At 73.4% G+C, this 55,737-nt stretch carries 55 protein-coding genes and 6 pseudogenes (1 of these 61 only partly in view); 31 read left to right on the top strand and 30 right to left on the bottom strand.

The window, feature by feature from the left end:
* Positions 1-549: pseudogene (locus RBJ77_RS02300) on the bottom strand (FUSC family protein); the annotation flags it as partial.
* Positions 550-710: 161 nt separating this feature from the next.
* Between RBJ77_RS02300 and RBJ77_RS02305 the strand changes: the two are divergent.
* The 4 genes from RBJ77_RS02305 (at position 711) to RBJ77_RS02320 (ending at position 3,826) form a co-directional block, all read left to right on the top strand.
* The gene (locus RBJ77_RS02305; protein WP_372343430.1) at positions 711-1,283 is read left to right on the top strand and encodes a DUF5134 domain-containing protein; all 573 of its coding nucleotides are present in this window, start codon (positions 711-713) and stop codon (positions 1,281-1,283) included.
* A 132-nt stretch (positions 1,284-1,415) separates the two neighbouring features.
* Positions 1,416-2,351 (top strand): M56 family metallopeptidase, encoded by a 936-nt coding sequence (locus RBJ77_RS02310; RefSeq protein ID WP_372343431.1) that lies wholly within the window; start codon positions 1,416-1,418, stop codon positions 2,349-2,351.
* Between the two features lie 68 nt (positions 2,352-2,419).
* On the top strand, positions 2,420-3,097 hold the full coding sequence (locus RBJ77_RS02315; RefSeq protein WP_372343432.1) for a phosphatase PAP2 family protein: 678 nt from the start codon (positions 2,420-2,422) through the stop codon (positions 3,095-3,097).
* Between the two features lie 33 nt (positions 3,098-3,130).
* Positions 3,131-3,826 carry an HAD family hydrolase gene (locus RBJ77_RS02320; protein ID WP_372343433.1) on the top strand — a complete coding sequence of 232 codons (696 nt, stop codon included), beginning with the start codon at positions 3,131-3,133 and terminating at the stop codon, positions 3,824-3,826.
* A gap of 24 nt (positions 3,827-3,850) precedes the next feature.
* Here the strand turns inward: RBJ77_RS02320 and RBJ77_RS02325 are convergent, their stop codons facing one another.
* On the bottom strand, positions 3,851-4,300 hold the full coding sequence (locus RBJ77_RS02325; protein WP_372343434.1) for a (4Fe-4S)-binding protein: 450 nt from the start codon (positions 4,298-4,300) through the stop codon (positions 3,851-3,853).
* The gene (locus RBJ77_RS02330) at positions 4,297-4,542 is read right to left on the bottom strand and encodes a DUF2630 family protein (protein ID WP_255974207.1); all 246 of its coding nucleotides are present in this window, start codon (positions 4,540-4,542) and stop codon (positions 4,297-4,299) included. The genes RBJ77_RS02325 and RBJ77_RS02330 overlap by 4 nt, the downstream gene beginning before the upstream one ends.
* Before the next feature lie 246 nt (positions 4,543-4,788).
* Between RBJ77_RS02330 and RBJ77_RS02335 the strand changes: the two genes are divergently transcribed.
* Entirely contained in the window at positions 4,789-5,514 is a 726-nt protein-coding gene (locus RBJ77_RS02335) for a TetR/AcrR family transcriptional regulator (protein ID WP_372343435.1), read from the top strand.
* On the opposite strand, the gene RBJ77_RS02340 is transcribed toward RBJ77_RS02335, so the two are convergent.
* Positions 5,502-7,007: an LVIVD repeat-containing protein gene (locus RBJ77_RS02340; RefSeq protein WP_372343436.1), complete on the bottom strand. Its 1,506-nt coding sequence runs from the start codon at positions 7,005-7,007 to the stop codon at positions 5,502-5,504. The genes RBJ77_RS02335 and RBJ77_RS02340 overlap by 13 nt on opposite strands.
* Positions 7,008-7,114: 107 nt before the next feature.
* Here RBJ77_RS02340 and RBJ77_RS02345 point away from each other — a divergent pair, with 107 nt between their 5' ends.
* Complete coding sequence (locus tag RBJ77_RS02345; RefSeq protein ID WP_372343437.1) at positions 7,115-7,750, top strand: DUF305 domain-containing protein; 636 nt, start codon at positions 7,115-7,117, stop codon at positions 7,748-7,750.
* A gap of 323 nt (positions 7,751-8,073) precedes the next feature.
* Here RBJ77_RS02345 and RBJ77_RS02350 read toward each other — a convergent pair whose 3' ends face one another.
* Positions 8,074-8,616, bottom strand: coding sequence for a DUF6214 family protein (locus RBJ77_RS02350; RefSeq protein WP_372343438.1), 543 nt, complete (start codon positions 8,614-8,616; stop codon positions 8,074-8,076).
* 167 nt (positions 8,617-8,783) lie between these two features.
* On the opposite strand from RBJ77_RS02350, the gene RBJ77_RS02355 reads away from it, so the two are divergent.
* Both RBJ77_RS02355 and RBJ77_RS02360 read left to right on the top strand, forming a co-directional pair.
* Positions 8,784-10,127 (top strand): NADP oxidoreductase, encoded by a 1,344-nt coding sequence (locus tag RBJ77_RS02355; protein WP_372343439.1) that lies wholly within the window; start codon positions 8,784-8,786, stop codon positions 10,125-10,127.
* Positions 10,128-10,285: 158 nt separating this feature from the next.
* Positions 10,286-11,695, top strand: coding sequence for a nucleobase:cation symporter-2 family protein (locus tag RBJ77_RS02360; RefSeq protein ID WP_372343440.1), 1,410 nt, complete (start codon positions 10,286-10,288; stop codon positions 11,693-11,695).
* Here RBJ77_RS02360 and RBJ77_RS02365 read toward each other — a convergent pair.
* Entirely contained in the window at positions 11,579-11,989 is a 411-nt protein-coding gene (locus tag RBJ77_RS02365) for an ArsR/SmtB family transcription factor (RefSeq protein ID WP_372343441.1), read from the bottom strand. The two genes, RBJ77_RS02360 and RBJ77_RS02365, sit on opposite strands and share 117 nt — an antisense overlap.
* Positions 11,990-12,127: 138 nt before the next feature.
* Between RBJ77_RS02365 and RBJ77_RS02370 the strand changes: the two genes are divergently transcribed.
* Both RBJ77_RS02370 and RBJ77_RS02375 read left to right on the top strand, forming a co-directional pair.
* Positions 12,128-13,210, top strand: a complete 1,083-nt coding sequence (locus RBJ77_RS02370; RefSeq protein WP_372343442.1) for an NADH:flavin oxidoreductase/NADH oxidase — start codon at positions 12,128-12,130, stop codon at positions 13,208-13,210.
* 154 nt (positions 13,211-13,364) lie between these two features.
* Positions 13,365-14,393 carry a LacI family DNA-binding transcriptional regulator gene (locus tag RBJ77_RS02375; RefSeq protein ID WP_372343443.1) on the top strand — a complete coding sequence of 343 codons (1,029 nt, stop codon included), beginning with the start codon at positions 13,365-13,367 and terminating at the stop codon, positions 14,391-14,393.
* Here the strand turns inward: RBJ77_RS02375 and RBJ77_RS02380 are convergent.
* Complete coding sequence (locus tag RBJ77_RS02380; RefSeq protein WP_372343444.1) at positions 14,380-15,819, bottom strand: family 43 glycosylhydrolase; 1,440 nt, start codon at positions 15,817-15,819, stop codon at positions 14,380-14,382. The genes RBJ77_RS02375 and RBJ77_RS02380 overlap by 14 nt on opposite strands.
* Positions 15,801-16,778: an arabinan endo-1,5-alpha-L-arabinosidase gene (locus tag RBJ77_RS02385; RefSeq protein WP_372343445.1), complete on the bottom strand. Its 978-nt coding sequence runs from the start codon at positions 16,776-16,778 to the stop codon at positions 15,801-15,803. The genes RBJ77_RS02380 and RBJ77_RS02385 overlap by 19 nt, the downstream gene beginning before the upstream one ends.
* Positions 16,779-16,997: 219 nt before the next feature.
* On the opposite strand from RBJ77_RS02385, the gene RBJ77_RS02390 reads away from it, so the two are divergent.
* Positions 16,998-17,441, top strand: coding sequence for an Rrf2 family transcriptional regulator (locus tag RBJ77_RS02390; RefSeq protein WP_372343446.1), 444 nt, complete (start codon positions 16,998-17,000; stop codon positions 17,439-17,441).
* 79 nt (positions 17,442-17,520) lie between these two features.
* The gene (locus RBJ77_RS02395; RefSeq protein ID WP_372343447.1) at positions 17,521-18,714 is read left to right on the top strand and encodes a globin domain-containing protein; all 1,194 of its coding nucleotides are present in this window, start codon (positions 17,521-17,523) and stop codon (positions 18,712-18,714) included.
* A 91-nt stretch (positions 18,715-18,805) separates the two neighbouring features.
* Here the strand turns inward: RBJ77_RS02395 and RBJ77_RS02400 are convergent, their stop codons facing one another.
* The gene (locus RBJ77_RS02400) at positions 18,806-19,723 is read right to left on the bottom strand and encodes an NADP-dependent oxidoreductase (RefSeq protein ID WP_372343448.1); all 918 of its coding nucleotides are present in this window, start codon (positions 19,721-19,723) and stop codon (positions 18,806-18,808) included.
* A gap of 94 nt (positions 19,724-19,817) precedes the next feature.
* Positions 19,818-20,423: a nucleotidyltransferase domain-containing protein gene (locus RBJ77_RS02405; RefSeq protein ID WP_372343449.1), complete on the bottom strand. Its 606-nt coding sequence runs from the start codon at positions 20,421-20,423 to the stop codon at positions 19,818-19,820.
* Between the two features lie 143 nt (positions 20,424-20,566).
* Between RBJ77_RS02405 and RBJ77_RS02410 the strand changes: the two genes are divergently transcribed.
* Positions 20,567-21,397 (top strand): transporter substrate-binding domain-containing protein, encoded by an 831-nt coding sequence (locus RBJ77_RS02410; RefSeq protein WP_372343450.1) that lies wholly within the window; start codon positions 20,567-20,569, stop codon positions 21,395-21,397.
* Between the two features lie 15 nt (positions 21,398-21,412).
* On the opposite strand, the gene RBJ77_RS02415 is transcribed toward RBJ77_RS02410, so the two are convergent.
* A complete protein-coding gene (locus RBJ77_RS02415) occupies positions 21,413-22,981 on the bottom strand; it encodes a M81 family metallopeptidase (protein ID WP_372343451.1) in 1,569 nt (522 codons plus the stop codon).
* 107 nt (positions 22,982-23,088) lie between these two features.
* On the opposite strand from RBJ77_RS02415, the gene RBJ77_RS02420 reads away from it, so the two are divergent.
* The 6 genes from RBJ77_RS02420 (at position 23,089) to RBJ77_RS02445 (ending at position 29,038) form a co-directional block, all read left to right on the top strand.
* Positions 23,089-24,021 (top strand): class I SAM-dependent methyltransferase, encoded by a 933-nt coding sequence (locus tag RBJ77_RS02420; RefSeq protein ID WP_372343452.1) that lies wholly within the window; start codon positions 23,089-23,091, stop codon positions 24,019-24,021.
* 92 nt (positions 24,022-24,113) lie between these two features.
* Complete coding sequence (locus RBJ77_RS02425; protein WP_372343453.1) at positions 24,114-25,211, top strand: WD40/YVTN/BNR-like repeat-containing protein; 1,098 nt, start codon at positions 24,114-24,116, stop codon at positions 25,209-25,211.
* A gap of 85 nt (positions 25,212-25,296) precedes the next feature.
* A complete protein-coding gene (locus tag RBJ77_RS02430) occupies positions 25,297-25,974 on the top strand; it encodes a uracil-DNA glycosylase (RefSeq protein ID WP_372343454.1) in 678 nt (225 codons plus the stop codon).
* Positions 25,971-26,933: an N-acetylglucosamine kinase gene (locus RBJ77_RS02435; protein WP_372343455.1), complete on the top strand. Its 963-nt coding sequence runs from the start codon at positions 25,971-25,973 to the stop codon at positions 26,931-26,933. Before RBJ77_RS02430 ends, RBJ77_RS02435 begins: the two co-directional genes overlap by 4 nt.
* Before the next feature lie 127 nt (positions 26,934-27,060).
* Positions 27,061-27,999, top strand: a complete 939-nt coding sequence (locus RBJ77_RS02440; RefSeq protein WP_255974245.1) for a sirohydrochlorin chelatase — start codon at positions 27,061-27,063, stop codon at positions 27,997-27,999.
* Positions 28,000-28,366: 367 nt separating this feature from the next.
* On the top strand, positions 28,367-29,038 hold the full coding sequence (locus tag RBJ77_RS02445; RefSeq protein ID WP_372343456.1) for a trans-aconitate 2-methyltransferase: 672 nt from the start codon (positions 28,367-28,369) through the stop codon (positions 29,036-29,038).
* On the opposite strand, the gene RBJ77_RS02450 is transcribed toward RBJ77_RS02445, so the two are convergent.
* From RBJ77_RS02450 to RBJ77_RS02475, 6 genes are all read right to left on the bottom strand, one after another.
* Positions 29,031-30,074, bottom strand: coding sequence for a lactonase family protein (locus RBJ77_RS02450; protein WP_372343457.1), 1,044 nt, complete (start codon positions 30,072-30,074; stop codon positions 29,031-29,033). The two genes, RBJ77_RS02445 and RBJ77_RS02450, sit on opposite strands and share 8 nt — an antisense overlap.
* A gap of 57 nt (positions 30,075-30,131) precedes the next feature.
* On the bottom strand, positions 30,132-31,433 hold the full coding sequence (locus tag RBJ77_RS02455) for a nitric oxide synthase oxygenase (RefSeq protein ID WP_372343458.1): 1,302 nt from the start codon (positions 31,431-31,433) through the stop codon (positions 30,132-30,134).
* Positions 31,434-31,815: 382 nt separating this feature from the next.
* Complete coding sequence (locus tag RBJ77_RS02460) at positions 31,816-33,336, bottom strand: FUSC family protein (protein WP_372343459.1); 1,521 nt, start codon at positions 33,334-33,336, stop codon at positions 31,816-31,818.
* A 232-nt stretch (positions 33,337-33,568) separates the two neighbouring features.
* A complete protein-coding gene (locus tag RBJ77_RS02465; RefSeq protein WP_372343460.1) occupies positions 33,569-33,877 on the bottom strand; it encodes an SHOCT domain-containing protein in 309 nt (102 codons plus the stop codon).
* A 36-nt stretch (positions 33,878-33,913) separates the two neighbouring features.
* Positions 33,914-34,354, bottom strand: a complete 441-nt coding sequence (locus RBJ77_RS02470; protein ID WP_372343461.1) for a DUF6325 family protein — start codon at positions 34,352-34,354, stop codon at positions 33,914-33,916.
* Positions 34,355-34,507: 153 nt separating this feature from the next.
* Positions 34,508-35,503: a GlxA family transcriptional regulator gene (locus RBJ77_RS02475; protein ID WP_372343462.1), complete on the bottom strand. Its 996-nt coding sequence runs from the start codon at positions 35,501-35,503 to the stop codon at positions 34,508-34,510.
* A 100-nt stretch (positions 35,504-35,603) separates the two neighbouring features.
* Here RBJ77_RS02475 and RBJ77_RS02480 point away from each other — a divergent pair, with 100 nt between their 5' ends.
* Positions 35,604-36,437 carry a dienelactone hydrolase family protein gene (locus RBJ77_RS02480; protein ID WP_372343463.1) on the top strand — a complete coding sequence of 278 codons (834 nt, stop codon included), beginning with the start codon at positions 35,604-35,606 and terminating at the stop codon, positions 36,435-36,437.
* A gap of 10 nt (positions 36,438-36,447) precedes the next feature.
* Here RBJ77_RS02480 and RBJ77_RS02485 read toward each other — a convergent pair whose 3' ends face one another.
* Complete coding sequence (locus RBJ77_RS02485) at positions 36,448-37,890, bottom strand: alpha/beta hydrolase family protein (protein WP_372343464.1); 1,443 nt, start codon at positions 37,888-37,890, stop codon at positions 36,448-36,450.
* A 208-nt stretch (positions 37,891-38,098) separates the two neighbouring features.
* On the opposite strand from RBJ77_RS02485, the gene RBJ77_RS02490 reads away from it, so the two are divergent.
* Complete coding sequence (locus RBJ77_RS02490) at positions 38,099-39,100, top strand: NAD-dependent epimerase/dehydratase family protein (protein WP_372343465.1); 1,002 nt, start codon at positions 38,099-38,101, stop codon at positions 39,098-39,100.
* A 10-nt stretch (positions 39,101-39,110) separates the two neighbouring features.
* On the opposite strand, the gene RBJ77_RS02495 is transcribed toward RBJ77_RS02490, so the two are convergent.
* Positions 39,111-40,223, bottom strand: coding sequence for a sensor histidine kinase (locus RBJ77_RS02495; RefSeq protein ID WP_372343466.1), 1,113 nt, complete (start codon positions 40,221-40,223; stop codon positions 39,111-39,113).
* Between the two features lie 2 nt (positions 40,224-40,225).
* Positions 40,226-41,011, bottom strand: coding sequence for a winged helix-turn-helix domain-containing protein (locus RBJ77_RS02500; RefSeq protein ID WP_372343467.1), 786 nt, complete (start codon positions 41,009-41,011; stop codon positions 40,226-40,228).
* Positions 41,012-41,112: 101 nt separating this feature from the next.
* On the opposite strand from RBJ77_RS02500, the pseudogene RBJ77_RS02505 reads away from it, so the two are divergent.
* The 5 genes and pseudogenes from RBJ77_RS02505 (at position 41,113) to RBJ77_RS02525 (ending at position 44,195) form a co-directional block, all read left to right on the top strand.
* Positions 41,113-41,885, top strand: a pseudogene (locus RBJ77_RS02505) (glycosyltransferase family 2 protein).
* Entirely contained in the window at positions 41,839-42,117 is a 279-nt protein-coding gene (locus tag RBJ77_RS02510) for a hypothetical protein (RefSeq protein ID WP_372343468.1), read from the top strand. The pseudogene RBJ77_RS02505 and the gene RBJ77_RS02510 overlap by 47 nt, the downstream one beginning before the upstream one ends.
* A gap of 148 nt (positions 42,118-42,265) precedes the next feature.
* A complete protein-coding gene (locus tag RBJ77_RS02515; protein WP_372343469.1) occupies positions 42,266-42,457 on the top strand; it encodes a hypothetical protein in 192 nt (63 codons plus the stop codon).
* A gap of 817 nt (positions 42,458-43,274) precedes the next feature.
* Complete coding sequence (locus RBJ77_RS02520; RefSeq protein WP_372343470.1) at positions 43,275-43,859, top strand: hypothetical protein; 585 nt, start codon at positions 43,275-43,277, stop codon at positions 43,857-43,859.
* 132 nt (positions 43,860-43,991) lie between these two features.
* Positions 43,992-44,195 carry a hypothetical protein gene (locus tag RBJ77_RS02525; protein ID WP_372343471.1) on the top strand — a complete coding sequence of 68 codons (204 nt, stop codon included), beginning with the start codon at positions 43,992-43,994 and terminating at the stop codon, positions 44,193-44,195.
* Between the two features lie 7 nt (positions 44,196-44,202).
* Here the strand turns inward: RBJ77_RS02525 and RBJ77_RS02530 are convergent, their stop codons facing one another.
* The 9 genes and pseudogenes from RBJ77_RS02530 to RBJ77_RS02570 all read right to left on the bottom strand — a co-directional run.
* Complete coding sequence (locus tag RBJ77_RS02530) at positions 44,203-44,799, bottom strand: aspartate/glutamate racemase family protein (RefSeq protein WP_372343591.1); 597 nt, start codon at positions 44,797-44,799, stop codon at positions 44,203-44,205.
* A gap of 153 nt (positions 44,800-44,952) precedes the next feature.
* Positions 44,953-46,458: pseudogene (locus RBJ77_RS02535) on the bottom strand (NCS1 family nucleobase:cation symporter-1).
* Between the two features lie 181 nt (positions 46,459-46,639).
* Positions 46,640-47,241: pseudogene (locus RBJ77_RS02540) on the bottom strand (hydrolase).
* Positions 47,242-47,286: 45 nt separating this feature from the next.
* Positions 47,287-47,625: a hypothetical protein gene (locus tag RBJ77_RS02545; RefSeq protein ID WP_372343472.1), complete on the bottom strand. Its 339-nt coding sequence runs from the start codon at positions 47,623-47,625 to the stop codon at positions 47,287-47,289.
* A 147-nt stretch (positions 47,626-47,772) separates the two neighbouring features.
* Positions 47,773-48,042: a hypothetical protein gene (locus RBJ77_RS02550; RefSeq protein ID WP_372343473.1), complete on the bottom strand. Its 270-nt coding sequence runs from the start codon at positions 48,040-48,042 to the stop codon at positions 47,773-47,775.
* A gap of 514 nt (positions 48,043-48,556) precedes the next feature.
* The gene (locus tag RBJ77_RS02555; RefSeq protein ID WP_372343474.1) at positions 48,557-48,691 is read right to left on the bottom strand and encodes a hypothetical protein; all 135 of its coding nucleotides are present in this window, start codon (positions 48,689-48,691) and stop codon (positions 48,557-48,559) included.
* Entirely contained in the window at positions 48,688-49,098 is a 411-nt protein-coding gene (locus RBJ77_RS02560; protein WP_372343475.1) for a MarR family transcriptional regulator, read from the bottom strand. Before RBJ77_RS02560 ends, RBJ77_RS02555 begins: the two co-directional genes overlap by 4 nt.
* A gap of 123 nt (positions 49,099-49,221) precedes the next feature.
* The gene (locus tag RBJ77_RS02565; protein ID WP_372343599.1) at positions 49,222-49,371 is read right to left on the bottom strand and encodes a hypothetical protein; all 150 of its coding nucleotides are present in this window, start codon (positions 49,369-49,371) and stop codon (positions 49,222-49,224) included.
* A gap of 615 nt (positions 49,372-49,986) precedes the next feature.
* Positions 49,987-50,043 (bottom strand): annotated as a pseudogene (locus tag RBJ77_RS02570) (hypothetical protein); the annotation flags it as partial.
* Between the two features lie 328 nt (positions 50,044-50,371).
* Between RBJ77_RS02570 and RBJ77_RS02575 the strand changes: the two are divergent.
* Together RBJ77_RS02575 and RBJ77_RS02580 are read left to right on the top strand one after the other, a co-directional pair.
* Entirely contained in the window at positions 50,372-51,262 is an 891-nt protein-coding gene (locus RBJ77_RS02575) for a hypothetical protein (protein ID WP_372343476.1), read from the top strand.
* Positions 51,259-51,558: an SGNH/GDSL hydrolase family protein gene (locus tag RBJ77_RS02580; protein WP_372343477.1), complete on the top strand. Its 300-nt coding sequence runs from the start codon at positions 51,259-51,261 to the stop codon at positions 51,556-51,558. Before RBJ77_RS02575 ends, RBJ77_RS02580 begins: the two co-directional genes overlap by 4 nt.
* Before the next feature lie 67 nt (positions 51,559-51,625).
* Here the strand turns inward: RBJ77_RS02580 and RBJ77_RS02585 are convergent.
* Positions 51,626-53,275, bottom strand: a pseudogene (locus RBJ77_RS02585) (glycoside hydrolase family 13 protein).
* Positions 53,276-53,939: 664 nt separating this feature from the next.
* Between RBJ77_RS02585 and RBJ77_RS02590 the strand changes: the two are divergent.
* From RBJ77_RS02590 to RBJ77_RS02600, 3 genes are all read left to right on the top strand, one after another.
* The gene (locus tag RBJ77_RS02590; protein ID WP_372343478.1) at positions 53,940-55,073 is read left to right on the top strand and encodes a hypothetical protein; all 1,134 of its coding nucleotides are present in this window, start codon (positions 53,940-53,942) and stop codon (positions 55,071-55,073) included.
* Between the two features lies 1 nt (position 55,074).
* Complete coding sequence (locus RBJ77_RS02595; RefSeq protein WP_372343479.1) at positions 55,075-55,305, top strand: hypothetical protein; 231 nt, start codon at positions 55,075-55,077, stop codon at positions 55,303-55,305.
* 254 nt (positions 55,306-55,559) lie between these two features.
* Positions 55,560-55,737 carry the 5' portion of a hypothetical protein gene (locus tag RBJ77_RS02600; RefSeq protein ID WP_372343480.1) on the top strand. Its footprint extends 59 nt past the window's final position, so only the first 178 of its 237 coding nucleotides appear in the window; it begins with the start codon at positions 55,560-55,562; the stop codon falls past the right edge of the window.

Below are 55,737 nucleotides of genomic sequence, written 5' to 3' on the forward strand. Positions count from 1 at the left end.
GCCGTGCGGGCGCACGACGCAGGGCGCCATGCCGACGATCCAGGCGACGACCCCCGCGCCGAGGGTGAGCGCGAGATGGCCCGGCACCTGCCCGAGGGTCTGCGGCGCGAACAGCGACGCGGAGCTGACGAACGTGAAGATCAGGTGTCCCGGCGGTCCGATCCGGGTCGCGTCGCAGAGCGTCTTCTGCGCGGCGGCGAGCAGCGCGCCGACGGCGACGAGCACGGCGACCGAGGTGGTGAGCGAGGCGGCGACGAGCGCCACGCCGACGCTCGCGAGCATGCCGAGCAGCACCCAGACGAGGGCGCGCGCCCGGGCAGCGTAGGGGAGGTTGTGCGCGTACAGGGCACAGAAGCTGCCGGCCATCGTGTACATCACGAGGTCGAGCCGGCCCAGGGCGAGCAGGGTCAGGTTCGGTAGCGCGGCGGCGGCGACCACGCTGGTGGCGGGCTTGAACCAGATGTCCGACGGCTTGTTCGGGCGCAGCACTCCGGCGAGCGGGAGCGGTCGGACGGAGGGGGCGCGAGGGGACGGGGGTGTGCTGCTCATACCTAAAACCTTAGCAGGTGTTTTACTTGTAAAAGATGTGAGCCGCGGGACACCGCGCGACCGCCCGTGCTCCCCTGCGCCGCCATACGCCCCCGGCCCGCCGGGCATCTAGCCCGGAGACCGGCACCGGACGACGGAGCCGGACGACGAGGGGGACTCGGGTGCACGGACCGCTGTCGGCCGCCTGGCTGCTGGTCGCGCTGTGCGCGGCGACCGGCGCGTACTGCCTGCTGCGCATGCGCAGCCCCGTCGACGAGCAGCGCCGCACGGCCGGCGGCGAGGCACTGATGGGCTTCGGAATGGCCCTGATGGCCGTGCCCGCCGCGGTCCTCACGCCGCCGCGCACGGTCTGGCTGCTGTACGCGGTGGTGTTCGGGGCCGCCGCACTGCGGGCCCTGTGGGCGTCCAGGGCCGGCGCCCACCACCTGCACCACCTGGTCGGCGCGTTCGCGATGGCCTACATGGCGGCGGCGATGGCGGCGCGCCCGCCGACGGAACACGCCCACCACGGCGGCGCGGGCACCCCCGCCCTCACGGCGCTCCTGCTCGCCTACTTCGCGGCGTACGTCCTGTGGTCCGGCGCGCGCCTCGTCCCGGCCACGGCCACGGCCACGGCGACCACGGCGACCACGGTCGGCAGCCCGGTGACCGGCTGGGGCGACCGCCCGGAGCTGGCGCGGGCCTGCCGGCTCTCCATGGGGATCGGGATGCTGGCGATGCTGCTCACCATGTGAAGAACCCGCTGGTCGAAGAGGTTCGCCGCCGTCCCGGACCGCGACGACGCGACCGGCAACGAAACCGTGGCGTACGTCACTTGCGGCTCTCGTGCATACCGCCGAGTAGCGGCCGACTCATAGGCTGCGACCATGACGGTCCCCGTAGCGCTGTTGCTGCTCGGCTTGCTCGCCGCTGTCGTCGCCCCGCGCCTGCTGGCGCGCGCCGACTGGCCCGAGCGGGAGCCGATCGTCGCGCTGTGGGTGTGGCAGTGCGTCGTGGCGGCGGTGCTGCTGTGCTGCGCGCTGTCGATGACGCTCAGCGCGGCCGCTGCGTGGCAGGCGGTGCGCGGGCACGTGTTCGCGCCCGCGCCCAGCGGAGTCGTCGACGCGTACGCGCTGCGGGCGGGGCCCTGGGCGGTGACGCTCGCCGTGACGCTGGCGCTCGGCGGGGTGTGGACGGCCGCGATGCTGGTGCGCGAGGTGCGCAGGGCGCGGGTCCGGCGCAGTCGGCGGCGGGCCGAACTCCTGGTGCGCGCACCGCAGTTGCCCGGCGAGGAGCCCGCTTCCGACCGGCTCGTGATCCTGGAGGGCGAGCGTCCCGACGCCTGGTGGCTGCCGGGACAGACGCCCCAACTGGTCATCACCACGGCCGCGTTGCGCCGCCTGAAGGGCCGTCAGCTCGATGCGGTGCTGGCACACGAGATGGGCCACGCGCAGTGGCGGCACGACTGGCTGCTGCACTGCTCGGGCGCGCTGGCGGCCGGGTTCCCGCAGGTCCCGGTGTTCGCCGCGTTCCGCGACGAGATGCACCGGCTCGTGGAGCTGGCCGCGGACGACGTGGCCTCGCGCCGGTTCGGCCGGCTGACCATCGCCCTCGCCCTGGTCGAACTCAACGAGGACCGCGGCGTGTTCGGCGGCCCCTGCCCGACGCCGCACGCGCACGTCCCGCAGCGCGTGCACCGGCTGCTCGCACCGCCGTCCCGGCTCACCCCGGCCCGCCGGCTGCGTCTGACGGCGGCCGCCGCCCTCGTCCCGCTGGTCCCCGTCCTGGTGGCCTTCGTCCCGGGGCTGCGGGCCCTGGGTTAGCCGCTGGACGAGGAACTGGGCGAGACCTGGGTTGGCCCGCGCCCCGCCCGATGGGCGAGGATCTTCCCATGCACCCGGCACGGCTCGACTCCCCGCACCGTTCCCGATCCCGCGCCCCGCTGACGGCGGCGCTCGCGCTGACCTCGCTGCTCCTCCTGGTCCTCGTCGCGGTCCGCTGGCGCCCGCTGACGGACCTCGACTCCGACATCGCCGAGGGCCTGCACCGCTCCGCCGTCGCCGAACCCGGCCTGACCCGGGCGAACCGGATCCTGACGGACTGGGTCTGGGACCCGTGGACGATGCGCGCCCTGTGCGCGGTCGTCGTGCTGGTGCTGGTGTGGCGGCTGCGGAACTGGGCGCTCGCGGGCTGGATCGCGGCGACCTGTCTGCTCGGCACCCTCGTGCAACAGGGCCTCAAGGCGGCGGTCGACCGACCCCGCCCGGTCTGGCCCGACCCGGTGGACTCGGCGCACTACGCCGCGTTCCCCTCCGGGCACGCGATGACGGCGGTCGTCGTCTGTGGCCTCCTGCTGTGGCTGCTGCGCCGGTCCGGCGCGGGGCGCGCGCTGTGCCGCACGGCGCTGGCCGTCGCGGTGGTCTCGGTCCTCGGAGTGGGCCTGACCCGGCTGTGGCTGGGCGTGCACTGGCCGTCCGACGTCGTGGGCGGCTGGCTGCTGGGGGCGCTCACGGTGACGCTGTCCACCACCGCGTACGAACGCTGGAGCAGCCTGAACAGCCGTCCTTGACCAGCGAGTTCGGCACCCCGCAGGATCGGTCGCATGACGATCAAAGCGGTGCTCTTCGACTTCTCAGGGACCCTCTTCCGCATCGAGTCCACCGAGTCCTGGCTGCGCGCCGTGCTCGACTCGTCCGGACTGTCCATGTCCGATGGGGAGTTCCGTCGCGCCGTGGCCGGACTCCGGGCGGTGGGCGCGCTGCCCGGCGGCACGACGCACCACGTCGAGGTGCCCGGCCACCTGACGGAGCTGATGGCCGTCCGCGACGTGGACGCCGCACGGCACCGGGCCGCGTACACGGGGATGGCCCGAGAGGTACCCCTGCCCGACGACCGGCTCTACGACGCGCTGTACGACCGCCACATGCTGCCGGCGGCCTGGCGCCCCTACCCCGACGCGCTCGACGTCCTCACCGGTCTGCGCGAGCGCGGCGTACGCGTCGGCGTGGTCAGCAACATCGGCTGGGACCTGCGCCCCGTCTTCGTCGGACACGGCCTCGACCCGTACGTGGACACGTACGTCATGTCGTACCGGCACGGCATCACGAAGCCGGACCCGCGCCTGTTCACGGCGGCGTGCGAGGCGCTCGGCGTGGCCCCCGGCGACACGCTGATGGTGGGCGACGACCGGCGCGCGGACGGCGGCGCCGCGGACATCGGCTGCCGGGTGCACTTCGTGGAGCACCTGCCGGTGGACCGGCGCCCGGACGCCCTGCGCCCGGTCCTGGACCTGCTGTAGCCCCCGCGGCACGGGGCGAGAGGCTCAGCCCTCCCCGTCCGTCCCGTCCGTCCCGTCCTTCCCCTCCTGCCCGTCCTTCCCGCACGCGCCCGCGTGATCGCAGTACGGCTGGTTCCCGCTGACGCCGCAGCCGCACAGGGTGGCCCGGACCTCCACGGCCCGCGACCCGTCCGCGGTACGGATCCGCAGATCTCCGCGCATGACGAGGCGGCCGTCCGGTGCCCGCTCGATCGTCGTGGCCGCCGGAGGCACCTCCACGGTCCCGTCGAGGAGCTCGTAGCGCAGCGCGCCCGACGGACAGCGCCGGACGACCGCGGCGACCTGGTCGGCGGGTGCGGCGTCCGGCTGGATCCAGGGCCGCCGCTCGGTGTCGAAGACCTGCGGGAGGCCGCGCCCGCACTCCGCGGCGTGCAGACAGCGCTGCCCGTCGAACGTGACCGTGACCAGGTTCCCCGGGTACGGCTTGCGGGTCACGACTGGTATCCCTCGACCTGCCCGGAGGGCCTGACCCGTGCCTCGTCGGGGTTCTCACCGAACTCTGCCTTGGCCCGCCGCTGGCGCAGCAGGTCCCAGCACTGGTCGAGGGCCCGCTCCACGGCGGCCAGCCGCTCGCGCTCGGTGGCGGTGTCGATGGTCCCGTCGGCCAGGGACGCCCGCAGCTGCTTCTCGTCGTCGACCATGGCGCTGATCCGGCTCAGGATCTCCTGCTGGTCCATGTGGCACGCCTCCCGGTGAAGGTGACCCCCGGCCCACTCTAGGAAGCCCCGCCCGGCCCCGCGCGCGGAACGGCCCCCGGGCGGCGCCGACACCGTCCGGAGGCCCGTACGCGAAACGGCCGTATCGGACGATCCCCCGCGTCGCCCGATACGGCCGGCCGCCCATGCGCACCACGCCCCGAAGAGCCGGTGGCCGGGCCGCGCTGAGTATAGTTGGCTGGAAGCCAGTCAACGCAGGAGTCAAGGATGTCCCCCCGCAGCGCATCGGTCAATGAGGAGTTGCGCCGACGTTCCCGCGAACGGCTTCTGCAGGCGACGCTGGAGCTCGTCGGGGAGCGTGGGTACGACGCGACGACGCTCGGCGACATCGCGGACCGGGCCGGTTCGGCCCGCGGCCTGGTCTCGTACTACTTCCCGGGCAAGCGGCAGCTGCTGCAGTCCGCGGTGCACCGGCTGATGCACCGGACGCTGGAGGAGGCCCTGGAGCGGGAGCCGCGGCCCGACACCGCCGACGGGGACGAGCGGCTGGCCCGGGCGATCGACGCGATCCTGGGCCTCGCCCGCGACCAGCCCGTCCTGATGCGGACGCACATGGCCGGGATCCTCCAGGCCGAGGGGTTCGTGCAGTGCCCCGAGCAGCAGCGGCTCGCCGCGCTGCTGCGCGACACGGTGCTGCGGCACGGGACGCTCGACGTGGACCGGGACTATCCGCTGCTGCGGGCCCTGCTGATGGGCGCGGTCTTCTCGATCCTGGTGCCCGGGGCGCCGATGCCGATGCCGACGCTGCGGGCCGAGCTGTTCGAGCGGTACGACCTGACGTGGGAGCGGGGCTTCCCGCCGGGCGGCGGTGACGAGCCGTCCGACGAGAGCCCCGCACACGACCGGGTGGCCGATTTCTCACGCTACTTCGAGCCGTTGCGGCCCCCGGCCGACCCGGACGGCCTGGGGGCGCGGCCTCCTCAGTCGAAGTAGTCGGGCTGCGTCTGGACGTTGAGCTCGTCCAGGTGGATCCGCTTGGCCGGATCCGTGCGCTTGTCGCTGAGCTTCAGGACGTCGAAGCCCTTCGCGATGTCGTTGGAGAAGATGTAGCCGTTGTAGTAGTACGCCGACCAGGAGCCGCCCGTGGTGAGCTTGTCGGTGGTCAGCGGGCCGCGCTCGAAGTAGCCGATCTCCTTGGGCTTCGCCGAGTCGGTGAAGTCCCAGACGGAGACGCCGCCCTGGTACCAGGCCTGGACCATCAGGTCCTTGCCCTTGACCGGGATCAGCGAGCCGTTGTGCGCGACGCAGTTCTCGGTGTCGGCCTGGTGGCGCGGGATCTTGAAGTAGCTCTTGAAGACGAGCTTGCGCTTGTCGCCCTTGCCGACGATGTCGTAGATGCCGTCGGCGCCCCGGTTCGGGCCGATGGCCGCGTTGCAGGTGGCGGCGCCGCCACCGCCCAGCTCATCGGTGAAGACGACCTTGTTCGCCTTCTGGTTGAAGGTCGCCGAGTGCCAGAACGCGAAGTTCACGTTGTCCTGGACGCGGTCGATGACCTTCGGGTTCTCCGGGTCCTTGATGGAGAACAGGATGCCGTCACCCATGCAGGCACCGGCCGCCAGGTCCTTGGAGGGCAGGACCGTGATGTCGTGGCAGCCCGTGGTCTTGGAGACGCCGGGGTTGGTGGGCGCGCCCGGGTTGCCGCCGCCGTCCGCGCCCTCGCCCGGGAACAGCACGGGGAAGCCGACGACCGCCGCCTTCTCCGGAGCGTTGCGCGGCACCTTGATGACGGAGATGCCGTCGTGCGGCGGCTGGCAGTCGGGGAACGTCGCGCTCGGCGAGTACGAGGAGACGTAGATGTAGACGTTCTTCTTCTCCGGCACCAGGGAGTGCGTGTGCGAGCCGCACGCGGTCTCGACGGCCGCGACGTACTTCGGGTTCCGCTTGTCGCTGATGTCGAAGACCTTCATGCCCTCCCACGACGACTTCTCGGTCGCGGGCTGGGTGGTGGAGGCGCAGGAGTTGTCGCTGCGGGAGCTGTCCGTGGACAGGAACAGCAGGTTCCCGGAGACGGTGACGTCGTTCTGCGATCCGGGACACAGGACCTGCGCGACGGTCCTGGGCGCCTTCGGGTTGCTGATGTCGAAGATGCGGAAGCCGTCGTAGTTCCCGGCGAAGGCGTACTTGCCCTGGAAGGCGAGGTCCGAGTTGGTGCCGGGCAGCGCGTCCTTGGGGATGTTGGTGAGGTGTTCGATGTTGTCGGAGTGGACGATCTCGTCCTGGCCGGGTATCTCGCCGGCGGCTATCGCCGCCTCCGCGCGGGCCTCGGTGCTCTCCGAGACGCTCTTGGGCGCGGCCGGCCTGTCACCCGGGTCGGGTGTGGCCGACACCGGGCCCGCCGCGAGGAGGGCGGCGAGCAGGCCGGCGGCGGCGGTGGCAACTCCCAGGCGTCTGCGGCGCGTTCGGGCGGAGTTCTGCAACAGGGTCACTGTTGTCTCCCTGGTTGACGACGACGTCGTTCATACGTGAACGGTTCACGGATCCCCCGAGTATCGTCTTCCTCATGCACAGATCAACAGATGGCAACAGACTCGTCATGAAAGTTGCTGTGCCCGCGCTGGTCGCGGCGCTGGCCCTGGGGGTGACCGGCTGCGACTCGGACGGGCCCGCGAAGGCCGACTCCCCGGCGTCCGGCGGCCCTTCGGTGATCGCTCCGGGCAAGCCCGGCGAGGCGGCCGAGACCCTGTCGGCCAAGGACGCCGAGCGGCGCGGCCCGGACGACAGCCCGAACTCGGCCGACGTCGGCTACGCGCAGATGATGATCCAGCACCACGAGCAGGCCCTGACGATGACCCGACTCGTCCCGAAGCGGGCGGAGTCGGGGAAGGTGAAGCGGCTTGCCGAGCGCATCTCCGCGGCGCAGGCCCCGGAGATCGAGGTGATGCGCGGCTGGTTGAAGAAGTACGGCAAGTCCGAGTCGCCGACGGGACACCAGGGGCACGGCACGATGCCGGGGATGGCGACCGAGGCCCAGCTGAAGAGTCTGCGGGCGGCGGACGGCGCCGCGTTCGACGAGCTGTTCCTGAAGCTGATGATCACGCATCACCAGGGGGCCGTGACGATGGCCACCGAAGTGAAGAGCGACGGGAACAACGTGCAGGTCGAGGAGATGGCCGACGACGTGATCGCGCAGCAGACGGCGGAGATCGGCCGGATGCGCGACATGGGGTGACGCGGGCGCGGCGCCCCGGTCGGGTGACGTGGGGGCGGCACGGGGTGGGTGACGTGGGGGCGGCACGGGGTGGGTGACGTGGGCGCGGCGCCCGGTCGGGCACCTGTGCGGCGGCCGGTGAGGCGCCTGTGCGGCGGCCGGTTCAGCGCCTGTTGTGGCCGGTCCAGCGCCTGCGCGGCCGGTTCGGCGCCGGTTGTGGCGTAACCCGCGCGGCCGGTTCGGCGCCGGTTGTGGCGTAACCCGCGCGGCCCGTTCAGCGCCGGTTGTGGCGTAACCCGCGCGGCCCGTTCAGCGCCGGTTGTGGCGTAACCCGCGCGGCCCGTTCAGCGCCGGTTGTGGCGTGGCGCCAGGAACCCCGCGTCCCGGGCCGCCGCGATCAGGCGCAGCGATCTGCGGCGGCTGCGGCCCGTCGCACACATCACCGCGAGGACGGGATCGCGGCCTTCCGCCTGGGCCGCGCGATAGGCGTCGGCGACACCGCGGCGCCCCTCGACGCCGCGCGGCCAGGCCGGGCGCGCCCGGCGGCCGGGTACCCCTTCGCGCCCCTCTTCCCGGCGGGGTGCGACGTCGAAGGGGCCCGCGTCGGAGTATTCGGCGGCGAGGGCACCCTCGGCCCAGTCGTCCCGCACCGCGCCGAGGTCGGCGGACAGCGGCGGGACGGCACCCATCTCCTCCAGGACGACACGGCCTTCCGTGACCCTGCCCAGCATGTCGACCCGGGCCCCGTCGCCGAACGCCAGCCGGACGTGGAAGCAGGGCGGCCGGACGTCCTCGCCGGGCCCCTCACGGTTCCCCTGCGGCCACGCGGAGACGGAACCGTCCGGCCGGTAGTGATCAGAAAAGTCGAAGAATGAACTCTCCAGCACACGCGAACGGTAGCCCTATGATCACGTTTGGTCATCAACGGCGCGCAGGGAGCCCTACCGATCCCGGGGGCACGGCACGCCCACCACCCCCGTCCAGCCCCTCCCCGGCCGCCCCGTGCGGTGCCATGCTGAAGAGCATCAGCGCGCGCCAGCGGAAGGAGCCGCCCGTGCCGCACATCGCCGTCGTCGGATCGGGGCCGAGCGGGGTCTACACCGCCCAGGGCCTCGTGCAGCAGGCCGGCGTCCCCGACGTCCGGGTCGACGTGCTCGACCGGCTGCCCTGCCCGTACGGCCTCGTGCGCTACGGCGTCGCGCCGGACCACGAGAAGATCAAGTCGCTCCAGGGCAACCTGCGGACGGTCCTGGAGGACGAGCGGGTCCGGTTCCTCGGCGGCGTCGAGGTGGGCCCCGCGCTGCCGCCCGCGAAGCTGCTCGACCTCTACCACGCGGTCGTCTACTGCGTGGGCGCCGCAGCCGACCGGCATCTCGGGGTGCCCGGCGAGGACCTGCCGGGCAGTTGGTCGGCGACCGACTTCGTGGCCTGGTACAGCGCCCACCCGGACGCCTCCGACCACGGGTTCGTCCGCGGCGTGCGCGCGGCCGTCGCCATCGGCGTCGGGAACGTCGCCGTGGACGTGACGCGCATCCTGGCCCGCGGCGCCGCCGAGCTCGCCCCCACCGACATGCCGGAGGCGGCGCTGCGCACCCTGGCCGTGAGTGAGGTGCGGGACGTGTACATGGTGGGGCGGCGCGGACCGTCGCAGGCCCGCTTCACCACCAAGGAACTGCGCGAGCTCGGTGGACTCCCCGACACCGAACTCGTCGTCGACGAGCGGGAGTTGGCACTCGACCCGGCCTACGCCGACCCGTCGGCACTGCCCGCCGCGAACCGCCGCAACGTGGAGGTCCTGCGCGCCTGGGCCGCCGCCCCGCCCCGCGCCGACGCGCGCCGCCGGATCCATCTGCGCTTCTACCTGCGTCCCGCCGAGATCGTGGCGGGCGCCGGGCGGGTGGCCGGAGTGCGGTTCGAGCGGACGCACCCGGACGGACGGGGCGGCGTGCTCGGCACCGGCACGTACGAGGAGATCCCCGCCCAACTGGTGCTGCGCTCGGTCGGGTACCGCGGAGTGCCGCTGGAGGGGCTGCCGTTCGACGAGGCGCTCGGCACCGTGCCGCACGCGGCCGGCCGCGTCCTGCGCGACGGGCGGGCCGCCCCCGGCGAGTACGTCGCGGGGTGGATCAAGCGCGGCCCGACCGGCGTCATCGGCACCAACCGGCCGTGCGCCAAGGAGACCGTCACGTCCCTGCTGGCGGACGCCCCCGCCCTCCTGCGCAAGGACCTCGCGCAGGACCCGCTGGCCGGGCTGCTCGACGCGGGGGTGCGGCCCGTCGAATGGGACGGCTGGCGGGCGATCGAGCGCGCCGAGGCGGAGTTGGGGAGCTCGCTCGGCCGGGGGTCCGTCAAGATCCCCGACTGGGCCGGCCTGTTGGGCGCGGCACGCGGTTCGTAGGTGGTTTCGCGGGCGGATCGGAGTCGTTCGTAGGCGATCCGCACCCGCTCCTGTACCGCGACACACACCGGCAACACCCGCGAAATCAACAAACCGTTCAAGCCGCATACGGTCTCGTGCTGCCGCCCCTGCCCGGACTCCCCTGCCTTGGAGCACGTATGACACATCCGGTCGACCAGGTCCCGCCCGTACGCCAGTTGGCGGCGTTCGGGCTGCAGCACGTCCTCGCGATGTACGCGGGCGCGGTCGCCGTGCCGCTGATCGTGGGCGGCGCGATGAAGCTGCCGCCCGCCGACCTCGCCTATCTGATCACCGCCGATCTGCTGGTCTGCGGCATCGCGACGCTGATCCAGTGCATCGGCGTGTGGCGGTTCGGCATCCGCCTGCCGATCGTGCAGGGCTGTACGTTCGCGGCCGTGTCGCCGATGGTGCTCATCGGGACGACGGGCGGCGGGCTGCCCGCGATCTACGGGGCCGTGATCGTCGCGGGGCTGGCGATGATGCTGCTCGCACCGGTCTTCGGACGTCTGCTGAAGTTCTTCCCGCCGCTGGTCACGGGCACGGTGATCCTGATCATCGGCCTGTCACTGCTGCCGACCGCGGGGACGTGGGCGGCGGGTGGTTCCGGCGCGCGGGACTTCGGGGAGCCGAAGAACCTCGGGCTCGCGGCGCTCGTCCTGGTGATCGTGCTCGGCGTCCAGCGGTTCGCGCCGCCCGCGCTGAGCCGGATCGCGGTGCTGATCGGCATCGTGGCGGGCACGGCGGTGGCGATACCGACCGGCTTCACGGACTTCGGCGCGGTCGGCGACGCGAACTGGGTGGGCATCAGCACGCCGTTCCACTTCGGGGCGCCGGAGTTCCACGGGGCGGCGATCGTGTCGATGCTGATCGTCGCTCTCGTCACCATGACCGAGACCACCGGTGACTTCATCGCGGTCGGCGAGATGACGGACCGCCCGGTCGACCGGCGGGCGCTCGCCGACGGGCTGCGCGCGGACGGCTTCTCCACGGTCCTCGGCGGTGTCTTCAACACGTTCCCGTACACGGCGTTCGCGCAGAACGTGGGCCTGGTCGGCATGACGAAGGTGCGCAGCCGGTGGGTCGTGGCCGTGGCGGGCGGGATCCTCGTGGTGCTGGGGCTGCTGCCGAAGCTGGGCGCGGTGATCGCCGCGATCCCGTCGCCGGTGCTGGGCGGCGCGGGACTGGTGATGTTCGGGACGGTCGCGGCGAGCGGGCTCAGGACGCTCGCCAAGGTGGAGTTCGAGGGCACCAGCAACCTGACCGTGGTGGCCGTCTCCGTCGCACTCGGGGTCATCCCGGTGGGCGTGCCGACGATCTACGACAAGTTCCCCGACTGGTTCCAGACGGTGATGCACAGCGGGATCAGCGCGGGCTGCCTCACCGCGATCGTGCTGAACCTGCTCTTCAACCACCTGCCGGGGAAGGCGACTTCAGCCGACGGTACCGCCGCTGCCACCGCTGCTACCACCGCCACCGTCGAGCCGGTCCGCCTGCCGGGCAGCCGCGTCGAGGACGCTGTCGAGCAGTCCGGGGAACAGCGCGTCTAGATCGGCCCTGCGCAGGCCGTTCAGCTTGGCGGTCCCCCGGTAGACCTGCTCGATCACCCCGCTCTCGCGCAGCACCCGGAAGTGGTGCGTGGAGGTGGACTTGGTGACGGGCAGGTCGAAGTGCGAACAGGCGAGCCCGTCCGGCTCGCTCCGCGCGTTGGCGCCCATCTCGCGGACGATCGAGAGCCTCATCGGGTCGGAGAGCGCGTGCAGCACCGCTTCGAGGCGGATCTCCTCGCGGGCGGGGTGCGCGAGGGCGCGACTGCCGGTGGCCTGCGGTGCTGCGGTCGTCATGACGGTCCCCTCGGTGTGCGATCTCCCTGCCTCATTGTACGAGATCTCTCGTAGTTTGACAGTCGCCGTACTACGATGCCTATCGTACGAGTCCAGAAGGTGAGCAGTCACCCGAGCACGTACCGAATGGAGTCCGCCGTGAGCGCGCTGTTCGAGCCCTACACGCTGAGGTCCCTGACCTTCCCGAACCGCGTCTGGATGCCGCCGATGTGCCAGTACAGCGCGGCCCCCGACGGCCCGCTGACCGGTGCGCCCACGGACTGGCACTTCCAGCACTACGGTGCGCGGGCCGCGGGCGGCACGGGCCTGATCATCGTCGAGGCGACGGGCGTCTCGCCCGAGGGCCGGATCTCCCCGTACGACCTGGGGATCTGGAACGACGCGCAGGTCGAGGCGTTCCGCCGGATCACGGCGTTCCTGAAGTCGCAGGGGACGGTGGCCGGCATCCAGCTCGGTCACGCCGGGCGCAAGGCCTCGACGGACCGCCCCTGGAAGGGCGGCGGCCCGGTCGGTCCCGAGGCGTACGGGTGGCAGGCGGTGGCGCCGAGCGCGATCGCGTTCGACGAGCGGCACGCCGTGCCGACCGAGCTGACCACCGACGGCATCCGCGAGATCGTCGGGCAGTTCGCCGAGGCGGCGCGGCGCTCCCTGGACGCCGGCTTCGAGGTCGCCGAGATCCACGGCGCCCACGGCTATCTGATCGGCCAGTTCCTCTCCCCGCACTCCAACCACCGCACGGACGAGTACGGCGGCTCCTACGAGAACCGCACCCGCTTCGCCCTGGAGGTCGTCGACGCCGTCCGCGCGGTGTGGCCGGACGAGCTCCCGCTGTTCTTCCGGATCTCCGCGACGGACTGGCTGGAGGGCCGGGCCGGCTGGACCGCCGACGACACCGTCCGCTTCACCTCGGACCTCAAGCACCACGGCGTCGACCTCATCGACGTGTCGACCGGCGGCAACGCGTCCGGCGTCCGCATCCCGGTCGGCCCCGGCTACCAGGTCCCGTTCGCGGCGCGGGTCCGCAACGAGGCGGGGGTGCCGGCCGCGGCGGTCGGCCTCATCACGGACGCCGAACAGGCGGAGAAGATCCTCGCCAACGGGGAGGCGGACGCGATCCTGCTGGGCCGCGAACTCCTCCGCGACCCGTCGTTCGCCCGGCGGGCGGCACGTGAGCTGGGCGGCGCCGTGCACGTTCCTGACCAGTATCACCGCTCCGTCTGAGCGGTTCTGCTCGCGCTGTGCGGGGCCCGTGCTGTTCGGTATGCCGAATCGCCCGCTGTCCCCCAACCACCCCTGCCCACCAGGGACTTCACGGCCCGATGCGCCGACCATAAAGTGAGAGGCCGTTGCTCCGTCGTGGGACGGCAGGTGGTTCATGGGGTTCGTGGGCGGGCCGACCCTCGCGGTCGTGGCGCGGGAGGCCGGGGTGTCCGTGCCGACCGCCTCGAAGGTGGTCAACGGGCGGCGGGACGTCGCGCCCGAGACCCGGCGGCGGGTCACCGAGGCCCTCGATCGGCTCGGGTACGTGCGGAGGCGGCGGGCCGCGTCCGCCGCGTTCGTCGACCTGGTCGTGCCCTCGCTCGGCGGCGCCGGGGCGGCGGAGGTGCTGCGCGGCGTGGAGGGGGCGGCGCACGCAGCCGGTCTGGAGGTCGTGGTGTCCACGGGGCCGGCGCGGGCGCGCGGCTGGCGGGACCGGGTGATGACCCGGGGGACGTCCGGGGTCCTGTTCCTGCGGTCCGGGCTGACGCCCGCCCAGTACGCGTGGCTCGACCGGCACGACGTGCCGTTCGTCCTCGTCGACCCGGTGCTGGAACCGCCCCGGGGCATGCTGTCGGTGGTCGCGGCGGAGCGGCAGGGCGCGGTGGGCGCGACGGAGCACCTGCTCGGGCTCGGCCACGAGCGGGTGGCCGTGATTGGCGGCGACCGGCGGTCGCGGTGCGGGGCCGCCCGGGTGGCGGGATTCCGTGCGGCGCTGGCGGCGGCCGGGCTGCGGCCGCGCCCCGAGTACGTCCGGTACGGCGACCGCATGCGGGTGCTGCTCGACCTGCCACAGCCCCCGACGGCCGTCCTGGTCTGCTCGGAGTCGATGACGTCGGGCGTCTGCGAGGCGTTGGCCGAGCGGCAGGTGCGGGTGCCGGAGGACGTGAGCGTGGTCTGCTTCGGTGACGTGCCGAGTGGGCCCGGGCTCGCCCCGGGGCTGACCACGGTGCGCCTGCCGCTGGCGGAGATGGCGGCGACGGCCCTGCGGCTCGTGACCGGGCAGGAGACCTCAGGGACGCAGGCGGTGGAGGTGGCGACCCGGCTCGTGGTGCGGAGCAGTACGGCGGCGGGGCCGGCGCCGGGCGGCCCTGTCAGGGTGGCACGCCCGGCGCCGGGGCTCGGGTCCGGTGTCAGGCCGGATTGAGCTTCCACTGCTGGCAGTTGTTGTTCAGCCAGCTCCACTGCCGCACGTCGGCGCCGTCGGACGTGGAACAGTCGGCGACGTCCGCGACCTTCCCGGTGGCCTGGTTGACGATGCGCACCCAGCCTCCCGTGTCGGTGGTCGGGAAGCGGTAGCGCTGGCACGTGTTGTTCAGCCAGGACCACTGCCGCAGATCGGCGCCGTCGGCGGCGGAGCAGTCGGCGGTGTCGAGGACCTTGCCGGTGGCGACGTTGACGAGGCGGCTGGTGTCGTCGCCCTGGTCCTCGATCCGCCACTTCTGGTGGGCGCCGCCACTGCACGTCCACTGCTGGACGTTCGCTCCGTCGGCGCCCGAACTCCCGGCGACTTCGAGGCACTTGCCGCTGGCGCGGTTGGTGACGGTGTAGGTCGTCGAGGTGCTGGACGGCTCGCCGGACGGGCCGGTCAGACCGCCGCCGAGTGCGACCGGGGTGCCGAGGTTCGGGCTGCCGTCGGCGTTCCAGCCGAAGGCCTGGGCGCGGGTGGTGCGCCCGTTGTCACACCCGTCGCCCGCCGCGTCGTTGGCGTGGTAGACGATCCAACTCTGCGTTCCGTCGGGCGAGTCGAAGAAGCCGTTGTGGCCGGGGCCGTAGACGCCCTTCGACGCGGCGCTGCTGAAGACCGCCGTCGACTTCTTCGTCCAGGAGGACGCCGCCGTCGGATCGGAGCCGGTCAGGGTGAGCTGTCCGAGGGCGTAGTCGGGGGTCCAGCAGCCGCTCGCCGAGTAGACCAGGTAGGTCCTGCCGCCGCGCTGGAGGATCTCGGGCCCCTCGTTCACGGCGGCACCGGACTTCTCCCAGGCATGGGTGGGCGTGGAGATGGTGGTGTAACTCCCGCTGACCGTATAGGGGTTGGACATCGGTGCGATGACGATGTTCTGGGTGCCGCCGCCGCTTGCGCTGCCCATCACGTACAGCTTGCCGTTGATGGTGGCGACGGTCGGGTCCAGCATCCACGAGCCGTTCAGCTGGTTCTTGTACGTGTACGGGCCGAGCGGGTCGCTGCCGGCGGACTCCAGGACGTGGACGCGCTGGGTGGGGACGTAGTCGGTGACGTTCTGGCCGGCGACGTAGTACAGGTACCAGCGTCCGTTCGCGTAGTGGAGTTCGGGCGCCCAGATGTTGCAGCAGCGGGACGCGGCGTCGCCGGTCCACACCTGGATGCTCGGTGCGGTGTTCAGTCCGCCGAGCGTGGCGGACCTGCGGACGGTGATGGCGTTCGTCCAACTCGTCGTCACCAGGTAGTAGTTGCCGTCGTGGTACGAGATCCAGGGGTCGGCGCCCTTGACCGACTTGACGGGGTTGGCGAAGCCGGCCGCGCTCGCCGTCGACTGGCCGAGGCCGAGCGCCAGCAGGAGCGCGGCGAGCAGGGTCAGTAGGCGACGGGCCATCCGGTGCTCCAGTTCAGGAGGTTGACGCCGAGCTTCGGGGTGCCGTTGTCGTTCCCGTCGTAGTAGTGGTAGACGATCAGGTCGCCGTCGGTGTCGCTCATGATCGACTGGCCGCCGGGGCCGATGAACCTGCCGTGCGACTCCAGGACGGGCGTGCCGCCGTTGTTCGTCATGGCGACGCCGTTCTTGTCGTAGTAGGGCCCGGTGACGCTGGTGGCGCGCCCCACCTTGACCTTGTACGTGGAGCTGGTGCCGGCGCAGCAGGTGTCGTACGAGGCGAACAGGTAGTAGAAGCCGCCGCGCTTGACGATGTACGGGGCCTCGACGGCCTTGGTGCCGGTCGGACGGGACGCGAGGGAGTAGCGGGTGGTGTTCGAGGCGAGCTGCTTGCCGGTCGACGGGTCGATCCGGATCATCTTGATGCCGGTCCACCAGCTGCCGAACGACAGCCACCACGTGCCGTCGTCGTCGACGAAGAGGTTCGGGTCGATGGCGTTGTAGTCGCTGGACGTCGTGGACGTGTAGACGACGCCGTAGTCGGTCCAGGACCCGGGCAGCCCGGTGGTCGAGCCGGCCAGGCCGATCGCGGACCTGTTGGAGCCGAACGTCGAGACGGCGTAGTACATGAGGTACTTGCCGCCGTGGTACGAGATGTCGGGCGCCCACGCCTCGGTCGCGTACGACGACCACCACGACGGCTTGGTGGTGAAGGCGTCGCTGCCCGCGCTGAACGCGATGCGGTCGGTGGAGGTGCGGTACCCGAGGCCGCCGCCGGTGGCGTACAGCAGATAGCGGCCTGCGGAGGTGCGGATCATGGTCGGGTCGTGGACGACGGTGGCGCCGGTGACGGTCCCGGGGTTCGGGTACGCGGACGCGGTCGACGGGATCAGGGCCAGCAGGGCGGCGGCCGGCAGGGCGAGGAGCGCGGTTCTGGTGCGGCGGGGGGTGCGGCGGCTCACGCGGCTCTCCTTCAGGGCGGGGTGCACGGGGGTTCGTGACACGGTCGCCGTGCGGACGCGAGAGGTTGCCGATCCCCTCAACACCCGTGCTACGTCCGTGATTTCGAACGCTGGTCGTGACTTCGGACGGGACCGTAGAATCGAAGCGCTTCCGCGTCAATGACTCCCTCAGGACTCACCTAACTTGCATTTCAGATGCCACATTTGTAGCGTGCTCTCATGCGGCTGACGCGATTCACGGATCTGGCTCTGCGCGTACTGATGCGCCTGGCGGTCGAGGAGGGGGACCTGCCCACGACCCGCGAGGTGGCGTCCGCCATGGACGTGCCGTACACGCACACCGCGAAGGTCGTCGCCAAGCTGCAGCACATGGGCCTGGTCGAGGCACGGCGCGGCCGGGGCGGCGGACTCACGCTCACCGGGGCGGGCCGGGCGGTCTCCATCGGCGGACTGGTGCGGGACCTCGAAGGACCCGGCGACGTCGTCGACTGCGAGGGCACCACCCCGTGCCCCCTGCGCTCGGCCTGCCGATTGCGGGGCGCGCTGCGCGAGGCCCAGGAGGCGTTCTTCGCGTCACTGGACCCGCTGACCCTGCCCGATCTCGTCAAGGCACCCACCGGCCCCCTGCTGGTGGCCCTCTCCCCCACCCCTGCCGCGGACTGAGCTCGTGACCACGAGCACGGTCCGCGTCGACCCGCACCTCAAAATACGACTCTCAAATGCATATTAAGGAGTTCCGCTGATGCTCAGCGCTCAGTCGGCCGCAGTCGTCCGCGCCACGCTCCCCGCCGTCGGCGCGGCCATCGAGGACATCACCGGGCGGTTCTACGGGAAGCTCTTCGACGCCCACCCCGACCTCCTGCGCGACCTGTTCAACCGGGGCAACCAGGCGGCCGGCAGCCAGCGGCAGGCGCTCGCCGGCTCCATCGCCGCCTTCGCCACGTACCTGGTCTCTCACCCGGACGACAGGCCCGACGTGATGCTGCAGCGCATCGCGCACAAGCACGCCTCGCTGGGCGTGCTCCCCGAGCAGTACCCGGTCGTGCACCAGCACCTGTTCGAGGCGATCGCGGAGGTGCTCGGCGACGCGGTCACCCCGGAGGTGGCCCGCGCCTGGGACGAGGTGTACTGGCTGATGGCGAACGCCCTCATCGCGATCGAGGAACGCCTCTACGCGGAGCAGGGCGTGACCGCCGGCGACGTGTGGCAGGACTGGGAGGTCGTGTCCCGCACCGATCCCACGCAGGACGTCGCGGCCTTCCTGCTGCGCCCCGCCGACGGCGCCGTCGCGCCCGCGTTCAAGCCGGGCCAGTACGTGTCCGTCCAGGTCACGCTGCCCGACGGCGCCCAGCAGATACGCCAGTACAGCCTGACGGGCGCGCCGTCCGAGACGACCCGCTCGATCGCCGTCAAGCGGGTGCCGGGCACCGACACCACGCCCGACGGCGAGGTCTCGCACCACCTGCACACGCATGTCGGCGCGGGCGACCGGCTGCGGGTCTCGGCGCCCTACGGCGATCTGGTCCTCGCGGTCGACGAGGCGCCGCTGCTGCTCGCCTCCGCGGGCATCGGCTGCACCCCGATGCTGGCCATGCTGGAGGAGCTCGCGGCCGCCCGGCACACCGGCCCGGTGACGGTCGTGCACGCCGACCGCTCCCCCGACACGCACGCGCTGCGCGCCGAGCACGAGGCGCTGGCCGGGAAGCTCCCGGACGCCACCGCCCACTTCTGGTACGAGCGGCCCGGCTCGGGGCACCGCACCGGCCGCGTCGACCTCGCGAACGTACCGGTCGCCCCCGGCACCCGCGCCTACCTCTGCGGCCCGCTGCCCTTCATGCGCGCGGTGCGCGAGCAGCTCCTCGCCCAGGGCGTGGCGCCGGCCGACATCCACTACGAGGTGTTCGGCCCCGACCTGTGGCTGGCCGCGGCCGCCTGAGCGAACCGGCCCGACGACCGACGACCGCGGTCCGGGGCGCCCGCCCGAGGGCACCCCGGACCGGACCTGACCTGACCCTGACCCTGACCTGCTAGGGGCGGAGCACGATCTTGCCGTGCGTGTGCCCCTGTTCCAGGTCACGGAACGCCTCCCGCACCTGCTCCAGGGGGTAGGCGCGGGCGATCGGCGCCACCAGTTCGCCGCGTGCGGCGAGCCGGGCGAGTTCGCCGAGGACGACCGCGCAGGCCGCCGAGCCCTCGCCGTGGGTCCGCGCGCCGATCCTGGCGGCGGACCGCCAGGCGCGGATCGTGTTGATCCGCTCGGGCCGCACCCCCAGCTCCACGGCCAGCTCGACGTAGGGGTCGCCGAACGTGTCGATGAACGCGTCGACCCGCCCGCCGGACGCCTGCCCGATCCGTTCCGCCACCCCTTCCCCGTACGCGACCGGCACGACGCCGCGCTCCTTCAGCCAGGCGTGGTTCCGCTCGCTCGCCAGGCCGATCACCGTGGCACCGCGCCGCCGCGCGAGCTGCACGGCGAGCGATCCGACGCCGCCCGCGGCGCCGGACACCACGACCGTGTCGCCGGGAGCGGGGTCCACCGCGAACACGGTGGCGTACGCCGTCGTCCCCGCCACGTACAGCGAACCGGCCACGTCCCACGGCAGGCCCTGCGGGCGGGCGACCAGGTTCACGTCGTCGACCGCCACGAACTCCGCCTGGCTCGCCCGCCGATGGGTGAAGCCGAGGACCTCGTCGCCCACCGCGAAGCCGCGCACCTCCGGGCCGGTCTCCACCACCACGCCGGCCAGATCGCTGCCCTGCCCGGAGGGGAACGTCGCGGGCCAGCGCGCGTGCAGCGCACCCGTGCGGATGTGCGTCTCACCCGGCTGGATCCCGGCCGCCCGCACCTCGACGAGGACCTGCGCGGGCCCGGGCACCGGCCGCTCCACCTCCTCGACCTCCAGCACATCGATCCCGCCGTACGCGTGGAACCGCACCGCCTTCATTCCGTGATCACCGCACTCTCTGGAGAGGACCGTCCTGGCGTCGACAACGGATCACGAACACCGCGTCTTCCCCGGCAGTTGAACGTCCGCGCGCTCACAGACGCGCGGCCCACGGATGGGGTCCGTACGTCGTGGTGAGCGCGTCCGCGAGCCAGCGGCACTGTTCCCGTGCGAGATGCGGCAGCGCCGCGTCGAAGTCCAGTTCGTCCTTGGGGCGCAGGCGCTTCGCCTTGTAGTGGAGCTGCACCTCGGGGACCACCACGGGCGTGCCGTCGCCGGTGGTGAACCCCAGGGCGTCGAGCGGCCTGCGCACGCGCGCGTCGCGGCGGGAGACCCATGCGGCCCCCTCGCTCTCCTCCAGCATGAGCTGGACACGCCAGGGCGCGTCGGGCCCGGGGCGGCACCAGATGTCGTGCACGCCCGGCGCCAGCGGTTCGCCCGCCGCCCACGGCCGCAGACTGCCCGGCGGGTCGGCGGCCCACAACTCCCAGCCCTGCATGACCTGTTGTGCGCGGGTCTGGTCCCGGCGCAGCACCATCACGTCGATGTCGCCGTGGGCGCGCAGCCGTCGCCCCACGGCCAGTTCGATCGCGATGCCCCCGGCCAGCCACCACGGTGTACCGAGCTCCTCGAAGAGGGCCGCGACCTCACCCGCGGGAGCCGGGTCCCAGGGGCCGAACGGTGCGTGGAGTCGTCTCATGCCAGCCATCCTGCCGCTCCGGAACGCCCCGCTCCCCGAGCCCGTACACGGTCTTCACCCGCCCCCCGCTCTTCTGCCAGGGTGAGGCCCGCATGATCAGTTCACCCTGCATCCATGGTCGTCCACCTCGACGAGGAGCATCGATGAGCCGCCGCGTGCCCCAGCAGCGCACCGCCACCCTGTCCGCCCTGGTCTGTCTGCTGGCCCTGACCGCCGCCGCACCCGCGGCGCCCTCCGCCGCGCACCGCCCCGCGAAGAAGCCGGCCACGAGTCTGCTGGACTCCGTGCCCAGGACCGGGGTGCTGCGCGTCTGCACGACGGGCGACTACCGGCCGTTCACCTACAAGGACCCGAAGGACGGCTCGTACCGCGGTGTCGACGTCGACATGGCGCGCGACCTGGCGAAGAGCCTCGACGCCGAGCCCCGCTTCGTGGACACCACCTGGGCGAACCTGGTGGCCGACCTGTCGGCCGGGAAGTGCGACATCGCGGCCGGCGGCGTCTCCGTCACGCTGCCGCGCGCCCGCCAGGTGTCCTTCAGCGAGCCGACCCGCGAGGACGGCAAGACGCCGATCGTGCGGTGCGCCGACAAGGACAGGTACCGGACGCTCCAGGACATCGACCAGGTCGGCACCACGGTGATCGTCAACCCCGGTGGCACGAACGAGCAGTTCGCCCGCGCCCACATCAAGCAGGCCACCATCAAGCTCCACCCGGAGAACACCACGATCTTCGAGGAGATCGTGGCGGGCCGGGCGGACGTGATGATGACCGACGCGAGCGAGACCCGCTACCAGGCCAAGCTCCATCCGGAGTTGTGCTCGGTCCACCCCGACGAGCCGTTCACGTTCGCGGAGAAGGCGTACGCGACGCCGCGCGGCGACCGGGACTTCCAGGAGTACGTGAGCCAGTTCGTGCACCTGGCCACGCACGACGGCACGTACGCCAAGTACGAGGCGGAATGGATGAGTTGAGGGTTCCGCGGCCGCTCAGAGCAGGACCGGTGTGAGGTCGGGTCCGCCGTCCGTGTCGTGGGCGTCCTCGTCGAAGGGGTAGAGCGGGCGCTCCACCCGGTGGTGCCCCAGGCGCACCAGGTCCTGGTCGACGCCGCCGGGGGTGAGCGCGAGCAGCCAGTCGGCGGCCATCGCGTGCAACTCCGGTTCCAGATAGCCGATCTTGACGACGACCAGGTCGTAGGTGCGCGGGTCGATCCCGAGTCCGCCCTCGGCGGGGCCGAGGAAGTCGGCGAGGGTGTGGAACGGCTTGCGGCGCTCGACGAGGATCACGGTGAGGCCGCCGACGCGGACGGCCGCCATGCCGACGCCGCGGTCGAACGCCCCGCCCTCGGCACGGTCCTTCCGGTCGGCGGCGCGCTGCAACGCCTCGACGGTGCCGGTCAGCCGGTACGGGCCGCCGTGCCGCGCGTCGACCTTGCCGCCGACCGAGAGCGTGACCTCGGCGCCGACCCCGGCCTCGAAGCAGGCGGCGACGGCGACCGGGTCGGTGATGCCGGGGTGCACGGCCGTCACCGCGCCGCTGCGGATCGCGTCGTGGGTCAGCAACTCGCCCAGCACGTACGCCAGATCACCGGCGCCGCCCGCGGTGGGGTTGTCGCCCGAGTCGCTGATGAGGAACGGCCGGCGGTCCGAGGCCACGGCCCGCTCGATGCACTCCCGGGCGCTGCCGGTCGGGCCGCCGAAGACGAAGTCGCGGCGGGCGTCCCAGTAGCGGCGGGCGAGCGACTCGGCTTCCCGCACGGCCGGTTCGGCGTCCTCGCCGGTCACCACGACGGCGGCCCTGCAGCGCGGCTCGTCGGCCCAGGCGTAGCCGACCCACAGCGCGGCGTCGAGGATGCCGTCCCGCTTCTCGATGCCGGCGAGGGAGCCGTAGAGCGACGCGGCGGGCTCCAGGCGGGTGCTGGTCTTCTCGCCGGGGAGGAGGACGGGGACCTGGACCCAGGCGCGGTGCGGGCGCAGGCCCTCGCGCAGGCAGTGGACGAGATTGCGGGCGGCACGCTCCCGGGTGTCCCAGGCGTCCTCGTGCGGGGCCAGGCGGTGGGCGGTGAGCAGGTCGACCGGGGTGGCGAAGCGGCGCGAGACGTTGCCGTGCAGATCCATCGCGGCGGAGATCACGGGGCGGTGGCCGTCGGGGGTGCCCACCTCGTCGAGGGCCGCGCGCACGGCCTCGGTCAGGTCGGCCTCGGCGTCGGTGAGGCCGACGACGCTCATGGCGCCGTGGATGTCGTACACGAGCCCGTCGAGCGGCCCCGACTCCCTGATCCGGGTGACGAGTTCGTCCTTCAGGAGCAGGTACGACTCGGCTTCCACGGGGCCGCCGGGCAGGGCGACCGCGTGCAGCAGCGGCACCCACTCGACGAGGGCGGCGAGGTCACCGTCCGGACGCGTCCAGGTGTAGCGGTCGAGGAGTTCGGCGCCGCGGGTCCGCCGGAAGTCGTCGAGGGTGGAGCGGTGCGGGCAGAACGTCGACGACTCGATGCCGATGCCGCCGATCCCGATCCGCAGCCGGCGGTCCCGCACCGGCGTGCTGCTGCTGGTCATGCGTGGCCGCTCTCTTCCTGCTGGTGGCGGTGGCGGCGGAACCCTACCCGCGCGGCGGCGCGAAAAGCGTTGGCGGGGCGGTGCCGCCCGTGGCTAGCGTCGTCCGGATGACTCACGAGAACCCGCTCGCGTACGCACTGGGGCTCGAAGGCATCGCGCTGATGCGGGCGTTCACCGGAACCGGGGAGCTCCCGGGGGACCCGGAGCGGGCCGGGCACGGTCCGGCGTTCGTGGCCGCGCGGGTCGCGGAGATCCGGCGGCTGCTCGACGACGCGTCGCTCGCGGGGGCCGCGGTCGACGTGGCCCGGGTCGACACCGTCGAGGGGTACCGGATCTGGTCGTCGACGTACGACGGGCCGAACACGGCCTTCGACTACGACGAGCCCGTGCTCACGGGGATCACGGCGGCCCTGCCGCCGGACTCGGTGGTGCTCGACGCGGCCTGCGGCACGGGACGGCTCGCGGCGCTGGCCGCGGGGTCCGGCCACCGGGTCATGGGCGTGGACAGCTCGCCCGACATGCTGGCGATGGCCCGCGCGCGGGTGCCGGAGGGCGACTTCCGGCGCGGCGACCTGCGTGCCCTGCCCGTGGCCGACGCGTCGGCCGACCTGGTGACGTGCTCCCTCGCGCTCACCCACGTGCCCGAACTCGGGCCGGTGCTGGCCGAGTTCGGCCGGGTGCTGCGGCCCGGCGGCCTGCTGTTCGTCGCCGACATCCACCCGGAGCAGGTGGCGCGCGGGGTGATCCCCTCGGTGCGGCGCACGGACGGCACTCCCGCCCGGCTCGCGTCGTACGTCCACCGCACCGGCGACTACGTGCGCGCGGCCCTCGCGGCGGGGCTGTCGGTGCGCCGCTGCGACGAGCCGGCACCGCGGCCAGGACCGGAGGCCGAGGACGGCGGCGGGGCGCGGGAGCCGGGTCCCGGGCCGTGGGAGGTGTGGCCGTGGTCGCTGTCGGACCTGGCGCCGGAAGCGGCGCACACGGCGTGGGCGGGGATGCCGGCGATGGTGCTGTGGCAGTTCGTGAGACAGGCCAGCTGACCTGCGACGAAACCCGCTGACCCGGCCGATGTCAGTGGCGGGGTGCAGACTGGCCGATACCTGGAGACAACGACGTTTCGGAGGTGTTCGGCATGACTGAAGTGCTGCTGGCCGTGGGCACGCGCAAAGGGCTGTTCCTTGGACGGCGGACGGGCGGGGGGTCCGGGGCGTCCTGGGTCTTCGACGACCATCCCTACTTCAACGCGCAGGCGGTGTACGCCGTCGCGATCGACACCCGGGGGGACACGCCCCGGCTCCTCGCGAGCGGTGACAGCGCGCACTGGGGGCCGTCCGTCTTCCACTCCGACGACCTGGGCCGCACCTGGACGGAGCCGTCGGCACCCGCCGTCAAGTTCCCCAAGGACACCGGGACTTCGCTGGAGCGGGTGTGGCAGCTCCATCCGGCGGCGGCCGAGCCGGACGTGGTGTACGCGGGGACCGAGCCCGCGGCGCTGTACCGGTCGGAGGACCGCGGCGAGACGTTCGAGCTGTGCCGCCCGCTGTGGGAGCACCCGACGCGCTCGCAGTGGGTGCCGGGCGGGGGCGGCGAGGGCCTGCACACCGTGCTCACCGACGCGCGGGACCCGCGGGCGCTGACGGTGGCGGTGTCGACGGCCGGGGTGTTCCGCTCCGCGGACGCCGGCGCCAGCTGGGCCCCGGCGAACCACGGGGTGTCGGCGGTGTTCCTGCCGGATCCGGACCCGGAGTTCGGGCAGTGCGTGCACAAGGTGGCGCGGGACGCCGTCGACCCGGACCGGCTCTACCTGCAGAACCACTGGGGCGTGTACCGCAGCGACGACGGGGGCGGCCGCTGGACCGACATCGGCGAGGGCCTGCCGTCGACGTTCGGGTTCGGGGTGGCCACGCACCCGCGCCGCGGGGACACGGCGTACGTGTTCCCGATCACCGCGGACGCGGACCGGGTCCCCGCCGACCACCGGTGCCGGGTCTTCCGCACCCAGGACGCGGGCAAGAGCTGGGAGCCGCTGTCGAGGGGCCTGCCGGAGGGCGACCACTACGGCACGGTCCTGCGGGACGCGCTGTGCACGGACGACGCGGACCCGGCGGGGGTGTACTTCGGCAACAGGAACGGCGAGGTGTACGCGTCGGCCGACGACGGCGACAGCTGGCGGCAGTTGGCGTCCCACCTGCCGGACGTGCTGTGCGTGCGCGCGGCCGTCGTGGGCTGACGCGGGGGCACCAGGCGGTCGGCCGGAAGGCCCCGGCCGACTGCCGGTTGAAGTGCTCCGCGTGTACGGCAGTAGGGTGACGCCCGTGGCACCACGACCCTTGCATGAAATCGTCGAGGCGGGCTGGGCGAAGGCCCTGGAACCCGTGGCCGGGCAGATCACCGCGATGGGAGAGTTCCTGCGCGCGGAGATCGCCGCCGGGCGCACCTATCTCCCGGCCGGAGCGAACGTGCTCCGCGCCTTCCAGCAACCGTTCGACGACGTACGGGTGTTGATCGTCGGGCAGGACCCCTACCCCACGCCGGGGCACGCGGTCGGCCTGTCGTTCTCCGTCGCGCCCGACGTGCGTCCGCTGCCGGGCAGCCTCATCAACATCTACCGGGAGCTGGGCAGCGACCTCGGTCTGCCGGAGCCGTCGAACGGGGACCTGACGCCCTGGACCCAGCAGGGCGTCCTGCTGCTCAACAGGGCGCTGACCGTGGCGCCCCGCCGGCCCGCGTCGCACCGCGACAAGGGGTGGGAGCAGGTCACCGAGCAGGCGATCAAGGCGCTCGCCGCGCGTGGCCGTCCGCTGGTGTCCGTGCTGTGGGGCCGGGACGCGCGCAACACGCGGCCCTGGCTCGGCGAGTACCCGGCGATCGAGTCACCGCACCCCTCCCCCATGTCCGCGGACCGCGGCTTCTTCGGCTCGCGCCCCTTCAGCCGGGCCAACGACCTGCTGGCCCGGCAGGGCGCGCAGCCCATCGACTGGCGGCTGCCGTGACCGCGCGCCGGGTCCTCGGAGTGGACTCGGGCGGCTCGGGACTGCGGCTGGCGCTCGCCGACCCCGACGATCCGGGGCGGGCCACGACGGCCGTGTCCCGCACCCCGGTGCGGACCTCCGCCGCGGGGATCGACGCCGCCGACATGATGGCTCAACTGCTTCCCATGGCACGGGCGTTGCTCGGTGACGACGCCGAGCGGCAGGCACCGGCCGCGGTCGTCGTGGGCGCCGCCGGGATGGCCACGCTCGGCGCGGACCTGCGCGCCGAACTGCCGGGCGCGATGCGGCGCGAGCTGGGCGTCGACCGGATCGCGCTGGCCGCCGACGGCGTGACCGCCTACGCGGGCGCGCTCGGTCAGCGGCCCGGCGCGGTGGTCGCCGCCGGCACCGGGATGATCGCCCTCGGCACCGATCTCGACGGCTGGCGGCGGGCCGACGGCTGGGGGCATCTGCTCGGCGACTGCGGCGGCGGCGCCTGGATCGGACGGGCCGGGCTCGACGCGGCGATGCGCGCGTACGACGGGCGCGGCGGCGGCAGCAAGGCGCTGCTCGCGCTCGCCGAGGAGCGGTTCGGCCCGGCCGGCGACCTGCCGGGGCAGATCTATCCGCGCACGGACCGGCCCGCGGCGCTCGCCTCGTTCGCGCCGGACGTGGCCGCGTGCGCGGCGGACGACCCGGTCGCGGCCGGCATCCTGCGCGCCGCGGCGCGGCACATCGCCGAGGCCGCCGCGGCGGTGTGCCCGGCACAGGGCGGTGAAGTCGCACTGACTGGCGGACTGTTCAAGATGGGCGATCCGCTGCTCGGCCCCCTCGGCGAGGAGCTGGCCGCCCAACTCCCGCAGGCCACCGTGGTTCCCGCCGCAGGTGACCCGCTGCACGGCTCCCTGGTGATCGCGGGCGCCCTCGCGACGGACGGCCTGCGCCTGCCCATCGACGGGCGTCTGCTGCATGTGCCGTAGACCGCCGCACCCCAGCGGACCAGGACAGTTGAGCCATCCGTAACCGATCGGACATTAGCGGACGGATACCGCTCAGCTGCCCCCTGACCGAACAAGGATGCCGCCCGAGCCAGTAGCATGCGGCGCCATGAGCTCCCCCACTGGGCCCGCTTCCGGCCTGCCTGTACGAATGCCGCGACCCCGACAGCCCGGACGGCACCGCCGCCCGGAACCCGTGGCCGCCCCCGAGGGCGCACCGTCCCTCGTTCTCGCGGTTCCTGGCGTGCCCAGCGCCGCGACGCGCATGCTCGCCGACGAGGTCGTCAGCATCGCGCGGTCCGAGCTGCCCGGCCTGGACGCGCGGGTCGGTTTCGTCGAGGGTGAGGTCACCGACTTCCCGATCTCGGCCGAGTTCCCCTCCCTCGCGTCCGTGCTCGCGCACGCCGCGAAGGAGCGCACCGCCCGCTACGAGCAGGCCGTCGCCGCCGGGGTCGAGGGAGTCAAGGAGCCGGAGGGGCCGGTCGCCGTCGTCGTGCCGCTCCTCGCGGGGCCCGACAACGCGCAGATCCGGCAGATCCGCCAGGGCATCACGGACAGCCGGGTCGCCGCCGAGCTGACGGACGTCCTCGGCCCGCACCCGCTGCTCGCCGAGGGTCTGCACGTGCGGCTGTCGGAGGCCGGGCTCGCCCGCGCCGACCGGGCCCGCCTGTTCACCGTGGCCACGGCCGCGGACGGCATCATCCTCGCGTCGGTCGGCGGCGAGGAGGCGGTCCAGGCCGCCGGCATCACCGGCATGCTGCTCGCCGCGCGCCTCGCCGTGCCGGTGATCGCCGCCGCGCTCGACGCCGAGGGGGCCGTCGCCGCGACCGCCGAGCAGCTCCGCAACTCCGGGTCGCAGCAGCTGGCGCTCGCGCCGTACCTGATCGGGCCCGAGCTGGACCCGTCCGTTCTGGAGGCCGCGGCCAAGGACGCGGGGTGCGCTGCCGCGGAGCCGCTCGGGGCGTATCCGGCGATGGGGAAGCTGGCGCTGGCCAAGTACACGACGGCGCTGGGGATCACCCCCCAGCCGGTTGCCTCCGGCGGTTGAGCGGGGGGTTCGTGGGGCCCGTGGCCGGTGCTGCGGGTCCTTCGTCGTTTCCGGGCTCGCCCTGCGGGCTCGGTCGTCGCCCTGCGGGCTCGTCCTCAAGCGCCGGACGGGCTGGATAGTACGCCTCGGGTAAGTCGTCGCGTCCCTTCAAACCGTCCTCAAACGCCGGACAGGCTGGAAAGTACGCCTCGGGTGAGACGTCGCGTCCCTTCAAACCGTCCTCAAACGCCGGACAGGCTGGAAAGTACGCCTCGGGTGAGACGTCGCGTCCCTTCAAACCGTCCTCAAACGCCGGACGGGCTGGATAGTGGGCTGGATGGTGCGTATCGGCCCATGAGCGCGTGGACCGTCTGTACCGTCGTGGGGCATGGGTGCTGACGAGGACGATGGTCTGCTGACCGAGCAGATGGCTTACTACCGGGCCCGGGCGCCGGAGTACGACCGGCCCTATGCCGAGCGGAGCGACCTGCGGGAGTTGTTGGGGCTCGTCGACGCGTGGCCGGTCGGTGGGGACGTGCTGGAGCTGGCCTGCGGGACCGGGCAGTGGACCGCGCTGCTCGCCGCGCGGGCGGACTCCGTGACCGCGGTCGACGCGTCCGCCGAGGTGCTGGACATCGCACGGGCGCGTGCGGGGGCGCCGGGCGTGCGGTTCGTTCAGGCGGATCTGTTCACCTGGCGGCCGCCGCGACGGTACGACACCGTGTTCTTCGGGTTCTGGCTGTCCCACGTGCCGGCGGCGCGGCTGGCGGACTTCTGGGCCACCGTCGACGCCGCGCTCGCGCCGGGCGGCACCGTGGTGTTCGTCGACGACGGGCCGGGTGAGGCCGTGCACGAGGAGCTCCTCCCCGGCGGGTCCGGGGAGACCGCGCTGCGGCGCCTCGACGACGGCAGCGCGTACCGCATCGTGAAGGTGTTCCACGAGACCGAGGCGCTGACCGGGCGGCTCGCGGCGCTCGGCTGGTCCGTGCGGGTGCGGCCCGCCGCCGGGAGCTTCATCGTCGGGATCGCCCGGCGGCGGGCGGGCGCAGACGTCAGCTGAAGACCACGCAGGACGCCGCGGGCACCCGTACCGAACCCGCCCGCACCGGCACGCCCGACTCCGCGTCCACGGCGAACCAGGTGACGTCTCCGGAGCGTTCGTTCGCCGCGTAGAGGAACCGTCCCGAGGGGTCGAGAGCCAGGTCGCGGGGCCAGTCGCCGCCGCAGGGCACGATCGCGCGCAGCGTGGGCTGTTCGCCGGTCGGGTCGAGGGAGAACAGGGAGATCGTGTTCTCGCCGCGCGTCGCGACCCACAGGAAGCGGCCGTCGGGCGCGACGACGACCTCGGAGGGGTAGGCGTCGCCGGCCGGCGCCTCGGGCAGGACCTGGAGCTCGGTGAGCGGCTTCAGGGTGCCGTCGGCCGCGTCCCAGCGGCACACGGTGAGGGTCGGGGTCAGCTCGTTGAGGACGTACGCGTGGTCGCCCGCCGGGTGGAAGGCGAGGTGGCGGGGGCCCGAGCCGGGCCGCAGGGCCGTCTCGTGGTGGAGCGTGACGCGGCCGTCGTCGTCGAGGGCGCAGACCCGGACCGAGTCCGTGCCGAGGTCGACGCTGAGGGCCCAGCGGCCGCTCGGGTCCGGCAGGACCTGGTGGGCATGCGGGGTCTGCTGGCGCTGCGGGTGGGGCCCCGAGCCGGTGTGGGCCAGCACGTCGCGGCCCGCGGGGTCCGGGGTGCCGTCGGTTCGCAGCGGCACCACGGTGACGCTGCCGGAGCCGTAGTTGGCGGTCAGTACGCGGGCGGCCTCGGGCCACACCGACAGATGCGTGGGGCCGTCGCCGTCGACGAGCGTGGGCGGTGCGGCCAGGCGCACCGGCACCGTGTCGGTGCGGAACGCGGCGACGGCGCCGTCGGTGGTCTCGCTCACCGCGTAGAGCAGTCCGCCGCCGGCCGTCAGGTACGAGGGGTCGGGCAGCACGTCCGTGGCGTCCAGGACCGTGAGCGAGCCGTCGGCCGGGTCGAGGTCCGCGGTGACGATGCCGCGGCCGCCCGCCGCCGTGAACGATCCGATGTACGCCCGCCCTGCCTGACTGCCGCTCACTGCTTCCCCTTTCGGCGTGCGGGCCGAGTGCCCGCGCGGCCGACGGTAGCAGCGGGTCTAGACCAGATCGTGCCAGGGAGTGCGGCGCCGCGTCGCGATCCCCTCTTCGCCGCGTGCCCGCGCGTGCGCCTCGGGGTGGTGGACGTACGCCGGGGTGCTCTCGACGTCGTCGTACGTGCGGTGGAAGACGCCGGTCGCGGAGCCGGAGATCGGCGGCACGATCCACGACCAGTCGGCGCCGACGGGGCGCCCGCGGGACTCCTCGCGCTCGATGTGGGTGAGGAAGCGCCGGGACTCGGTGTGGTGGTCGGTGATGGTGACGCCCGCCCGGTCGAAGGAGTGCAGGACGGAGCGGTTGAGCTCGACGAGCGCCTCGTCCTTCCACAGGGAGCGGTCGGTGCTGGTGTCGAGGCCGAGGCGGTGGGCGAGGTGGGGCAGGAGGTTGTAGCGGTCGGTGTCGGCGAGGTTGCGGGCGCCTATCTCGGTGCCCATGTACCAGCCGTTGAACGGCGCGGAGCCGTAGCAGACGCCGCCGATCTCCAGGCACATGTTGGCGAGGGCGGGGACCGCGTGCCAGCGCAGGCCGAGCTCGGACCACCAGGTGAAGTCCGGGTGTTCCAGGGGGACTTCGAGGACGGCGTCGGGGGGCAGGTCGAACCAGCGGGGCCGTTCGTGCGGGGCGCTCTGGACGACGAGGGGCAGGACGTCGAACGGGGTGCCGGGGCCGCCGCGCCAGCCGAGGCTCCTGGCCAGGTCCGTGAGGCCCGTGCCGCGCGGGTCGCCGATGACGTGGCCGCTGCGCTGGACGTAGCCGGCGTAGCGGATGAGCTGTTCGTTCCAGATGCGGGGTCCTGGACGCCCGGGGCGGTCGGGCGCGAAGACGGTGATCAGCGGGCGGATCCGGCCTTCGGGCGCGGCCTCCCGCAGGTGGTCGGCGCAGGCCGCCGCGATCTCCTCGGGCCGGGTGAGCCCGCGCAGGTCGCGCACGCGCAGCGAGCGCCAGTACAGGCGGCCTATGCAGCGGTTGGCGTTGCGCCAGGCGACCCGGGCGCCGAAGACGAGTTCCTCGGTGGTGTGGGTGTACGTGCCGGTCGCGGCGAGTTCGGCCCCGACCTCGGCGAGCCGGGGTGCGGGGTCGCCGAGCTGCTCCTCGGCGTGGTGGCGGCGGACGAAGTCGGCGGCGGCGTGGGCCAGGTCGCCGGGGCGCCGGGCGGTGGGCCTGCGGTGGGCGCCGCCGGCGGGGGCCGGGCAGCGGTCGTGCCGGGGCGCTTCGGCGGCGTCCGCCGGGTGCGCGTCCGTGGCGGCGGCCAGCCAGCCCTCCACCTCCTGGGCTCCGGTCCGGCGCAGGTTGCTTCGCATGGTGACCCCCAGCGGCTCGACGGTGGCCCACGGCTCGCTCCCGCGCGGCCGTGGGTGGGGGACCTGTCCGACGGACAGCGCCCCGGGCGTCCAATGGCGCGGGATTACCCCTGGGGCAGGGTGATCCACCCTGTACGTGCTCCGGGAAAGGGCCTCATTCGGGGCCGGGTTGTCCACGCCGATGCGAGACAACCACAAGTGGGCGCATGTCGGCGGGCGGTCGGCGACGAACGGGGAGCGTGCGGAACTGTGCGGGGGCGTGTGGGCCGTCTCTCGCGCCTGGGGGCGCGGGCCGGGCCCCGGTCTGGACTCGGGGCCGGACTTCGAAGCGGGGCCCGGTGCACGACCCCGTACACGACCCGTCGTGAGGACCGGTGCGGGCTCAGGCCCCGACGGCCCCGGCCGGGACGCGGTTCGATCCGCGCAGCGGAACGGCGAGGTCGAGGAGGGCCCGCTCCAGCGCGTGCAGGTGCGCGAGCACCGGTTCGGCGCCGGCCGGGTGCGGGGCCGCGGCCTCGGCGAAGGGGCGGCGCTGCCCGCCGGTCGGCGCGTCGGTGAGCGCCTCGACGGCCGCTTCAACCCGCCAGCAGGCGGCGGCGAGGCGGGCGTCGTGGGAGGCCTCGGGGTCGGCGGCGACGGACGCCAGGCCGCGCACCTCGCGCGCGCAGTCGTCGAGCAGGGCGAGCACCTGCCGGGCCCGGCCGCTGCGGGCCTTCATCGGGCTGAGCGGGTGGACGAGCGGGGCGAGCGAGAGCCGGACGCGGCCGAGGATCGCCTCCAGCTCGGCGACGCGCGGGGCCGGATCCGCGGCCTCGTTCCCCGCGAGGCGTGCGGCGGCCTCCGCCGTGCACGCGTGCACGCAGCGCAGCGCCCGCTCGACCCAGGCGTCGGTCACGGAGTGCGTGGTCACCGGCAGCACGAGCAGCACGGCGAGCACGGCCCCCAGCGAGCCCACGGCCGTCTCGCTCACCCGCAGGGCGAGCAGCGCCGGGTCGAGCACGCCGAGGAGTCCGTAGAGCATGCTGGCCATCACGGTCACCGCGAGCATCATCCACGTGTACGAGACGTGCGCGGTGTAGAAGATCCCGAAGACGCCGACCGCGACGACGACCGCGGCGGCCACCGGATCGTGGTGCAGGGGCACGGCGACCGCGAAGCCCACGACGATTCCGAGCACGGTGCCCAGGAACCGCCGGAAGCCCCGCACGACCGTCTCCCCGCGCGAGGTCGTCGCCACGAACACCCACCAGGTGGCGCCCACGGCCCAGTACCACCGCTGGTCGGACAGCAGCTGCCCGACGGCCAGCGCGAATCCGGCGCCCACGGTCGCCTGGACGGCCTGCCGCGTGGTGATCCGGGCGAGCCCGGTGCCCCCGGTCGGCGGTGCGACGGCGGCGGGCGCCGGCAGCCGGCGCTCGTAGCACCACGCCCCGAACCGCACGGCGGCCGCGGCGACGAGCGACAGCAGCACGGCCGCGTACAGCTCGGGAAGCTGGCCGGGCACCGTGTGCAGGAACTGCGTGGCGAAGAACATCATGAACGCGAAGACGCCGAGGCTGTGGCCGCGCGGTCCCCACCGCCGCGCGTACACCCCCGCCCCGACGACCGCGAGGAACGCCAGGTCGCGGGCGACCGGCACGTCGTGCAGCAGCGCGGCGAGCGCGAGGACCGGAAGGCCGACGACCGGGAGCAGCGCGGTGGTCACGGCCTGGCCGCGCACCGTCGCGTCGGTGACGGTGAACAGGGCGAGCAGCGCGGCCAGGCCCCCGGTGATGGCGGCCACCAGCGAGTGCCCGGCCAGTCCGCAGACCGCGACGGCGAGCCCGATCCCGAGCACCGCCCGGCTCGCGAACCGCAGCCGGATCCGCCCCGGGTCCGGCGCCACGAACGCCCTCTTCAGCACGTTGCCCCGCCCCTTCCGCACCTGAGATGCGCCACGACATGAGAAAGGCGCCGCGGAGATCCCTGGGGATCCGCAGCGCCATCGACATGCACATCTCAGCATCCGACCGGCTGACGGTTCAAATGAGGCCGGAAAGCCTGCGCCAATGGCCCAGCAAGAGTGCTGTCCGGTCGGCCACGGCAGAGCCAACGGACCACCTGTCCGGGCAGGCGGCCGTCATGGGCCGATCCGCTCAGGAGCCGAGAATCCGTGCCTTCTCCGCGGCGAACTCCTCGTCCGTCAGGAGGCCCTGGGCCTTGAGGTCGGCGAGTCCGGTGAGCTGGGCGACCCGGTCCGCCGGAGCGGGTGCGGGTGCTGGTGCCGGTGCGGGTGCCGGTGCCGGCGGGGGTGCGGCCTGCGCCTCCGCCTCCGCCTGCCGGCGCATGTCGCGCTCGGACATGCCGCGGTTGACGCGGTGGGAGACGGCCGAGGCGGTGCCGGAGATCACCGCGGTGCGTGCGACGGTGCCCAGCAGGCCGGGCCGTCCGTATCGCCGAGGCATGTCGATCCTCCCTTTCACTGACTCACTGGCTCACTGTCAGTCGTCGCCGAGCGCGGCGACGGCCTCGACGACGACCGCCCTGGGGATGCGTTCCAGCAGCCGCAGGTCGCCGTGCGACGCCCGCACCGCCGTGGACAGTCGCGCCGCCCAGGAGTTCTCCCAGGCCACGACGAGCGCCGACGACGCCGGCGGGAGTTCCTCCGCGACGGCGTGCAGGTCCTCGTCGCTGAACAGGTCGAACTGGGCGTCGGCGATCGATCCGAAGTCGTCCGCGACCTCCGCGTCGGCCCCTTCGACGACCGCCACGGAACCGTCGTCGTCCTTGCGGACGAAACTCAGGTCCAGGATGCGCACGGTGCCGTTCTTCTGCAGCTCCCACAGTGCGGGAGCGACGTCGCCGTTGATGCGGTTGCCCTCGAAGACGACCACGGCGACGTCGACCGGTCCGATCGTGTCGACGTTCAAACCCCTGGGCACGAGCGGGACCCCCTTCCCTGAGGCGGGTCACGGACTCACGGACTCACGGGCATCGCGGAGCACGAAGCACCGGGAACCGGAAACCGGGTGGTGGGAACGAGACAAGCACCGCTGCCGCCCGGACGGTAGCCGTGAACAAGCCACCGCGTCGGCTCACCCCGTGCGGTCCGGTCGGCCGCGGCCGCCGAGGGCCGCCCGGTAGCGGCTCGGGCGGGTGCCGGTGTGCCGGGCGAAGAGGGCGCTGAACGTGCCCACGTCGCGGTAGCCGACCTCGGCGGAGATGCTCGCCACGGTCCGCTCGGTGCTCTCCAGCAGGTGGCGGGCCCGGCGCACCCGCGCCTGGTGCAGGTACGCGAGGGGGGTCCGCCCGGTCTCGGCGCCGAAGCGGCGCAGCAGGGTCCGGGCGCTGACGCCGAACTCGCGGGCCAGGGCGGGCAGGTCGTAGCGGGCGGCCAGGTCCTGGTCGAGGCGGCGCATGACGGAGGGGGCGAGGCCGCGTCCGACCGTGGGCAGCAGGTCCAGGTCGACGTAGGGCGCCTGCGTGGAACGGGTGTCGTCGAGCAGGGCCAGGCGTGCGGTGCCGCGTGCGACCCGCGGGCCGTCGTGCTCGCGGACGAAGCGCAGCGCGAAGTCGTACATCGCGCTGAAGGCCGCCGTGGTCGTCACCCCGCGGTCGGTCACCACCAGTTCCGCCGGGCGGATCCGCGCCTCGGGATGGCGCCTCGCGAGTCGGTCCGCGTACAGCCAGGAGGTGGTCGCGGCGCGCCCGTCGAGCAGTCCGGCCTCCCCCAGCAGGAAGGCGCCGACGCAGATCGACACCAGGGCGGTGCCCGCCGCGGCCTGGGCGCGGATCGTGCCGGTCTCCGGCGCGAGGTCCGCCAGGGCGGCGTCGACGGCGGGGCCGGGCGGCGCCTCGAACCCGGGCACGATCAGGACGTCCGCGGGACGCACCGCCGAGACGTCGAGCCGCGCGCCGCCGGACGCGGTCACCCGGCGCCGGGGCGAGACCACCGACGTCTCGTACGACGGCCCGGCCGCGCCCTGGGCCGCGGCGACCCGGGTCGCCATGGTCAGCAGGTCGAGCACGCCGTAGACCTCCGACGCGAAACAGCCCGGGTAGGCGAGGACGCTCACGCGCAGCGGGCTCACACGGCACCTCCGACGGCCGACGGCGGACGGCGGTATCGCCCCGACACATGGCGGCATCGCCGGTTCTCTGCGTGGCCAGCCTCCCCCCATCCTTGCGATCATGACAAGCAGTCAAGAACGACAGGACGACGATCCCCTCGACGACTTCGAGCGCCGGGACGTCGTCGTCGGCGGTGTCGGCAAGCGGGTGTACGTCACCGGGGACGGGCCCGCGGTGATCCTCATGCCGGAGATGCCGGGGATCAGTCCCGACGTCGCCCGGTTCGCCCGCTGGATCCGGGACGCGGGCCTCTCCGTGTACCTGCCCTCGCTGTTCGGCGTCGACGGGGCGTATCCCCGCGCGGAGGCGGCCGGGACGGTGATGCGCCGGGCGTGCGTCAGCGCCGAGTTCCGGGCGTTCGCCGGGGGCGGCACCAGTCCGGTGGTGGGCTGGCTGCGCGGCCTCGCCCGGGTCGCGCACGCCGAGCGGGGCGGCCCCGGGGTCGGCGCGGTGGGGCTCTGCTTCACCGGCAACTTCGCCCTCACCATGGCGCTCGAACCGGCCGTCGTCGCGCCGGTGGTGAACCATCCGTCGCTGCCGCTCGACGATCCGGGCGGCCTGGAGATGGCCGCGGCGGACGCCGTCGCGGTGGCCGACCGGGTGCGTCGCGACGGGCTGACCGTGCTCGCGCACCGCTTCGAGGGCGACCGGTGGTGCACGGGCCGGCGGTTCGCCGCCTACCGTGCGCTGCTGGGCGACGCGTTCGACGGGCGCGTGCTGCCCGCCGACGCGGCCAACCCGGATCCGCCGCCGTTCTTCCGTGACGTCGTCGGCTGCGCCCACAGCGTGGTCACGGCGCATCTCGTCGACCGGGACGGCCATCCCACGGTGCGGGCCCGCGACGACATCCTCGCCTTCCTCCGGGAACGGCTCGGCGGGACGGCCCCGGCGTAGTCGCCGCGACCTACGGGGCGATGCCGACCCCGTCGATCCGCGACCACGCCTTCTCCTGCGCGGCCGTCATGGCGGGCCAGGTCAGCCCGCCGGGGCGGGGCCTGATCCGGGAGGCGTACGGCTCGGGGCGGAACGACGGGACGTAGAAGCAGCCGGTGCCGTAGGTGCGGTCGAAGGTCGCGCAGGACGCGGCGAGGGATCCGGGTGTCGGCTTCTCGCCCGTGCGGGACCAACGGTCGAGCGCCGCCAGGGAGTTGGCGTACTCGGAGTCGCTGAGCGCGCTGTGTTCGGTCTCCGTCGTGAACGTCTGGACGAGGTGCCCGTCGCGGCCCGCGCCGCGCAGCGTCGCCCGGTAGGCGGCCTCGTGCTCGACGAACGCGGTCGGGTCGTCGATCGCGTGCAGGGTGAGGACCGGCAGGGTCACCCGGCCCGTGAGGTCGCTGTCGTAGGAGAGGTCACGGCGTGCCGTGGGGTCGGCGGAGAAGCGGGCGACGCCCGCGTTGAGCGCCTTGTCGTCGTGCGAACCGGTGTACCGCACGCCGCGGTTGGAGAACGGGTTGCGGCCGACGAGGCGGGTGTCGACGATGTCGCGGAAGGTGAACGTGGCGAAGCGCAGATGGGATTCGAGGGACCGTTCGGGGATGCGGGTGACGGCGAGGATGTCGTCGAGGTTGCGCTGCTGGAGCGCGGTGCGCTGTTCGGGCGGCGAGGTGTAGCCGGTGCACTCCTGGAGGCGGGCGCGCAGTCCGGCCGACGTCATGGTGGAGCCGGGGCGCAGGCCCTGCCACAGCGGGTACTGCGGTTCGCTGGGGCGGGGGTGGTTGCGGCAGTAGTACTGGTAGACGACGCGCAGGTCGACGCGGTAGTCGTAGCCGCGCGAACCGCCGCCCAGGACGCCGCTGGTGAGCAGCACGCCGTCGTAGGCGCCGGGCCGGGTGCCGTAGGTCTCCGCGACCTTGGCGGCGACGTCGCCGCCCCAGGACTGGCCGTGCAGATAGGTGCGGTCCGGTGTGCCGAACTCCTCGACGAACAGGCGGCGCACGCTCTCGGTGTCGGCGGCCGCCATCCGGGTGCCGTATCCGCCGCGCCGGTAGGAGGATCCGGCCCAGGCGTACCCCTGGTCGACGAGCACGGCCCAGCGGTCCAGGTCGTCGGTGCTGCGGGCGGGGTCGGAGGCGTCGCCGAGGTCGGGGCCGCCGTGGGCGTGGACGACCAGGGAGCCGTTCCAGCGCGTGGGGACCGCGACGGTGTAGTACGCCCCGGTGTCGTCCTGACCGGTGTAGCACCTCGCCTTGTCCTGGAGGCGGGGTGGGCACGGTGCGGTGGCCGGCGCTCCCGGGGAGGGGGCGGCGGGGGCGGCGGAGGCGGTGCCGAGGCTGCCGAGCAGCAGGGCGGCGAGGGACGCGGCGACGGCGGCCGGGCGGCTTCGGCGGAAGAGGTCAACTGTGTTCAAGGGAGCGGCTCCTGTGCCGGCTGTGCACGAAATGGCGCTGAGAGCCGGGATGTTAGGAACCGGCGCGGGTCGGGAGCCACCCCTGGGATCATTGCGTTCATAGTGTTCGTCCGTCCCGCTCCCCCGGGTGGGCCGCGATGTCTTACGGAGCGGTGACGTGCCGGGCGTGGCGGCGGATTCCGTGCGGGCCGCGCCCTAGCGTGACGCCATGCGGGTATTGGTCACCGGCGGTGCCGGGTTCATCGGGTCCCATGTCGTCGAGGCGCTGGCGGCGCGCGGGCACGAGCCCGTCGTGTTCGACGTGCGGGCGTCCGCGGCGGCGGACGTCCGGGACCCGGAGGCGGTGGCGCGGGCGCTGCGCGGGGCGGACGCCGTCTGTCATCAGGCCGCGATGGTCGGGCTCGGCAACGGTTTCGGTGACGCGGCCGAGTACGTCTCCCGGAACGATCTCGGGACGGCCGTGCTGCTCACGGCGATGGCCGGACAGGGCGTGCGGCGGCTGGTCCTCGCCGGGTCGATGGTGGTCTACGGCGAGGGCAGCTACGCGTGCGGGGTGCACGGGGTGGTCCGGCCGGGTCCGCGGACCGTCGACGATCTGGCGGCGGGGCGGTTCGAGCCGCACTGTCCGGTGTGCGGGCGGGAGCTGACCGCCGGGCTGGTCACCGAGGACGCCCCGGCCGACCCGCGCAACGTGTACGCGACGACCAAGCTCGCCCAGGAGCACCTGGCAGCCGCGTGGGCCCGGTCGACGGGCGGCTCGGCGGTGTCGCTGCGCTACCACAACGTGTACGGGCCGCGGATGCCGCGGGACACCCCGTACGCGGGGGTCGCCTCCTTCTTCCGGTCGGCGCTGGCCCGCGGGGAGGCACCGCGGGTCTTCGAGGACGGCCGCCAGCGGCGGGACTTCGTGCACGTGCGGGACGTGGCGGAGGCCAACGTCACGGCTCTGGAGGCGGAGCCGGCCGCCGGTGCGCTCACCGCGTACAACACCGGCAGCGGCGACCCGCACACCGTCGGGGAGATGGCCCGCGCGCTGGCCTCGGCGTACGGCGGGCCCGAGCCGGTGGTGACGGGCGAGTACCGGCTGGGCGACGTCCGGCACATCACGGCGGACTCGGCGCGGCTGCGGGCCGAGCTGGGCTGGCGGCCGGGGGTCGCGTTCGCCGACGGGATGCGGGAGTTCGCGCGGGCCCGGCTGCGCGGGGAGTGACGGCGCCCGCTCAGGGTCCGGCGGGCGGCAGCGTGACCTCGAAGCGGCAGCCGCCGGGGATGTTCCGTACGGTGGCCCGGCCCCGGTGGGCCTCCACGATGCCGCGGACGATGGCGAGGCCGAGGCCCGCGCCGGCCGGCGGGGTGCGCGCGTGGGTGCCGCGCCAGCCCGTGTCGAAGACCCGGGCCAGGTCCTCGTCGGGGATGCCGCCGCAGCCGTCGGAGACGGTGAGGACGACGCCGTCGGGCGAACCGGCCGCGGACACGGCGACCGTGCCGTCGGCCGGGGTCCTGCGAATGGCGTTGACCAGGAGGTTGCCGAGCACCCGGCTCATCTCCTTGCTGTCCACGTCCACGGGGACCCGCTCGACGCCGTCGCCGACGAGCCGCACCCCGTGCTCGCGGGCGAGCGGGTCGGCGCCCGCGATGGCGTCGCCCACCAGGTCGTACAGCGAGACCCTGGCCGGGGTCAGGACGAGGCTGCCCGCGTGGATGCGGGAGAGTTCGAAGAGGTCGCCCACCATGGCGTTGAGGCGTTCCACCTCGGTGCGGATCTGCCGCAGATAGCGGTCCGGGTCCTCTGCGACGCCGTCCTCCAGCGCCTCCGACATGGCCCGCAGTCCGGCGAGCGGGGTGCGCAGGTCGTGCGAGATCCAGGCGACGAGTTCGCGCCGGGAGGTCTCCAGCCGGCGCTCGCGCTCCCTGGACTCGGTCAGCCGGTCGCTGGTGGCGGCCAGCTCCCGGCTGAGCGCGGCCAGTTCGGCGGTGGCCGGTCCGGTGGGCGCGGTGAAGCCGCCGTCGTCGCCGAAGTGCCGGGCGGCGAGGGTGAGTTCACGGCTGCGGGCCACGACCCAGCGCCCCAGCAGGAGTGCGGTGGCCAGCGAGACGACCGCCGCCATCGCGACGACCGTGGTGACGACCGTGAGGTCGTGCGCGGACAGGAACATGGCCTGGGCCACGGCCAGGGTGCCGGCGAGCATCGCGCCCACGGCGACGGCGGCCACCACGGCGAGCGAGGTGGTCAGGGAGCGGCGGCGCAGCAGCCACAGCGCGGCGGCGCCGAGCAGGCCCGCGGCGCACGCGCCGAGGAACGCGAGCAGGGCGATGAGCAGGATGTCGCGCACGGTCACTCCCCCACACGGTCCGAGGCACCCGCGGCGTGCCCGGCGTCTCCGGCGTCCCCGGCACCACCGGCGTCGAAGCGGTAGCCGACGCCCCACACCGTCTGGATCAGCCGCGGCCGGGCCGGGTCGTCCTCGACCTTGTTGCGCAGCCGTCGGACGTGCACCGTGACCGTCGACAGGTCGCCGAAGTCCCAGCCCCACACCTCGCGCATCAGGTCCTCGCGGCTGAACGCCCGTCCGGGATGCCGCAGGAAGAAGGCGAGCAGGTCGAACTCGCGCAGGGTGAGCGCGAGTTCGGTGCCGCCCCGGGTGGCGCGGCGGGCGGCCGGGTCGACCGCGAGTCCGGCCGCGTCCAGCGGGCGGAGGCCCGGGGCGGGCCGGGTGCGGCGCAGCACCGAGCCCACCCGCAGGACGAGTTCGCGGGGGCTGAAGGGTTTCGTCACGTAGTCGTCCGCGCCCACTTCCAGGCCGAGGATGCGGTCGTCCTCGTCGCCGCGCGCGGTGAGCATGACGACGGGGACGGGTCCGCGCGAGGCGCAGCGAGCGGCACACCTCAGGCCGTCCATGCCCGGCAGCATGAGGTCGAGGACGACGAGGTCGAGCAGTGCTCCGCGGCGCGGGCGAGCGCGGCGGGGCCGTCCCCGGCCCGGTCGACGCGTGCCCGGCCCGGAGGTCAGGTAACCCGCGACGACCTCGGCGACCGTGGGGTCGTCGTCGACGACGAGGACGCAGGCCCGGCCCGCGTCTCCGCCGGCGGGCACCTGTTCGGACGACTGCTGCTGTTCCATGCGTCAAGCGTCGCACCGGCCGCGGCGCCCGGCCGCCGCCGCGCTCCGACGTCCTTGTTTCGTAAGGAGCTGAAGTCCGTTTGCGGCTTTTCGTTCGTAGGGTGAGAGCCGTGCTGATCCCTTCCACGCCCGATGGCGTCGATGTCGTCCTGCCCTGCCTCGACGAGGCGGAGGCCTGCCGTGGTGCTCGGCGGATTCCGCCGGGCTGGCGGGCGATCGTCGTGGACAACGGCTCCACCGACGGTTCGGCCGGCATCGCCCGCGCGCTGGGCGCCACCGTCGTCGAGGAGCCGCGGCGCGGTTCCGAGCGCCGCCTGCCACGCAGGACGACCGCGGCGACGGCCGTCGTGTGCTTCTGCGACTGCGACGCCTCCCTCGATCCGGCGCTGCTCGTGCCGTTCGTCGACGAGGTGCGCGGCGGCGCGGCCGTCTGGTGCTCGGGCGGCGTCGGCCGCGCGGCCGGGGCGCCTGGCGCGCACGCCCGGGCGGGAACGTCGCGCTGGCCTGCTGCTGCGCAGGCGCACGGGCCTGCGGCTGCGCGACCTCGGTCCGCTGCGGGCCTGCGCCGCTCCGGGAGGCGCTGCTCGACCTCGGCCTGTCCGACCGGCGCAGCGGCTACCCGTTGCAGATGGTCGTGCGGGCGGCCACGACGCGGGCTGGCGGGTCACCTGAGCACGACGTCCGTACCTGCCGCGCTCCGGCGCCTCGAAGGTGACCGGCACCGCTGCGCGGGACCTGGCAGGCGTGCGCGACATGGGCTCGGGTGCTGGCCGAGCCGCCCCTCGCGCCCCCGTCGCCCGTCGCACCCCGTCGAGAGGAAGCCGTCCGTGACCACCCTGCTCGTGATCGCCAGGAACCACGGCCCGGCGGGTGAAGACCCGGCTCACCCGCCGTTCACCCCGAGCAGGCGGCGGCGCTCGCCGCGGCGGCCCTCACGGCACGCTGCGGGCGGTGGCCGCGACCCGGCGCGGCGCGGGTCCTGGTGCTGGACGGGCGGGCCGGGCCGCTGGCTGCCGCCCGGCTTCGAGGTCGTCCCGCAGTGCGCGGGCGGTCTGGACGAGCGGCTCGCCGCCGCCTTCGCCGGCTGCACCGGGCCCGCCTGCTGATCGGCATGGACACCCACCCAGGTGACGCCGGAGCTGCTCACCGTGGACTTCGCCGGGTACGACGCGTGTTTCGGCCCCGCCGACGGCGGCGGAGTTCTGGGCGCTGCGGCCTCGCCGATCCCGATCCGGCGCTGCTGCGGGGCGTCCCATGTCGACGCCCGCGACGGGCGCCGTCCAGCGGGCCCGGCTGATGGCCGCGGGGCTGCGGGTCAGGGACCTGCCGGGCCTGCGGGACGTGGACTACGGCGGCGGATCGCGGAGGCGGTCGCCGCCGCCGCGGCGCACCGGCAGCCGCTTCGCCGCGGAACTGGCCCGCTGCCGAGCGGTCGGCCGCCGATGAACGTCGTACGCCAAGTGCGGGCCGCCGGGCGCCACTCGGTCGGCCGATCCCTACGCCGACGCGCTGCGGGCCGGCGGCGGACCGCTCTTCCGCGCCGGGGCGACGGCTGGCTGCATGCCCTGGAGGTCGACCGCTGGTGCGCGGGCGGACGCCGTGGACCGGGCGCTCCTGGACCGCTGCGACCGGCCGTCCTCGACGTCGGGTGCGGGCCGGGACGGCACTGGTCGCGGAGCTGGCCGCGCGCGAGCCGGCACTCGGCATCGACGTGCCAGCGAGGCCGCGTCGCGTCGCACCCGGCAGCTGGGCGGGCGGGCGCTGGTGCGGTCGGTGTTCGCGCCGTTGCGGCGCCGGCCGATGGCGTGGCCGGCGCTGCTCGTGGACGGCAATCTCGGCGGCATCGCGCGCGACCCGGGCGCACCGCTGGCCCGGATGGCCGAACTCCTCTGCCCCGGCGGCCTGTTGATCGTCGAGACCGCGCCGGGCGACATCGGCGAGCGGGTCACCGTCCGGCTGGTCGGGAGCGCCGGGCGGTCCGGCGGCCGCGAGCACTCGTTCCCGTGGGCCCGGCTCAGGCATCGCCCGCGTTGCTCCGCCATGCCGGGCCGTCGACGTGGCGGATCGCCGACCGGTGGACGGCGGGCGGCCGGCACTGCGTCGCCCTGCGCACCCACGTCCCGACGGTCGCCGGTCCGCAGACCACCACGGCATGGTCATCGACCAGCGTGCCCGGCAGATCGTCCCGAGCCGAACCGTCGAGAGGCGTCGCACGCGCCGGTCGGCGGTCGGCGAGCGCCGGGTGGATTCGACGGCCCCTGGCGTGCGGCAGGGTCCCGGCCCGGCCGGTGTCGCCGTGCTCGCCGCGCGCGCTCGTCGCGCTCCTCGCCGGCACGTGGCTGCTGTCCGGGGCGCTGGTCGAGAGACACCGATCCGCTGGTGGTCGCGGCGGGCGCGGACCGGGGTGTGCTGCGCGGTGCTCTGCGGGGTGCGCGCGGCGCGGGCCGAGGGCGCCACGAGCTGCGTCAGAGTACCGCGACAGCCAGGGGCGTTGGCGCTGCTCGCGCTGCTCGGGTTCGCCGCGTACGCGATGGGGACGCTGCTCGCGCTCGCCGCGCATCGGCACGGCCTCGCTGACCAATCTGGTCGTCGCGCTGATGCCGTGCACGCCTCGCTGGCGGTGGGGGCGCTGCTGTTCGGGCAGCGGGCCACGGTCCGGCAGGCCGCGGGGGCGGTGCTCGCCGCGGTGGCGACCGAGAATTGCGTACAGCAGCGTGCGGGACGGGGCGGGCGGGTCGATCTCGCCGGGAGCTCGAGGCTCGCGGTGGCGATGCTGGCGTTCGCCGCGTACGGGTTCCTGTTGCCGGCGGCGGCTCGTGTCGCGCCGATCGGCCGCGCTGCCGGGTAGCTGCTGCTGGGTCTGGCGACGCTCGCTGGTGATGCTGCCGTTCGCCGTGCCGGCCGACGGCGCCTCCCTCTCGCCCGGTGGGGCGGCATCACGTGCTGCTGGGCGGCGCGGTCCACGCCCCCGCCTCATCTCGTGCGGCGCCGGCTGATCCTGCTGCGCGGTCCGGTGTTCACGGCGGCGGTGCAGCTGGCGGTGCCGTTCACGGTGCGCCTCGGCGACTGGGCGCTCGGCCCTGCCGGACCGCCGACGGTGTCCGAACTCGGACTGCTGGGCTGCGCGTTGGCGGGCATCGCGCTGGTGACCGTACGCCGCGGCGGGCGGCGCACGGCCTCCTGACCGGGTGTCAGGCCGTGCGCGGCGGCCAGTTGCGGATGGCCTTCGGGCGCGGCGGCGCGTACGTGCGCACCTTCGACGTCGTCAGGCCGAGCCTGACCAGGGACTCGGCGATGGTCACGGCGGCGGCCACCCCGTCGACGACGGGCACGCCGGTGCGGGCGACGACCTGTTCGGTGAGGCCCGCCATGCCGCCGCAGCCGGGGCAGATGACCTCGGCGCGGTCCTGCTCGACGGCGGCCGCGGCCTGCTCGACGATCGCGGCGACGGCGGCGTCCGGGTCGCTCTCCAGCTCCAGCACGGCCAGGCCGCTGCGCGCACGGAGGCGAGCCGGTCGGTGACCCTGCCAGCTTGAGCCGGTCCTCGATGAGCGGCACGGCCCGGTCGAGGGTGGTGACCACGGAGTACTTGTGGCGAGGAACTGGGCGGTGCTGGCGGCCGCCTCGGTGATGTCGACGACGGGCACGTCGAGCAGTTCCTGCAGCCCCTCGCGGCCGTGCTCGCCGTACCCGGCCTGGATGACGGCGTCGTACGGCTCGGGGTAGGCGCGCGCACCTTCTCCATGACGGCGACGGCGGCGAGGTAGCTCTCGTAGTTGCCCTCGCAGGACTCGGACCGAAGTCCGGGGTGAGCGGCACGATCTCGGTGCCGGGTGCGGCGACCGACTCCGCGGTGAGGGCGATGCTCTTCGTCATCGACTCGGTGGTGTTGACGTTGGCGACGAGGATGCGCATGCGGGTGGTACTCCCAGGAGTGTGGTTCATTCGGCGGCGACGGCGATGGCCTCGCCGTCGATGTGCTCGAAGGTCTGTGTGCGGTCGCTCAGCGACCCAGTACAGCGCGGCGGCGATGGCCGCGCCGATGAATCCAGGAGAATCCCGAGATCCCGGAGAAGAACGGGACGAGGGCGATGACGACGGCGATCGCGGCGGACGGGACGAGAGAGCGCCGACGGCCTTCGGGTTGATGCCGCGCCGGTAGTGGTAGGTGGCCTCGGGGTCCTCGGAGTAGAGGTGCGGCACGTTGATCTGCGCCTTGCGCAGCAGCCAGTAGTCGGCCATGACGACACCGAAGACGAGGGCCGAGCAGGGCGCCGAGGCCGCCGAGGAAGTGAGGTGACCGCGACCGGGCTGTCGTACAGGTTCCAGGGCAGGATCACCAGGCCGACGAGGGCGCTGACGACGCCCGCGCTGCGCGGAAGTCGAGGCGCTGCGGGAAGAGGTTGACCAGCATGTAGACCGGCGCGACGAGAAGTTCGCGAGGAGGTTCACGGCGACGGTCAGCATCGGCAGCGCAGAGGCAGGCGAGGGCCAGCAGGATCGTGCTGGGGATGGTGCGCACGATGTCGGTGGGGCTGGTGATGACCTCGCCGTCGAGGCGGAACTGGGCGCCGGAGAGCACCGCGGCGATCACCGCGAAGAACAGCATGTTCACCGGGATGCCGATGAGGTTGCCGCGGGTGATGGAGCGGGGCGACTTCGCGGACCGCGTGAAGTCGCAGAAGTTGAGGACGAACGTGCCGTAGACGACGACCCACAGCGCGGCGGCCTCGAAGATGTGCGGCCACTTCGCGCCGCCGGTGAACGGCTCGCCGTTGTCGAGCGCGATCGACATGTCCGCCTTGAGGTGAACATCCCGCACGGCGAGGGCGAGCACCGTGACCAGGACGGTCGGTGCGGCGACGGCCATGTAGCGGCGGATGGCCTGCATGCCGAAGCTGACGATGAGCACCTGGACGAGCCACAGGAACAGGAAGCTGATCCAGCCGAGCGTGGACAGGCCGAGGATCGCGTTCTTGTCGTGGTCGGCCGCGCCCGCCCACAGCGCCGTGATCGGCGTGCGCAGCGCTACGGAGGCGAGGTAGGTCTGGATGCCGAACCAGGCGATGGCGGCGGCCCCGCGGACCACGGCGGGCAGTTGGGAGCCGCGCACGCCGAAGGCGATCCGGCTCATCACCGGGAACGGGACACCGGTGCGGTGTCCCATCCGTCGGACAGGTTGAGCAGCACGAACAGCAGCACGGAGGCGATCGCGAGGCGATGAGGATGTCCCACACGCTCATGCCCAGCGCGAAGAGCCCGATGGCGAACGCGTAGTTGCCGAGGCTGTGCGCGTCGTTGCCCAGAGCGTGAAGACGTTGTACGCGCAGCTGCGGCCGCCGCCTTCGTGGGGCCAGATCGCTGTTGTAGAGGCGGGGGCTGCAGTCCCGCCCTTCGGGCGTCGCGAGTCCGTCGCCGGAGTTGTCCCGTTGTTGTGCAGTGGCCATCGAAGACCCCTCGGTTCCGCTATCCGAAATCACACTTCCAAAGTCGTGGAGTGGACGTTACGGCCGCGGATTTCCGAGAGGTCAACAGATTCCGATCATCGATCGATGGGTGAAGTACGCCATAGCGCACGGGACTTGCGCACCCGTTCACCGCCGACGTATACCGCCCTTCCGGCCCCTCTCAGCGCTCTTCGGCCCTCTCAGCCGCGCCGGACCAGCATCTCAGGACGTCGTCCGTGGAGCCCGTCTCCCCGAGGCGCGGGAAGATCCGCTCGACGCTGCCCCGGTGCGCCTCGTCGTCGAGGTCGGTCATGGCGTCCGTGGCGAGGAGTGACGTGATAGCCGTGCTCGTGGGCGGCGCGGGCCGTGGACTCCACGCCGATGCTGGTGGCGACACCGGTCAGGACGATCTGGGTGACGCCGCGGCGGCGCAGTTGCAGATCGAGGTCGGTGCCGTAGAACGCGGACCAGTTCCGCTTGGTGACGACGATGTCCCCGGGGTGGCCGGCGAGCACGTCGACCACCTCGTCCCAGCCCTCGGGCGGGGTGCCGCCGCGCTGCGGGGTGTCGGTGCGGCCGGAGCGTCTTGTCGGCGCCGTCCGCCGCGTACGTGACGCGGACCAGGACGACGGGCAGGCCCTCGGCGCGGAAGGCGTCGGCGAGCCGCGCGGTGCGCTGCACGACGTCGGCCGTGCCGTGCGGGGTGGCGGGCACGCCCATGAGCCCCTTCTGGAGGTCGACGACGACGAGTGCGGAGGTGGGGTCGAGTGCGGTGACGGGCATGGCTACGGTCCCTTTCGGATACGGGGGCGAGACGGGAGAGGAGGGTTACGCCTCGCGGCCGACGCGGCGCAGCGAGCTTGGTCGGCGAGGCTCACGATGACCAGGAACAGCGCGCGGCGACCGCGACGAGCGAGCCAGGCCAGGTCGTGCGGTCCCGCGCGGTGGTGGCGCGCCGTCCTGGAAGAAGGCGGCGTTCGCGGCGGCGGCGAGCAGCGCGCCGAGGTAGGTGAAGGTGCGCAGGAGCCCGGCGGACGCCATGCGGGCCGGATCGGCCTGGGCGTGCAGGGCGTTCTGGTTGGCGAGTCCGTTCAGCCCTTGCGGGATCCCGAAGGCCACGCCGACCAGGACGAGCAGCCAGCCGGGGCTGTCGGCGTCGAGGAACAACAGGGAGGCACAGCCGACGAGTTGGAAGGAGACGGCGCCGACGCGGCGAGCTTGCCGCGCACCTGGGGGTGGCGGCCGGTGAGCACGCAGTGACGGCGAGCGCCGCCAGCGACATCGGCGGCAGGAGCAGTCCCGCCGCCGAGGCGCTCAGGCCGCGGCCTTCCTGGAGCCACTGCGCGTAGCCGTACGGGAAGACGTGCGCGGTGGTGTACGCGCGAGGAGTTGCCGGGCGTAGGTCGCGAGCGGCGGTCCATTGCCGCCCAGGACCCGCAGGTCGAGGAAGGGTGCGCGCGCCGCGCTCACGGCGGACGAACAGGGCGCCCGCGGCAGGCCGATCAGGAGCAGGTACGCGTGCGCGAGGCCGGGCCCCATCAGGGCGAGCATGAACGCGGTCGGCGACGCGGCGAACAGCGCCATCGGGTACGTCGGTGCCCGCGCGTCGGACCACGCTCGCCCTGCGGGGTCCTGGGCAGGCGCCGCGCGCCGAGGACCAGACGAGGCCGCCGACGGCGGCACGTTGATCCGAAGATCAGATGCCAGCCGCGCCGATGGGGACGCCGCCGAGCGTCGGCCCGACGACGAGAGATGACCTGGGAGGACGCCGACGGGGTGGCGAGGATGCCGCTGGGGCTCTTCAGTCCGGTGCGCTCCGACTCGGTGCGCAGCAGCGACATCGACGCGGGATAGGCGGCGGAGGTGCCGAAGCAGCAGGACCCGCAGAGACGACCAGCACCCACAGGGCCGGGGCGAGCACGCCGACAGGGATCCGGCGACGCCGACCAGCGCGGTGCCCACGAGATAGAGGCGGCGCGGTCGAACTGCGTCGACGAGCCGGCCGATGACCGGCTGGCCGACGGCGGTGGCGAGGTAGAGCCCGAGACGAGCCAGGCCGTCTGCGAGGGCGGTGCGCCGAACGCGCGGCCGATGGGGATCAGCGCGACCGCGAGCATCGAGAGTTGATCGGGTTGAGCACCGAGCCAGGACCATCGAGCGCGACCAGCCGCCGGTCGAAGCCGTCCGGCCCGGCGGGCCGGGTGCGGCGGATGCGCTCGGATATCCGGCTCACGCCTGGGCCACCTCGTCGATCAGCTCCATGGCGGTGATCGTTGCGGCGCGGATCTGCTCCTCGGTGCCGTGCTCCTGGAGGGCGCGGGCGAGCCAGGCCTGCCGGGCGCACGCCGGACGCCCTGCCGGCGCTCGTGGCAGCTCGGTGAGGGCGACGAGCTGCCGGCGGCCGTCGTCCGGGTCCTGGCTGCGCCGGTCGATCCCGGCCTGCTCCAGGGCGATGACGGTCTTGGCCATGGACTGCGGCCGCACGCCCTCGATGGCCGCCAGATCGCTGGCGGACGCGGGGCCCTGCTTGGAGAGCCGGGAGATGACGGAGGCCTGCGCGGAGGTGATGTCCTCCGCCTTCCAGTTCCTCCAGGGCGCGCAGCCTGCGGAGCAGGCGGCCGACGACCACCCAGACGTCACCGGCCGCCTGGGCGGCGGCTTCGGAGACGGGTTCTTCGTTCTCGGTCATGCTTCACCGTAGATCGACAGCCCAGACTGTGCAACCAAGGCTGCACAGTCTGGGCTGTCCGTCCCTGCACGGGGTCAGGCGAGCGGTTCCTGGAGTTCGGTCACCCAGTCGGCACGGTCCTCGGGGCACTCCAGGTTGATCTCCCTGGGGTATCCGACCGAGCGGTGCCCGTGGGCGTCGATCCAGCGGGCGAGCGTCTGGACCGAGGGCAGGACGGCGTCCATCGATCCCCGGTGCACGAGGGTCGCGGCGCGCTCTCGACCGGCGGCAGGTCGAGCACCCGCACCCCGTCCCGCTGTCGCCGCCGTCGCGCGGCGCGGCCGACACTCGACCCCCGCGTGGACGAGGATGCCGCCGTCCGGCGCGTCCTCGTAGCGGGCGACACCGCCCCGTGGGCTGGATGCCGGCCACGCCGAGGCGCCGGAACAGCTCCTCGTACAACGGCTGGATGACCGGCCCGATGGTGTCGAAGTCCTTTGCGACGGCGGTGAGTTCGGCGACGCGGACCGCGGGCAGCTGCTTGATGACGACGTCTTCGGCGGGCATGTGCCCCTCGCTCTCGATGGACCGGAGCCGCGCCTCGACCTGGCCGAGCCGGGCGGCCGCCGCCGCGATGTCCGCCTCCAGGTCCGCCCGCCGCAGCCGCAGCATGGCGCGCAACTGCTCGGCGCCGACCTCGTCGTGCGAGGATCTCGCGACCTGCTGCAGAGGGTGAAGCCGAGGTCGCTTGAGGGCGATGACGCGGTTGAGCCGGGCGAGCTGGGCCGCCGTGTCAGTGGCGGTAGCCGGTGGCTGGGGTCGACGTGGGCGGGGCGCAGCAGTCCGGTCGCGTCGTAGTGGCGCAGCATCCGGACCGAGACGCGGCCGTGGCGGGCGAAGTCTCCGATGGTGAACATGGTGTCTCCACTCCACGGCCTCACACGGTGTGAGGGTCAACCTCATCATCGCCGCCGCACCCGTCGCCCCATTGACGCGCTCGGCCCCCACCCGTACGTTCCGTCGCGCCGTCACACCTCCGTCACGGAAGGAACGACGCCCATGCCCAGACGCCCCGATTCCCAGAGGCCCCGTGCCCAGACGCTGCGTGCCCAGACGCGGCACCCTCCGCCGCGGCACGCTCGGACGCACCCTGCTCCGCCGCTCCCTCGCCCTGCTGGCGCTCCCCCTCGCCGGTCTGCTGGCCGTCCTCGCCCTGCCGCCGTCGGCGCACGGCGCGGGCGGCGGGTGGACCGGCGGCTGGCGGCCGCGCCCACCGGGGTGCCGGGCACCGACACGACGACGTTCGAGGACGTGACGCTGCGGCAGATCGTGCACCTCAGCGTCGCCGGCCGGGCCGTGCGGGTCCGGCTCACGAACGAGTTCGGCAGCACCCCGCTGACCATCGGCGCGGCCCACGTCGCGCGCCGGGCCGACGGCGGCCCCGGCACCGCCGTGGATCCCGCCGCCGACCGGACGCTGCGGTTCGGCGGCCGGACCGCGACGACGCTCGCGGCGGGCGCACAGGTGTGGAGCGACCCGGTCGCCCTGGCCACCGAGGCGGGCGGCGACCTCGTGGTCAGCCTCTGCCTGCCGCAGCGCACGCCCGGCAGCACGATCCACTCCTCGGCGTTCCAGCACGGTTGGGTCGCGGCGGGCAACGTCGCGGGCAAGCCCGACATCACGCCGACGCAGACCATCACGAACCGCCGCTTCCTGTCCGGCGTCTCGGTCGACCGGCAGCGCAGCCGGGCGGCTTCGGCGCTGGTCACGTTCGGGGACTCGATCACGGACGGCTCCAACACCCGGCTCGACGCCAACCACAGGTGGCCCGACCTGCTGGCCGAGCGGCTACGCGGCGACCGCGAGCTGGCCGCCACCGCGCGTGCTGAACACGCGGGCATCGGCGGCAACCGGCTGCTGCGCGACCCGAACCCGCCGCTGGGCTCCCCGCCGAGTCGTACGCGGCGTACTTCGGGAGAGCGGGCTCCGGCGCTTCGACCGCGACGTGCTGCGCCAGCCGGGCGCCCGCGCCGTGGTGGTGCTGCTCGGCGTCAACGACCTCGGTCACCCGCACCACCGCGCCCGCCGACGAGGAGGTCACGGCCGCCGAACTCATCGCCGGTCACCGGCGGTTGATCCGCCGCGCGCACGACCACGGCCTCCAGGCCCTGGGCGCGACGATCCTGCCGTTCGAGGGTGACTCGCTGGGCTTCTACACGCCCGAGCGGGAGGCGGCCCGGCAGGCGCTGAACCGGTGGATCCGGACGAGCGGGGCGTACGACGGAGTCGTCGACTTCGACGCCGCGGTGCGCGATCCGCAGCACCCCGGACGGCTGCTCGCCGCCTACGACAGCGGTGACGGTCTGCATCCCAACGACGCGGGCATGGCCGCGATGGCGCAGGCGTTCCCGCTGAAGCTGCTCAGGCGCTGACCGGGCGGGTGGCGGCCGGCGCCGGCCCCGCCACCTCTTCCTCTGTCTCTTCCTCTGCCTCTTCTTGCTACGCCGTCGCCCACCACACGGTCGTGTCGCCGGGCAGCTCGATCTCGCCGTCGGTCACCTCGACCGGCGAGCTGGCCAGCAGGACCGTGCCGGGCGCGGGGATCCGGACCGGGGCGCCGGTGACGTTGACGGTGCACGCGAAGCCGGGCCGCTCGAAGGCCAGCACCCTCTCGGGGGCGCCGTCCCACCAGACCGGATCGCTCGCCGTCACCGAGGCCCGCCGCCTGCCGCCGCAGGGCGAGCGCGGAGCGGTACAGCTCCAGGGTCGAGCCCGCCACCCCGGTCTGCGCCTCGACGCTCAATCTCGCCCCAGCCGTCCGGCTGCGGCAGCCAGCTGCCACCGTCCCCGAAGCCGTACGAGGAGCCCGTGCGGGTCCACGGGATCGGCACCCGGCAGCCGTCGCGGAAGCCGTCCTGCCCATCGGCGCGCGGAAGAACGACGGATCCTGCCGCGCCTCGTCCGGCAGGTCGGTGACGTCCGGCAGGCCGAGCTCCTCACCTGGTAGACGTACGCGCCGAACCGGGCAGCGCCAGCATCAGCAGCGTCGCCGCCCGCGCCCGGCGCAGACCCAGTTCGCGGTCGCCCGGGGTGCGGATCTGGGTGCCGCCGGGCGGGTTCGCGAACCGGGTCGCGTGCCGGGTCACATCATGGTTGGACAGCACCCAGGTGGCCGGCGCACACCGGGCGCATCGCGTCCAGGGACGCGTCGACGATCCTGCCGCAGTGCGACCGCGTCCCACGGCGTGCTCAGGTACTGGAAGTTGAAGGCCTGGTGCAGTTCGTCGGGGCGGACGTAGTTCGCGGTCCGCTCGACGGTCGGCGTCCACGCCTCGGCGACGAAGATCCGCTCGCCGTCGTACTCGTCGAGGATGGTGCGCCAGGTCCGGTAGATGTCGTGCACGCCGTCCTGGTCGAAGAACGGCGTGACGTCGTTGCCCAGCAGTTTGAGCTGGTCGTGGCCGCCCAGGTCGGGCAGTCCTTCGGCCTTGACCAGGCCGTGGGCGACGTCGATCCGGAAGCCGTCGACGCCCATGTCGAGCCAGAACCGCAGGATCGAGCGGAACTCGTCCGCCACCGCCGGATGCTCCCAGTTGAAGTCCGGCTGCTCCGGGGCGAACAGGTGCAGGAACCACGCCCCGTCCGCGACCCTCGTCCACGCCGGGCCGCCGAACACGGACTCCAGTCGTTGGGCGGCAGTTCACCGTCCGCGCCCTTGCCCGGCCGGAAGTGGTAGCGGTCCCGCAGCGGCGAACCGGCCCCTCGTCGACGGCCCGCCTGAACCACTCGTGCTGGTCCGACGAGTGGTTGGGCACCAGGTCGACGATGATGCGCAGACCCAGCGCGTGCGCGTCCGTGATCAGCGCGTCCGCGTCCAGGAGCGTCCCGTACATCGGATCGACGGCCCGGTAGTCGGCGACGTCGTAGCCGCCGTCGGCCTGCGGCGACGCGTAGAACGGGGACAGCCACACCGCGTCCACGCCCAGCCCCTTCAGGTACGGCAGGCGACGGCGGATCCCTTCCAGGTCCCCTCGTCCCGTCGCCGTCGCTGTCGGCGAAACTGCGTGGATAGACCTGGTAGATGACCGCGTCCCGCCACCAGTCGGTGGACTCACGGGTCGTGGTGGCGAGGGCGACGGGCTCGTCCATGGGGTGCTGCTGGTTCATGGGGGACAAGGTAGAAGAAGGCTGCGCCCGGGACGGCGATCAACACCGCGAACTTGCCCCGACCTGCCGGAACGCCGGTCAACGGACCCCGGCCGCAACCGAGTTGAACGCTGCTGCGACCCTCTCCGTAGGAGACTGCAGACCGGCGTCGAGCCGGGACCGACGGGGGCCGTGCGGGAGGTACGGATGGTGCGCAGAGCGCTCCGCTGATCGTTTTCTCTTCCTCTCAGGTATTTCCTGAATTCCTTTTTCCGCTGCCCGGAGCCGGGCTTCCCTGCCCGGAATTCCTCGGAAAATCCTTCCCGAAGCCGTCCGAAATTAATTTCCGGACGTCTCCGTTCCTCGTTGACAGGCCCGAATGCGGGTGCTGATGCTGGAAGCGCATCAGCGATTCCGGAATTCGCACAAGTCCAATCTCTCCGGGAGGGGAACGCCATGAAGAAGATTTCCGTCCGCAAGGCCGGTCCGATCCGTCTGACCACCGCCTGCTACTACCTCTGCGGCGACGCCGCGTAAGTCCTACGCCCGCGGGTCGGAGCCGGGCCGCCTTCGGGGCCCGGCTCCGGTTCCTCTCAGAGAGGTGCGCGATGAGCACGACCGTGCGTCTGCACCGGCTCACGATGGTGGCCGAGGACGACGGCGTCGCATGATCGGCCGGCCCGAGACCGGGTCCTACGCGGTGTTCCCCGAGGAGGGGGCGCAGGCCCTGCGGATGTTCGCCGACGGGCTGCCGGTGGCCGAGGTGGCCGACTGGTACGAGCGGGTCTGCGGAGCGCCGCTCGATATGGACGACTTCCTGGAGACCCTGTCCGAGCTGGGCTTCCTCCGCACGGACGAGGCACGCACCGACACGCCCACCGTGCGGTGGCAGGGGCTCGGGCGGCTGCTGTTCGGGGCGCCCGCATGGCTGGCGTACGGCGTCGTCGTGGCGGGCGCGGTGACCGTGATGGTCCACGATCCCGGGCTCAGGCCCTCGTACCACCAGGTGTTCTTCACCCACTACCTGTCGCTGATCCCGATCACGATCTTCGCGCTCGCCATCCCGTGCATCGTGATCCACGAGGGGTTCCACGCGCTCGCGGGCCGCAGGCTCGGCCTGCCGTCGACGCTGGGGATCGGGCGGCGGCTCTACTACCTGGTCGCGGAGGCCCGGCTCGATTCCCTGCTGAGCGTGGAGCGCCGCAAACGCTATCTCCCGTTCTGCGCGGGCATGCTGGCCGATGTCGTCCTGTTGTGCGGACTCACCCTCATGTCGCTCGCGCTCGACGGTCATGGAATTCCGTCAGTGGATTCACAAACTCTGTCTCGCTGTCGCATTCACCTGCGTCCTGCGACTCATCTGGCAATTCCTGTTCTATCTGGAGACCGACATCTATTACGTGGTGACGACCGCGGCCCGCTGCACGGATCTGCAGAACGCGACGCGTTTCCGGATCCGCAGCGGCGTACGGCGTGCGCTGCGTCTCGCTCCGCCCGTCCCGGACACCGAGTGGTCCGAGCGCGACCGGGCGGTGGCCCGCTGGTACGCGCCGCTGCTCATCGCCGGGTACGGGTTCTCGCTGGCCTCGCTCGTCTGGGCCGGCCTCCCCACCGCGCTGCACTTCTGGTCGACGATCGCCGGCCGGCTCGGCGGCGCCGACACCTCGTTCTGGGAGCTGGTCGACGCGGCGGGCTTCATCGCCCTGTCGGCCCCGTGCAGATCGGGCTGCTCGTCCACGTCACGCTGCGGGACCGGCGCACCCGGTCCCGCCCTCCACGCCGTCCTCCGAAGGAGCCCTGACATGACCGCCCTGCCGACCCGTCACTGGTGGCTGGACGCCACCGCACAGACCACCGACGGCGAGCCGCCGCCCGCCGCCGCTCTGCACGTGCGCTGCCACCGCCGGTTACGCGGCCCGTTCACCGCCGCGCACTTCCTCCTCCACCAGACCGTTCCCAACTGGTCGAGCGGGACGCCGAGTTGGTGGCGGCAGCCCGGGCGCTGGAGGTGGAGTCGATCGCACCCGAACTGATGGCGATCGTGCCGACCCCGCCGCAGACACTCACCAACCTCTCGCCTCGGCCAGGGAACGCACCCGCTTCTACCCGGCGGCCCGGGCGCTGCGCATCGCGCACGGCGTGGCCGAACTCCTCGTGGACTGGGCCGGGGCGGCCCACGAAGGGCGTCACCATCGCCTTCCGGGCCTCGACGACGCCGACCCCACCGACCGCGACCTGGTCGCGGTGCTGCTGCGGCGCTGCGACCCCGCGAGTACTGACCGTGGTCGTGGACGGCGCGGGGGCCGCCGACGACCTGCTCGGCCGGGCGCTGGCCGCCCACGCCCACCGGGCTCCCCGACTCCCCTATGTGGACCCGGAGCTGCTGCCCGACACGGACGTCGCCCAGCTCTACGTCGACGCCGACGGCACCACCGACGAGCCGCGTCTGCGCCGCGCCTACGAGG

Source organism: Streptomyces sp. KL116D (genome assembly GCF_030766975.1).
Taxonomy (GTDB): domain Bacteria; phylum Actinomycetota; class Actinomycetes; order Streptomycetales; family Streptomycetaceae; genus Streptomyces; species Streptomyces longispororuber_A.

Coding starts and splice junctions, on each gene's coding strand:
- RBJ77_RS02310 (WP_372343431.1), top strand. CDS start 1,416: ATGACGGTCCCCGTAGCGCTGTTGCTGCTCGGCTTGCTCGCCGCTGTC.
- RBJ77_RS02315 (WP_372343432.1), top strand. CDS start 2,420: ATGCACCCGGCACGGCTCGACTCCCCGCACCGTTCCCGATCCCGCGCC.
- RBJ77_RS02320 (WP_372343433.1), top strand. CDS start 3,131: ATGACGATCAAAGCGGTGCTCTTCGACTTCTCAGGGACCCTCTTCCGC.
- RBJ77_RS02330 (WP_255974207.1), bottom strand. CDS start 4,542: ATGGACCAGCAGGAGATCCTGAGCCGGATCAGCGCCATGGTCGACGAC.
- RBJ77_RS02335 (WP_372343435.1), top strand. CDS start 4,789: ATGTCCCCCCGCAGCGCATCGGTCAATGAGGAGTTGCGCCGACGTTCC.
- RBJ77_RS02345 (WP_372343437.1), top strand. CDS start 7,115: ATGAAAGTTGCTGTGCCCGCGCTGGTCGCGGCGCTGGCCCTGGGGGTG.
- RBJ77_RS02360 (WP_372343440.1), top strand. CDS start 10,286: ATGACACATCCGGTCGACCAGGTCCCGCCCGTACGCCAGTTGGCGGCG.
- RBJ77_RS02365 (WP_372343441.1), bottom strand. CDS start 11,989: ATGACGACCGCAGCACCGCAGGCCACCGGCAGTCGCGCCCTCGCGCAC.
- RBJ77_RS02375 (WP_372343443.1), top strand. CDS start 13,365: ATGGGGTTCGTGGGCGGGCCGACCCTCGCGGTCGTGGCGCGGGAGGCC.
- RBJ77_RS02380 (WP_372343444.1), bottom strand. CDS start 15,819: ATGGCCCGTCGCCTACTGACCCTGCTCGCCGCGCTCCTGCTGGCGCTC.
- RBJ77_RS02390 (WP_372343446.1), top strand. CDS start 16,998: ATGCGGCTGACGCGATTCACGGATCTGGCTCTGCGCGTACTGATGCGC.
- RBJ77_RS02395 (WP_372343447.1), top strand. CDS start 17,521: ATGCTCAGCGCTCAGTCGGCCGCAGTCGTCCGCGCCACGCTCCCCGCC.
- RBJ77_RS02400 (WP_372343448.1), bottom strand. CDS start 19,723: ATGAAGGCGGTGCGGTTCCACGCGTACGGCGGGATCGATGTGCTGGAG.
- RBJ77_RS02405 (WP_372343449.1), bottom strand. CDS start 20,423: ATGAGACGACTCCACGCACCGTTCGGCCCCTGGGACCCGGCTCCCGCG.
- RBJ77_RS02410 (WP_372343450.1), top strand. CDS start 20,567: ATGAGCCGCCGCGTGCCCCAGCAGCGCACCGCCACCCTGTCCGCCCTG.
- RBJ77_RS02415 (WP_372343451.1), bottom strand. CDS start 22,981: ATGACCAGCAGCAGCACGCCGGTGCGGGACCGCCGGCTGCGGATCGGG.
- RBJ77_RS02420 (WP_372343452.1), top strand. CDS start 23,089: ATGACTCACGAGAACCCGCTCGCGTACGCACTGGGGCTCGAAGGCATC.
- RBJ77_RS02425 (WP_372343453.1), top strand. CDS start 24,114: ATGACTGAAGTGCTGCTGGCCGTGGGCACGCGCAAAGGGCTGTTCCTT.
- RBJ77_RS02440 (WP_255974245.1), top strand. CDS start 27,061: ATGAGCTCCCCCACTGGGCCCGCTTCCGGCCTGCCTGTACGAATGCCG.
- RBJ77_RS02445 (WP_372343456.1), top strand. CDS start 28,367: ATGGGTGCTGACGAGGACGATGGTCTGCTGACCGAGCAGATGGCTTAC.
- RBJ77_RS02455 (WP_372343458.1), bottom strand. CDS start 31,433: ATGCGAAGCAACCTGCGCCGGACCGGAGCCCAGGAGGTGGAGGGCTGG.
- RBJ77_RS02465 (WP_372343460.1), bottom strand. CDS start 33,877: ATGCCTCGGCGATACGGACGGCCCGGCCTGCTGGGCACCGTCGCACGC.
- RBJ77_RS02480 (WP_372343463.1), top strand. CDS start 35,604: ATGACAAGCAGTCAAGAACGACAGGACGACGATCCCCTCGACGACTTC.
- RBJ77_RS02490 (WP_372343465.1), top strand. CDS start 38,099: ATGCGGGTATTGGTCACCGGCGGTGCCGGGTTCATCGGGTCCCATGTC.
- RBJ77_RS02500 (WP_372343467.1), bottom strand. CDS start 41,011: ATGGAACAGCAGCAGTCGTCCGAACAGGTGCCCGCCGGCGGAGACGCG.
- RBJ77_RS02515 (WP_372343469.1), top strand. CDS start 42,266: ATGTCGACGCCCGCGACGGGCGCCGTCCAGCGGGCCCGGCTGATGGCC.
- RBJ77_RS02550 (WP_372343473.1), bottom strand. CDS start 48,042: ATGGCGCTGTTCGCCGCGTCGCCGACCGCGTTCATGCTCGCCCTGATG.
- RBJ77_RS02565 (WP_372343599.1), bottom strand. CDS start 49,371: ATGGACGCCGTCCTGCCCTCGGTCCAGACGCTCGCCCGCTGGATCGAC.
- RBJ77_RS02590 (WP_372343478.1), top strand. CDS start 53,940: ATGATCGGCCGGCCCGAGACCGGGTCCTACGCGGTGTTCCCCGAGGAG.
- RBJ77_RS02595 (WP_372343479.1), top strand. CDS start 55,075: ATGACCGCCCTGCCGACCCGTCACTGGTGGCTGGACGCCACCGCACAG.